The sequence below is a fragment of the Peribacillus sedimenti genome (assembly GCF_046237635.1).
Taxonomy (GTDB): domain Bacteria; phylum Bacillota; class Bacilli; order Bacillales; family DSM-1321; genus Peribacillus; species Peribacillus sedimenti.
Map to the genome: position 1 here is coordinate 4,920,001 of NZ_CP143547.1, position 57,671 is coordinate 4,977,671.

Annotated in this window: 56 protein-coding genes, 1 rRNA gene and 2 riboswitches (1 of these 59 running past the window's edge); of the genes, 11 read left to right on the forward strand and 46 right to left on the reverse strand. The window is 43.5% G+C overall.

Going from position 1 to position 57,671, the window contains the following annotated elements:
- Window positions 1–10 precede the first annotated feature (10 nt).
- From V1500_RS23970 to speE, 5 genes are all read right to left on the reverse strand, one after another.
- A 16S ribosomal RNA gene (locus V1500_RS23970) occupies window positions 11–1,560 on the reverse strand.
- Window positions 1,561–2,020: 460 nt separating this feature from the next.
- The gene (gene argS, locus V1500_RS23975; protein WP_409303274.1) at window positions 2,021–3,691 is read right to left on the reverse strand and encodes an arginine--tRNA ligase; all 1,671 of its coding nucleotides are present in this window, start codon (window positions 3,689–3,691) and stop codon (window positions 2,021–2,023) included.
- 4 nt (window positions 3,692–3,695) lie between these two features.
- A complete protein-coding gene (locus V1500_RS23980; RefSeq protein WP_409303276.1) occupies window positions 3,696–4,136 on the reverse strand; it encodes a DUF1934 domain-containing protein in 441 nt (146 codons plus the stop codon).
- A 132-nt stretch (window positions 4,137–4,268) separates the two neighbouring features.
- Complete coding sequence (speB, locus tag V1500_RS23985) at window positions 4,269–5,147, reverse strand: agmatinase (RefSeq protein ID WP_409303278.1); 879 nt, start codon at window positions 5,145–5,147, stop codon at window positions 4,269–4,271.
- Window positions 5,148–5,213: 66 nt separating this feature from the next.
- Complete coding sequence (speE, locus tag V1500_RS23990) at window positions 5,214–6,041, reverse strand: spermidine synthase (protein WP_409306104.1); 828 nt, start codon at window positions 6,039–6,041, stop codon at window positions 5,214–5,216.
- Window positions 6,042–6,610: 569 nt separating this feature from the next.
- On the opposite strand from speE, the gene V1500_RS23995 reads away from it, so the two are divergent.
- Window positions 6,611–8,689, forward strand: coding sequence for a transglycosylase domain-containing protein (locus V1500_RS23995; RefSeq protein WP_409303280.1), 2,079 nt, complete (start codon window positions 6,611–6,613; stop codon window positions 8,687–8,689).
- Window positions 8,690–8,922: 233 nt separating this feature from the next.
- On the opposite strand, the gene V1500_RS24000 is transcribed toward V1500_RS23995, so the two are convergent.
- Both V1500_RS24000 and V1500_RS24005 read right to left on the reverse strand, forming a co-directional pair.
- Window positions 8,923–9,435 (reverse strand): YwhD family protein, encoded by a 513-nt coding sequence (locus V1500_RS24000; protein ID WP_409303282.1) that lies wholly within the window; start codon window positions 9,433–9,435, stop codon window positions 8,923–8,925.
- A 30-nt stretch (window positions 9,436–9,465) separates the two neighbouring features.
- Window positions 9,466–10,137, reverse strand: coding sequence for a site-2 protease family protein (locus tag V1500_RS24005; protein WP_409303284.1), 672 nt, complete (start codon window positions 10,135–10,137; stop codon window positions 9,466–9,468).
- A 169-nt stretch (window positions 10,138–10,306) separates the two neighbouring features.
- Here V1500_RS24005 and V1500_RS24010 point away from each other — a divergent pair, with 169 nt between their 5' ends.
- Window positions 10,307–10,492 carry a 2-hydroxymuconate tautomerase gene (locus V1500_RS24010; protein WP_409303286.1) on the forward strand — a complete coding sequence of 62 codons (186 nt, stop codon included), beginning with the start codon at window positions 10,307–10,309 and terminating at the stop codon, window positions 10,490–10,492.
- Window positions 10,493–10,690: 198 nt separating this feature from the next.
- On the opposite strand, the gene V1500_RS24015 is transcribed toward V1500_RS24010, so the two are convergent.
- Window positions 10,691–11,206, reverse strand: coding sequence for a YwgA family protein (locus V1500_RS24015; protein ID WP_409303288.1), 516 nt, complete (start codon window positions 11,204–11,206; stop codon window positions 10,691–10,693).
- A 67-nt stretch (window positions 11,207–11,273) separates the two neighbouring features.
- Window positions 11,274–12,581 (reverse strand): HD domain-containing protein, encoded by a 1,308-nt coding sequence (locus V1500_RS24020; protein WP_409303290.1) that lies wholly within the window; start codon window positions 12,579–12,581, stop codon window positions 11,274–11,276.
- 601 nt (window positions 12,582–13,182) lie between these two features.
- Between V1500_RS24020 and V1500_RS24025 the strand changes: the two genes are divergently transcribed.
- Window positions 13,183–13,923 (forward strand): RsfA family transcriptional regulator, encoded by a 741-nt coding sequence (locus V1500_RS24025; RefSeq protein WP_409303292.1) that lies wholly within the window; start codon window positions 13,183–13,185, stop codon window positions 13,921–13,923.
- A 342-nt stretch (window positions 13,924–14,265) separates the two neighbouring features.
- Here V1500_RS24025 and V1500_RS24030 read toward each other — a convergent pair whose 3' ends face one another.
- Both V1500_RS24030 and pta read right to left on the reverse strand, forming a co-directional pair.
- Window positions 14,266–15,105, reverse strand: a complete 840-nt coding sequence (locus V1500_RS24030) for a biotin/lipoate A/B protein ligase family protein (protein WP_409303294.1) — start codon at window positions 15,103–15,105, stop codon at window positions 14,266–14,268.
- A 505-nt stretch (window positions 15,106–15,610) separates the two neighbouring features.
- Window positions 15,611–16,588: a phosphate acetyltransferase gene (gene pta, locus V1500_RS24035; protein WP_409303296.1), complete on the reverse strand. Its 978-nt coding sequence runs from the start codon at window positions 16,586–16,588 to the stop codon at window positions 15,611–15,613.
- 535 nt (window positions 16,589–17,123) lie between these two features.
- Here pta and hemQ point away from each other — a divergent pair.
- Both hemQ and gerQ read left to right on the forward strand, forming a co-directional pair.
- Entirely contained in the window at window positions 17,124–17,867 is a 744-nt protein-coding gene (hemQ, locus tag V1500_RS24040; protein ID WP_409303298.1) for a hydrogen peroxide-dependent heme synthase, read from the forward strand.
- Between the two features lie 273 nt (window positions 17,868–18,140).
- A complete protein-coding gene (gerQ, locus tag V1500_RS24045) occupies window positions 18,141–18,629 on the forward strand; it encodes a spore coat protein GerQ (protein WP_409303300.1) in 489 nt (162 codons plus the stop codon).
- A 52-nt stretch (window positions 18,630–18,681) separates the two neighbouring features.
- Here gerQ and V1500_RS24050 read toward each other — a convergent pair whose 3' ends face one another.
- The 3 genes from V1500_RS24050 to V1500_RS24060 all read right to left on the reverse strand — a co-directional run bounded on the left by V1500_RS24050 (window position 18,682) and on the right by V1500_RS24060 (window position 20,408).
- A complete protein-coding gene (locus V1500_RS24050; RefSeq protein ID WP_409303302.1) occupies window positions 18,682–19,050 on the reverse strand; it encodes a DUF423 domain-containing protein in 369 nt (122 codons plus the stop codon).
- Window positions 19,051–19,081: 31 nt separating this feature from the next.
- Window positions 19,082–19,384, reverse strand: a complete 303-nt coding sequence (locus V1500_RS24055) for a YwdI family protein (protein ID WP_409306105.1) — start codon at window positions 19,382–19,384, stop codon at window positions 19,082–19,084.
- A 343-nt stretch (window positions 19,385–19,727) separates the two neighbouring features.
- A complete protein-coding gene (locus tag V1500_RS24060; protein ID WP_409303304.1) occupies window positions 19,728–20,408 on the reverse strand; it encodes a uracil-DNA glycosylase in 681 nt (226 codons plus the stop codon).
- Between the two features lie 218 nt (window positions 20,409–20,626).
- Here V1500_RS24060 and V1500_RS24065 point away from each other — a divergent pair, with 218 nt between their 5' ends.
- Window positions 20,627–20,965 (forward strand): general stress protein, encoded by a 339-nt coding sequence (locus tag V1500_RS24065; protein ID WP_409303306.1) that lies wholly within the window; start codon window positions 20,627–20,629, stop codon window positions 20,963–20,965.
- A 32-nt stretch (window positions 20,966–20,997) separates the two neighbouring features.
- On the opposite strand, the gene V1500_RS24070 is transcribed toward V1500_RS24065, so the two are convergent.
- From V1500_RS24070 to V1500_RS24085, 4 genes are all read right to left on the reverse strand, one after another.
- Window positions 20,998–22,017, reverse strand: coding sequence for a MoeB/ThiF family adenylyltransferase (locus tag V1500_RS24070; protein WP_409303308.1), 1,020 nt, complete (start codon window positions 22,015–22,017; stop codon window positions 20,998–21,000).
- Window positions 22,018–22,046: 29 nt separating this feature from the next.
- A complete protein-coding gene (moaD, locus tag V1500_RS24075; protein WP_409303310.1) occupies window positions 22,047–22,280 on the reverse strand; it encodes a molybdopterin converting factor subunit 1 in 234 nt (77 codons plus the stop codon).
- The gene (locus tag V1500_RS24080; protein ID WP_409303312.1) at window positions 22,273–22,737 is read right to left on the reverse strand and encodes a molybdenum cofactor biosynthesis protein MoaE; all 465 of its coding nucleotides are present in this window, start codon (window positions 22,735–22,737) and stop codon (window positions 22,273–22,275) included. Before V1500_RS24080 ends, moaD begins: the two co-directional genes overlap by 8 nt.
- Window positions 22,738–22,831: 94 nt before the next feature.
- The gene (locus V1500_RS24085; protein ID WP_409303314.1) at window positions 22,832–23,473 is read right to left on the reverse strand and encodes a molybdenum cofactor guanylyltransferase; all 642 of its coding nucleotides are present in this window, start codon (window positions 23,471–23,473) and stop codon (window positions 22,832–22,834) included.
- 280 nt (window positions 23,474–23,753) lie between these two features.
- Here V1500_RS24085 and pdxK point away from each other — a divergent pair, with 280 nt between their 5' ends.
- The 3 genes from pdxK (at window position 23,754) to bshB2 (ending at window position 26,172) form a co-directional block, all read left to right on the forward strand.
- Window positions 23,754–24,602: a pyridoxine/pyridoxal/pyridoxamine kinase gene (gene pdxK, locus V1500_RS24090; protein ID WP_409303316.1), complete on the forward strand. Its 849-nt coding sequence runs from the start codon at window positions 23,754–23,756 to the stop codon at window positions 24,600–24,602.
- 512 nt (window positions 24,603–25,114) lie between these two features.
- Complete coding sequence (locus V1500_RS24095; RefSeq protein WP_409303318.1) at window positions 25,115–25,462, forward strand: YojF family protein; 348 nt, start codon at window positions 25,115–25,117, stop codon at window positions 25,460–25,462.
- A gap of 29 nt (window positions 25,463–25,491) precedes the next feature.
- Window positions 25,492–26,172 (forward strand): bacillithiol biosynthesis deacetylase BshB2, encoded by a 681-nt coding sequence (gene bshB2 / locus V1500_RS24100; protein ID WP_409306106.1) that lies wholly within the window; start codon window positions 25,492–25,494, stop codon window positions 26,170–26,172.
- A 167-nt stretch (window positions 26,173–26,339) separates the two neighbouring features.
- Here bshB2 and V1500_RS24105 read toward each other — a convergent pair whose 3' ends face one another.
- Window positions 26,340–27,416 (reverse strand): PQQ-dependent sugar dehydrogenase, encoded by a 1,077-nt coding sequence (locus V1500_RS24105; RefSeq protein ID WP_409303319.1) that lies wholly within the window; start codon window positions 27,414–27,416, stop codon window positions 26,340–26,342.
- Between the two features lie 201 nt (window positions 27,417–27,617).
- Between V1500_RS24105 and V1500_RS24110 the strand changes: the two genes are divergently transcribed.
- A complete protein-coding gene (locus V1500_RS24110) occupies window positions 27,618–28,334 on the forward strand; it encodes a 3-ketoacyl-ACP reductase (protein ID WP_409303320.1) in 717 nt (238 codons plus the stop codon).
- A gap of 74 nt (window positions 28,335–28,408) precedes the next feature.
- Here V1500_RS24110 and V1500_RS24115 read toward each other — a convergent pair whose 3' ends face one another.
- From V1500_RS24115 to V1500_RS24195, 17 genes are all read right to left on the reverse strand, one after another.
- A complete protein-coding gene (locus tag V1500_RS24115; protein WP_409303322.1) occupies window positions 28,409–29,284 on the reverse strand; it encodes a Cof-type HAD-IIB family hydrolase in 876 nt (291 codons plus the stop codon).
- Between the two features lie 709 nt (window positions 29,285–29,993).
- A complete protein-coding gene (locus V1500_RS24120) occupies window positions 29,994–31,097 on the reverse strand; it encodes a PRK06851 family protein (RefSeq protein WP_409303324.1) in 1,104 nt (367 codons plus the stop codon).
- A gap of 153 nt (window positions 31,098–31,250) precedes the next feature.
- The gene (gene ybaK / locus V1500_RS24125) at window positions 31,251–31,727 is read right to left on the reverse strand and encodes a Cys-tRNA(Pro) deacylase (protein ID WP_409303325.1); all 477 of its coding nucleotides are present in this window, start codon (window positions 31,725–31,727) and stop codon (window positions 31,251–31,253) included.
- 31 nt (window positions 31,728–31,758) lie between these two features.
- Window positions 31,759–32,463: an ATP-binding protein gene (locus V1500_RS24130; RefSeq protein ID WP_409303327.1), complete on the reverse strand. Its 705-nt coding sequence runs from the start codon at window positions 32,461–32,463 to the stop codon at window positions 31,759–31,761.
- A 51-nt stretch (window positions 32,464–32,514) separates the two neighbouring features.
- Window positions 32,515–33,105: a cob(I)yrinic acid a,c-diamide adenosyltransferase gene (locus V1500_RS24135; RefSeq protein ID WP_409303328.1), complete on the reverse strand. Its 591-nt coding sequence runs from the start codon at window positions 33,103–33,105 to the stop codon at window positions 32,515–32,517.
- Window positions 33,102–33,560 (reverse strand): bifunctional adenosylcobinamide kinase/adenosylcobinamide-phosphate guanylyltransferase, encoded by a 459-nt coding sequence (locus V1500_RS24140; protein WP_409303330.1) that lies wholly within the window; start codon window positions 33,558–33,560, stop codon window positions 33,102–33,104. Before V1500_RS24140 ends, V1500_RS24135 begins: the two co-directional genes overlap by 4 nt.
- Complete coding sequence (locus V1500_RS24145) at window positions 33,512–34,129, reverse strand: histidine phosphatase family protein (RefSeq protein WP_409303332.1); 618 nt, start codon at window positions 34,127–34,129, stop codon at window positions 33,512–33,514. Before V1500_RS24145 ends, V1500_RS24140 begins: the two co-directional genes overlap by 49 nt.
- Window positions 34,087–34,878 carry an adenosylcobinamide-GDP ribazoletransferase gene (cobS, locus tag V1500_RS24150; RefSeq protein WP_409303334.1) on the reverse strand — a complete coding sequence of 264 codons (792 nt, stop codon included), beginning with the start codon at window positions 34,876–34,878 and terminating at the stop codon, window positions 34,087–34,089. The genes V1500_RS24145 and cobS overlap by 43 nt, the downstream gene beginning before the upstream one ends.
- Window positions 34,875–36,386, reverse strand: a complete 1,512-nt coding sequence (locus tag V1500_RS24155; protein WP_409303336.1) for a cobyric acid synthase — start codon at window positions 36,384–36,386, stop codon at window positions 34,875–34,877. The genes cobS and V1500_RS24155 overlap by 4 nt, the downstream gene beginning before the upstream one ends.
- Window positions 36,383–36,967, reverse strand: a complete 585-nt coding sequence (locus V1500_RS24160; protein WP_409306107.1) for a bifunctional adenosylcobinamide kinase/adenosylcobinamide-phosphate guanylyltransferase — start codon at window positions 36,965–36,967, stop codon at window positions 36,383–36,385. The genes V1500_RS24155 and V1500_RS24160 overlap by 4 nt, the downstream gene beginning before the upstream one ends.
- A complete protein-coding gene (gene cobD, locus V1500_RS24165) occupies window positions 36,952–38,028 on the reverse strand; it encodes a threonine-phosphate decarboxylase CobD (protein WP_409303338.1) in 1,077 nt (358 codons plus the stop codon). The genes V1500_RS24160 and cobD overlap by 16 nt, the downstream gene beginning before the upstream one ends.
- Entirely contained in the window at window positions 38,015–38,971 is a 957-nt protein-coding gene (gene cbiB / locus V1500_RS24170) for an adenosylcobinamide-phosphate synthase CbiB (protein ID WP_409303339.1), read from the reverse strand. The genes cobD and cbiB overlap by 14 nt, the downstream gene beginning before the upstream one ends.
- On the reverse strand, window positions 38,968–40,434 hold the full coding sequence (locus tag V1500_RS24175) for an adenosylcobinamide amidohydrolase (RefSeq protein ID WP_409306108.1): 1,467 nt from the start codon (window positions 40,432–40,434) through the stop codon (window positions 38,968–38,970). The genes cbiB and V1500_RS24175 overlap by 4 nt, the downstream gene beginning before the upstream one ends.
- A 5-nt stretch (window positions 40,435–40,439) precedes the next feature.
- A complete protein-coding gene (locus tag V1500_RS24180) occupies window positions 40,440–41,498 on the reverse strand; it encodes a FecCD family ABC transporter permease (protein WP_409303341.1) in 1,059 nt (352 codons plus the stop codon).
- Window positions 41,461–42,423, reverse strand: a complete 963-nt coding sequence (locus V1500_RS24185; RefSeq protein WP_409303343.1) for an ABC transporter substrate-binding protein — start codon at window positions 42,421–42,423, stop codon at window positions 41,461–41,463. Before V1500_RS24185 ends, V1500_RS24180 begins: the two co-directional genes overlap by 38 nt.
- 184 nt (window positions 42,424–42,607) lie before the next feature.
- Window positions 42,608–42,783, reverse strand: a riboswitch (cobalamin riboswitch).
- Window positions 42,784–42,850: 67 nt separating this feature from the next.
- The gene (locus V1500_RS24190; RefSeq protein ID WP_409303345.1) at window positions 42,851–43,456 is read right to left on the reverse strand and encodes a class I SAM-dependent methyltransferase; all 606 of its coding nucleotides are present in this window, start codon (window positions 43,454–43,456) and stop codon (window positions 42,851–42,853) included.
- 131 nt (window positions 43,457–43,587) lie between these two features.
- On the reverse strand, window positions 43,588–45,777 hold the full coding sequence (locus V1500_RS24195) for a DNA topoisomerase III (protein WP_409303347.1): 2,190 nt from the start codon (window positions 45,775–45,777) through the stop codon (window positions 43,588–43,590).
- A gap of 358 nt (window positions 45,778–46,135) precedes the next feature.
- Between V1500_RS24195 and V1500_RS24200 the strand changes: the two genes are divergently transcribed.
- Window positions 46,136–47,689 (forward strand): ABC-F family ATP-binding cassette domain-containing protein, encoded by a 1,554-nt coding sequence (locus tag V1500_RS24200; protein WP_409303348.1) that lies wholly within the window; start codon window positions 46,136–46,138, stop codon window positions 47,687–47,689.
- A 404-nt stretch (window positions 47,690–48,093) separates the two neighbouring features.
- Here the strand turns inward: V1500_RS24200 and V1500_RS24205 are convergent, their stop codons facing one another.
- The 10 genes from V1500_RS24205 to V1500_RS24250 all read right to left on the reverse strand — a co-directional run.
- Complete coding sequence (locus V1500_RS24205; RefSeq protein ID WP_409306109.1) at window positions 48,094–49,038, reverse strand: RimK family alpha-L-glutamate ligase; 945 nt, start codon at window positions 49,036–49,038, stop codon at window positions 48,094–48,096.
- Between the two features lie 25 nt (window positions 49,039–49,063).
- Window positions 49,064–50,119, reverse strand: coding sequence for an LLM class flavin-dependent oxidoreductase (locus tag V1500_RS24210; RefSeq protein WP_409303350.1), 1,056 nt, complete (start codon window positions 50,117–50,119; stop codon window positions 49,064–49,066).
- A 112-nt stretch (window positions 50,120–50,231) separates the two neighbouring features.
- A riboswitch (SAM riboswitch) is annotated at window positions 50,232–50,361 on the reverse strand.
- A 121-nt stretch (window positions 50,362–50,482) separates the two neighbouring features.
- On the reverse strand, window positions 50,483–51,670 hold the full coding sequence (locus V1500_RS24215; protein WP_409303352.1) for a class I SAM-dependent methyltransferase: 1,188 nt from the start codon (window positions 51,668–51,670) through the stop codon (window positions 50,483–50,485).
- 225 nt (window positions 51,671–51,895) lie between these two features.
- A complete protein-coding gene (locus tag V1500_RS24220; protein WP_409303353.1) occupies window positions 51,896–52,528 on the reverse strand; it encodes a response regulator in 633 nt (210 codons plus the stop codon).
- Window positions 52,521–53,567, reverse strand: a complete 1,047-nt coding sequence (locus V1500_RS24225) for a sensor histidine kinase (RefSeq protein ID WP_409303355.1) — start codon at window positions 53,565–53,567, stop codon at window positions 52,521–52,523. The genes V1500_RS24220 and V1500_RS24225 overlap by 8 nt, the downstream gene beginning before the upstream one ends.
- Window positions 53,564–54,268: a cell wall-active antibiotics response protein LiaF gene (gene liaF / locus V1500_RS24230; protein ID WP_409303357.1), complete on the reverse strand. Its 705-nt coding sequence runs from the start codon at window positions 54,266–54,268 to the stop codon at window positions 53,564–53,566. The genes V1500_RS24225 and liaF overlap by 4 nt, the downstream gene beginning before the upstream one ends.
- A 204-nt stretch (window positions 54,269–54,472) precedes the next feature.
- On the reverse strand, window positions 54,473–55,117 hold the full coding sequence (locus V1500_RS24235) for a PspA/IM30 family protein (RefSeq protein WP_409306110.1): 645 nt from the start codon (window positions 55,115–55,117) through the stop codon (window positions 54,473–54,475).
- A gap of 16 nt (window positions 55,118–55,133) precedes the next feature.
- Complete coding sequence (locus tag V1500_RS24240) at window positions 55,134–55,475, reverse strand: flagellar basal body rod protein (RefSeq protein ID WP_409303358.1); 342 nt, start codon at window positions 55,473–55,475, stop codon at window positions 55,134–55,136.
- 222 nt (window positions 55,476–55,697) lie between these two features.
- Window positions 55,698–56,606 carry a phosphotransferase gene (locus V1500_RS24245; RefSeq protein WP_409303360.1) on the reverse strand — a complete coding sequence of 303 codons (909 nt, stop codon included), beginning with the start codon at window positions 56,604–56,606 and terminating at the stop codon, window positions 55,698–55,700.
- Window positions 56,607–56,628: 22 nt separating this feature from the next.
- Window positions 56,629–57,671: the 3' portion of a DEAD/DEAH box helicase gene (locus tag V1500_RS24250; protein ID WP_409303362.1), read on the reverse strand. It continues 280 nt past the right edge of the window; only the last 1,043 of its 1,323 coding nucleotides appear in the window; its start codon lies off the right edge, out of view — the gene reads right to left on this strand; its stop codon occupies window positions 56,629–56,631.

Sequence of the window (57,671 nt, forward strand, 5' to 3'; positions counted from 1 at the left end):
ATATCCTTAGAAAGGAGGTGATCCAGCCGCACCTTCCGATACGGCTACCTTGTTACGACTTCACCCCAATCATCTGTCCCACCTTAGGCGGCTGGCTCCAAAAGGTTACCTCACCGACTTCGGGTGTTACAAACTCTCGTGGTGTGACGGGCGGTGTGTACAAGGCCCGGGAACGTATTCACCGCGGCATGCTGATCCGCGATTACTAGCGATTCCGGCTTCATGCAGGCGAGTTGCAGCCTGCAATCCGAACTGAGAATGGCTTTATGGGATTGGCTCGGCCTCGCGGCTTCGCTGCCCTTTGTACCATCCATTGTAGCACGTGTGTAGCCCAGGTCATAAGGGGCATGATGATTTGACGTCATCCCCACCTTCCTCCGGTTTGTCACCGGCAGTCACCTTAGAGTGCCCAACTGAATGCTGGCAACTAAGATCAAGGGTTGCGCTCGTTGCGGGACTTAACCCAACATCTCACGACACGAGCTGACGACAACCATGCACCACCTGTCACTCTGTCCCCCGAAGGGGAACGCCCTATCTCTAGGGAAGTCAGAGGATGTCAAGACCTGGTAAGGTTCTTCGCGTTGCTTCGAATTAAACCACATGCTCCACCGCTTGTGCGGGCCCCCGTCAATTCCTTTGAGTTTCAGCCTTGCGGCCGTACTCCCCAGGCGGAGTGCTTAATGCGTTTGCTGCAGCACTAAAGGGCGGAAACCCTCTAACACTTAGCACTCATCGTTTACGGCGTGGACTACCAGGGTATCTAATCCTGTTCGCTCCCCACGCTTTCGCGCCTCAGCGTCAGTTACAGACCAGAGAGTCGCCTTCGCCACTGGTGTTCCTCCACATCTCTACGCATTTCACCGCTACACGTGGAATTCCACTCTCCTCTTCTGCACTCAAGTCCCCCAGTTTCCAATGACCCTCCACGGTTGAGCCGTGGGCTTTCACATCAGACTTAAAGGACCGCCTGCGCGCGCTTTACGCCCAATAATTCCGGACAACGCTTGCCACCTACGTATTACCGCGGCTGCTGGCACGTAGTTAGCCGTGGCTTTCTGGTCAGGTACCGTCAAGGTGCCAGCAGTTACTCTGGCACTTGTTCTTCCCTGACAACAGAGCTTTACGACCCGAAGGCCTTCTTCGCTCACGCGGCGTTGCTCCGTCAGACTTTCGTCCATTGCGGAAGATTCCCTACTGCTGCCTCCCGTAGGAGTCTGGGCCGTGTCTCAGTCCCAGTGTGGCCGATCACCCTCTCAGGTCGGCTACGCATCGTCGCCTTGGTGGGCCATTACCCCACCAACTAGCTAATGCGCCGCGGGCCCATCTGTAAGTGACAGCCGAAACCGTCTTTCCATCTTCCCCCATGCGGGGGAAGAACCTATCCGGTATTAGCTCCGGTTTCCCGAAGTTATCCCAGTCTTACAGGCAGGTTGCCCACGTGTTACTCACCCGTCCGCCGCTGACTTCCGGGAGCAAGCTCCCTTCTGTCCGCTCGACTTGCATGTATTAGGCACGCCGCCAGCGTTCGTCCTGAGCCAGGATCAAACTCTCCGATAGAATTTGTGACGCACATGGATGTGCTAACATCGGCGTTGTCACAGGACGTGACGATCTTAGCCGATGATCCTTAACTCTTGTACTTTTAAAGTGTGTACTCACTATCATTTAGACGTCTTATTTCTAAAAAGAAACAAGAATCTGGCGCTTGTTTTGTTCAGTTTTCAAAGAGCAATTATCACTACTTTATTATCTTACCATACTTTCAATCAGATGTCAACTTCTACGAAATTATTTCTGATGTCTTAATCGCCATATTGCTAAGCGACTTCCTTAGTATAGAACATGTAGAGAACTTTGTCAACATCAGTTTCAACAACAACTTTTTTAATCATTGAAATTGGCGACTAATAAAGAATACCCTGTATTACTATGAAAGTCAATAACTTTTCTCAAATAACTTTTGACCGTGTTCTACAAATATATAAAGAGGACCTTCACAATGAAGATCCTCTACTGTTTACATTTTTTCCGGCGCTGATACTCCGATTAATGCTAAAGCATTTTTCAGGGTGATCTGTACAGCTTTAACCAATCCCACTCTCGCTTTACTTCTCTCCATTTCTGAAACATCCAATACCTTGTCCGCATTATAAAAACTATGGAAGGTAGAGGCAAGATCATAAATATAGTTAGTAATACGATGAGGCATTCGCTTGTCAGCAGCTTCGGCGATTGCCTGAGGGAATTCACCGATTTTTTTCAGAAGCTCCATTTCTTTCTCGGATGAAATCGACGAAAAATCGGCAGCGTCCCCTACATTAATATTCAACTCCTCGCCCTGGCGAAGAATGCTTGAAATCCTTGCATGAGCGTATTGCGCATAAAACACAGGGTTGTCATTTGACTGAGAGACAGCCAGGTCTAAGTCAAAATCCATGTGCGTGTCCGCACTCCTCATGGCAAAGAAATAACGGGTTGCATCCAATCCTACTTCTTCAATTAGGTCACGCATGGTCACCGCTTTCCCTGTCCGTTTACTCATTTTCATTTTTTCGCCGTTTTTGTACAAATGAACCAATTGAATGATTTCGACTTCCAACTGGTCCCGTTCATATCCTAATGCTTCAATGGCAGCCTTCATACGCGGTATATAGCCATGATGGTCAGCACCCCAGATATTGATCAGTTTCTGGAACCCACGCTCCAGCTTATCTCTATGGTAAGCCAGGTCAGGAGTTAAATACGTATAAGATCCGTCCTGCTTGATCAAAACACGGTCCTTGTCATCCCCTAGCTCGGTAGAACGGAACCATGTAGCTCCATCCTGTTCATAGATATGGCCCCTATCTTTTAACACAGATAAAGCTGCGTCAATTTTGCCATTTTGATATAGTGATGTTTCTGAGTACCATACATCAAATTTAACGCGGAAATTCTCAAGATCCCGCTTTAACTTTTCCATTTCATACTTCAAACCATATTCTCTGAAGAAGTCAAAACGCTCTTTTTCATCTGCTTTTACAAACTTATCACCGTGTTCCTGTGCCAACTTCTTTCCGATCCCGATGATATCCTCGCCATGGTACCCATCCTCCGGCATTGGCTTATCCATCCCAAGAGCCTGGTAATATCTTGCTTCTACAGATTTTGCAAGGTTATTGATCTGGTTGCCTGCATCATTTATGTAATATTCCCTCGTTACATCAAACCCGGCCTTTTCCAAGACATTGCACAGGGAATCACCGACAGCGGCACCGCGTGCATGTCCAAGGTGAAGGTCCCCTGTTGGGTTTGCTGAAACAAACTCTACCTGCACTTTGACTTTATTGCCAAAATCACTTTCTCCGTAACGTTCACCAGCACTTAGTACCGCTGGAATCAACTCTGTTAAATAATCATTGTCCATATAGAAGTTAATGAATCCCGGGCCGGCAATTTCGATTTTCTCTATGGAAGCCTTCGAGCGGTCAAAGTTCTCTATTAGTGCTTCAGCAATCATCCGGGGTGCTTTTTTTGCAACCCTGGCCAATTGCATTGCCATATTTGTCGAATAATCTCCATGTGCCTTATCCTTAGGCATCTCCAATATAACATCAGGAATTTGGTCTTCAGTCGCCAGACCAGCCTTTATAACGGCTTCTTTAATCTCATTTTTTACTTTGTCCTGAACCTCTTTTACAATATTCATGACCCTACTCCTCCTCCTTATACTTTATGACCATTATGTAATGACCTAATGACTCTTCTTGCATGATTAACTCATAATGAAAAGTAAATTCGCCTTCATTCTGTTCATCGAAAAACACATGGTGAATGGATTTCGTTTTTGTTACCATCGGCAAGGTACCGTATAAGCTTTCATAGTGGCCCCGTGTAATACCGCCTGGGCGAAATAGCTGCCGCATTTTAACAGCTCCCCCCCTCATTAACAGGGCCTCTGCGTTTTTATATTTAATGGTTGTGTTGGTCTTGCCCGCTTCAGTTTCTTCTGTGTATTGCAGATAAATATCATTTTTCTTTATAAGTACAGTTCCTGATGTAACCAATTCATAAGATTCTTTCTCTTTACCATTTTGGATGGTAGTCTGAAGGGTAACTTTAACTTTCAGTTTTTCTGTGTCCTGTAAAGACAAGGGCTACACTTCCTTAATCAATCGTCCTATAACTTAATAAGTATAATTATTCTTGCCATAAGTTTCAACTTACATAATGGCAACTAAATATAAAAAGCCCGCTCTTAAAAGAGCCGGGCTTAAGACATATCATTAACGTTTTTGGACCCATCCCAAAATCATTTCACGAATAAGCTTGCTTGCCGTATTCGCAGTTTGTTCAGATACATCATATACTGGCGCCACTTCTACTAAATCGCACCCAACTACCTTAACATCTGACTTTGCGATGGCATGGATCGATGCCAGCAATTCTCTAGATGTAATCCCTCCTGCATCTACAGTTCCCGTTCCAGGAGCATGGGCTGGATCCAATACGTCTATGTCAATTGTCACATAAACCGGACGGCCGGCCAAGGATGGCAATATTTCCTTAAGTGGTTTCAGCACTTCGAATTTTGAAATATGCATCCCATTTTCCTTGGCCCATTGGAATTCTTCCTTCATTCCAGAGCGGATACCAAAAGAATAAACATTTTTAGGGCCGATATGTTCTGCTATTTTCCGGATAGGAGTTGAATGGGAAAGTGGTTCACCTTCATATTCCTCACGCAGATCTGTATGCGCATCCATATGGATAATGGCCAAATCAGGATATTTCTTGTATACTGCCTTCATTACCGGCCATGCGACCAGATGCTCTCCTCCCATCCCAAGCGGAAATTTGCCGGAATCAAGGACTTTCCCTACAAATTCTTCAATTAAATCAAGACTTCTTTGCGCATTTCCAAATGGTAAAGGAATATCTCCTGCGTCAAAATATTTCACTTCTTCCAGTTCACGGTCCAGGTAGGCGCTATATTCTTCAAGCCCAATAGAAACCTCTCGAATCCTTGCGGGACCGAACCTGGAACCAGGCCGATAGCTTACAGTCCAGTCCATCGGCATTCCGTATATCACAGCCTCAGATTCTTCAAAATCAGGATGGCTCTTAATAAAAACATTACCAGAATACGCTTCGTCAAATCTCATAAAAAATCCTCCTTCATATAAAAAAAGGAAAGGAGATCAATGCATCCCCTCTCCTATTGGAATAGCTTATTTGATTAAGTCTTGGACAAATTTAGGAAGCACAAAAGCCGCTTTATGAAGTTCTTTCGTATAATACTTTGTTTCAATTTCATGGAAGCGCTCTTCACTTACTTCAAGCGGATCATATTTTTTGGAACCGATAGTGAATGTCCATAGACCGCTTGGGTACGTAGGGATATTTGCAATATATAGACGTGTGATCGGGAAGATTTCCTTTACATCCCTCTGTACGTCAGTAATTAATTCAGCCTTGAACCACGGATTGTCTGTTTGGGCGACAAAAATGCCGTCTTCTTTTAAAGCCTTTGAAATGCCAGCATAAAAGCCTTTTGTAAACAGATTTACAGCAGGTCCAACCGGTTCTGTTGAATCAACCATGATTACATCATATTCGTTTTCACTTTTTGCAATATGCATAAAGCCGTCATCCACTTGAACATCCACGCGGGAGTCATCCAATTTCCCTGCAATTTCAGGAAGATACTTTTTCGAATACTCTATAACCTTCCCGTCAATATCGACCAAAGTAGCCTTTTTCACACTCTGATGTTTAAGGACTTCACGGATCACTCCTCCGTCTCCTCCACCGACAACAAGAACATTTTCTGGATTAGGATGAGTAAATAGCGGCACATGCGCTACCATCTCGTGATATACAAACTCATCTCTTTGAGATGTCATAACCATTTCATCAAGAAGAAGCATATTACCCCATTCTTCTGTTTCTACCATATCTAGCTTTTGAAACTCAGTTTGTTCTGTATGTAAAGTGCGGTTCACTTTCATTGTGATGCCATAGTTGTCCGTCTGCTTTTCTGTAAACCAGATACCCATCACTGATCGCTTCCTTTCGTATGTTATGTTGTTATTTCACACCACTATTAACATTCCCTAACAACTAAAATACAAACAGCATATAAAAGCGTAAGTGCCCAGTTAAGATGGTCTTCAAGCATAACCTGCCACGTCCTGTGGCAACATTGGCACTTGAGCATCCTTGCGTCGAGGCTAGGCACTGAGCCAGAAACCATTAAAGCACAAGTGCTTTGAACAGAACTAATCAAAATGCAGCAAATAACGCATACACCCAATATGACGAATTGATAGTTTTTGAATTACAAAAGGAAGTATAGCAAAAATCCCCAAATGGTGTCATACCTATTTTGTTTTGCTCACTAACTAGAAAAAGTATAGTGCAATATCCCAAAAATGCAAGAAATTTTTTTCAATTTCCGGCCCGTAGGTTTAAAACAAACCAATTAAATTCATACTGACTAATAATCTCTTTTATAGGTTTTTTCGTTTCATTTTTAATGCAAGATGAGACGGCATTCTATTCAGCCAGGCGTCTCTCATCGCAGAAGACAGCCATTATAAAGATGAACCCAAGGTGGTGAAGATTAATGGAGCTGAATACAGGCCAATTATTTAACAAAACAACAAAGTATATACGGGCAGGCGTGATCCTGATGGGCATTGGAATTGCAATTATCCTTTTATTGTTTGCCTGCCTTTTCATTTATGCCAAGCTGGCCGGCCCTCCTCCATTGGCAGTGCCTCAATCCACGCTATATTATAGCAGCGACGGAACTCTCATTGGAGAAAGCAATAACGGACAGAAACGTTATTGGGCTGAACTTGAGGATATATCCCCCAACCTAGTGGCTGCTACCATTTCTGTAGAGGACAGACAGTTCTTTGAGCACCATGGCTTTGATATAAAGCGAATAGGCGCTGCTGTCCTGGCAGATATCAGCGCAATGTCTAAGGTGCAAGGGGCAAGTACCATCACGCAGCAATATGCAAGAAATCTTTTTCTAAGTCATGACAAGACATGGAAAAGGAAAATACACGAGGCTTTCTATGCGTTTCGTCTGGAAATGAATTATTCCAAAAAAGAGATACTGGAGGGGTACCTGAATACAATCTATTATGGACACGGCACTTACGGGGCTGAAGCAGCTAGCCAATATTATTTCGGAAAGAGTGCAAAGAAGCTTTCGATCGCAGAGGCCAGTATGTTAGCCGGCATCCCAAAAGGACCCTCCTCCTTTTCTCCCTTTGTAAATATGGAAAAGGCAAAGCAAAGGCAGAATATTGTATTAAGCTCCATGGTTTCTAAGGGAATGCTTACAGATCAAGCTAAAAACAAGGAATTCCGAACAAAGCTGCATTTGAGGGCTGAGCAGAAGACAGAACAAAAGGCAATAGCACCTTTCTTCCAGGATGCAGTAAAACAGGCATTAAGGACTCAATTGAAAATGGACGAGCGCACCATAGAACTGGGAGGATTAAGAGTTTATACCACCCTTGATTTGAGACAGCAGAAAATCGCGGAAAAATCCTTTGATGAAATTATCTCAAAGGACTCTTCGATCCAGGGTTCGCTTATTGCCATGAATCCAAGGAATGGCCAAGTAAAAGCACTGGTGGGTGGACGTAACTATGATGAAAGTTCTTATAACCGGGTGACTCAGTCAACCCGTCAGCCTGGTTCAACAATCAAACCGCTGCTTTATTATGCTGCTCTTGAAAAAGGATTTACACCTTCTACTACCTTAAAAAGTGAATTGACTACTTTTCGGTATGATGGCGGTAAATCCGAATATACGCCGCATAACTTCAATCACCAATATGCTGATTCGGAAATCACCCTGGCGCAGGCCCTTGCTCTCTCCGATAATGTGTTTGCGGTTAAAACAAACCTGTTTCTCGGTGAAAAAACACTGATTGATACAGCACGGCGTTTCGGTCTTACAACTAAGGTCGCGAATGTTCCTTCTTCAGCTCTGGGAACCTCCGGAGTTAAAGCCATTGAAATGGTCAATGCCTACAGTATGTTGGCTAATGGCGGAAAAAAGATAGAGGCTGTTTTCATCAGAAAAGTGGAAAATCATAAAGGAGAAGTGCTATTTGAACAAGGCGGGAAGCCAAAACAAGTCCTGGATCCAGACCGAAGCTTTGTCTTGACCAGTATGCTGACAGGCATGTTTGACGAGAAATTGAATGGATACACAAAGGTAACTGGTAATGCCATCATTCCTCGACTGACTAGGACATACGCAGGAAAATCAGGGACAACAGAATACGACAGCTGGATGATAGGCTACACCCCTCAGCTCGCAACTGGTGTGTGGGTGGGATACGACCAGCCACAGAAAATCACTGTCCCTGAAGAAAAGACCTATGCCAAGAATATCTGGGCACAGTTTATGGAAGAAGGATTGGCAAGCTCTAAGTCAAAAGCTTTTAAGCCTACCTCTCATGCGGTGGGCGTGTATATAGACCCAAGTAACGGACTGATTGCAACTGATCAGTGTCCTGTAAAGAGACTTACTTATTTCGTGGAAGGCACTGAGCCGCAGGAGTATTGTACGGAGCACATCGGAGACGGACACACAGGTTCCCCAAACAGGGACCATCCAAATGAAAAAGACAACGCCACCTGGTACAAAAAGTTTTTACATCTCTGGGGAAGGTAACAAATTCGATGACCCCCTGCCTGAAAATGTGCAAGCCTGTGATCAATAATGACTAATATGCTAATGAAAAAACCTCGATACCGTTGTCTCGAGGTTTTTCCTGTCCTAGTTCATAGCGCTTACTCGCTGTCTTAATTTTACTTTTTTTGCATGACTTCGACAAGTGCAAAAATACCAATCAGAACACTTTTTTACAATCTTTCTCTCTGCTGGAAAGGGATTGGATATGTTATTTAAACGGCAAGCTCCTGCTTCAATTTATCTGAAGACCTATCCCACATGTCTTTATTATGCTGCTGCAAAAATGCACTCAGCAACGCTTTCGATTTGGCATCCATGTGGTCGACCATTATATGCCGTTTTAAAGATTTGTCCATTTTATTCACATGCTCGGGAAGCGATTTGTACCCTCTTCGTATGGATCTGTCCACCGTCATCTCACACGCTGTTACACCCGCATAATATGGTCCTGTCTCAGTAGTCTCAATTGTTACCCATACCAGCCAATACGGCTTCCCATTAGGAACTTCTTCTTTGCTTTTCAGGAATTTAATTCCCCGTTCGACCGCACTTCTTGCATGCATGGCTCCAATATCGACCACGGCCTCGCCTTCCTCCACGTCTATAATGACCGGAGAGATATTATCCAGTGTTAAAACTCCTGCACCGTAACCGCCATGGCCTTCAGTAGGGTCGTTTTTAATAATATTAAAACCTATCTTCTCTTTAGGTTTATCGTTATCCATCGTTCTATTCCTCCTCTGGGTGAGAACCTTTTATAAAAATATATTGGCAAAAAAACTGCTCATGCCTTGAATTACTGTCGGCAAAACCACCTGAAAAATAGGTGTGATGGTGTAATTGCTTAAAGGTGTTATGACTATGATCAGAAAGATTAATGCCCCATATGCTTCATACTGTGTCATCTTTGCCCGAATATGCGACGGAGCAAGATCCTCCAAAATTCGGTAACCGTCAAGCGGAGGGATCGGCAGAAGATTAAAAATAAAGAGTATCACATTGATCTGTATCAGCAAATCAAGAAAGTTGTAAACATATTCATTTCCGCCAAGTCCAGTCGACATCAAACCGTAATAAAGGATAAAACCCAATGAAGCAACGATCAGGTTGCTGAAAGGCCCCATAAATGAAACCATAACCCCTGCCAGATGCGGCCTTTTAAAATAATGCCGGTTCACCGGAACAGGCTTCGCCCATCCAAATCCTATGACCAGCAATAGCAGAGTTCCCAAAGGGTCGATATGGCTCATAGGATTTAACGTAACCCTTCCCTGGTTCTTTGCTGTTGGATCACCGAATTTATATGCTACGAATGCATGCGCAAATTCATGCACAGTAAATGCTATTAATAAAACTGCTACCACATACGGTATCTTTTCCAATTCAAATGCTAAATAACGGTCTAAAAAATCGATAAGCCCCTGCATCCCTAATACCCACTCTCCCTTACTACAGTTAGTATACATGAAAGACAATAAAATTTAAAAATACACTGTACGGTATACAGAAAATTTTCCATAAAACGGAATCAAGCAGCTTGCAATTCAGAAATGAGTATGAAACACTACAAACATAAGAAGAAAGGGGCCAACATACATGCCATATGTGACAGTAAAAATGCTTGAAGGGCGTTCTGAGGAACAAAAGAAGAATTTAGTTGAAAAAGTGACAGAAGCAGTTGTTGAGACAACTGGTGCTCCCAAGGATAAAGTAGTTGTGTTCATTGAAGAAATGTCAAAAAATCATTACGGTGTTGCGGGGAAACGTTTAAGCGACGAGTAATTATAGAAAGCTTGGCAACGGATCTTGTTGCCAAGCTTATTTAATAGCCATTTTGCTGATCTGCCTGGCAGCATGCTCATAATGTTTTTTAGTCAGTCATAAAAAACAATGCCAAACTGTCCTTTTCACTACAGTTAACACTGCTGTCATGCAGCATGTAAATCGGACAGCCTAGCATGTTCTATACATTCAATATCCTTAATGAGCTACAGGATGGGCTTTTGATTGCAGCTCTGCAATGTATTCATAAGCTTGGTCTATCTCGGAAAGCGTGTATTTTTGGTTTTCCTTTAATGTGAAAATCTTATCAGCAACTTCCGCTTTCTCTAGAGTATCAAAATACAGAATGGTAGAAACAAGCTCTAAAAAACGAGGATTTTGCTGATTCATATCGATCAGGCAGCCTTCTAGTTCCGGCATATCGAGCTCATGCATGGAAAGAAAGTCCTTTCCGGCGTCCGTAATAGAATAACAGTATTGGTAATAGCCTGACTTCTGTTCCTTCTTCTCATTCAGATATCCCATATTACATAATTCTTCAATCCTTAAAGTCAGTTCTTCTGAATATGGCCCATAAAAATGAAAATGAAACTTTTCCTGGAATGGAAATGACATTTTCTTTGCTATATAGATTATTTTCTGGAGTTTCTTTCTACCGGAGATTTCCCCAGCAACAGAAATTGCATTGATAATTTTTGCATGTTCCTTGAACAAGGCATTCACCCCTTACCCTACTTGCATTTTTCTAAGACTAGGATCCAATACGGCCTGAATATAGTTATCAATCCTGTAAATCCAGGAGTTGTCTAATCTGTCTCTTTGTTGTTTTCTTAGCGGTTTCATCCCGCAGCAGGTCCTCCGGAAAGTACAGCTTATGGTCCGTCCTTCTCTTCCCGGATATCGCATCGACAATCTCGGATTCCCGGGATAATTCCCTGATTTCTCCGTTATTTTTCAGCAAATGTATCGGAACTCGTTCCTCTTCTTCCCCGGGCCGATAGAAATCGTACGGCAGGTCTGATGACGAGTCCACCACTAAATAGTATTCCGGATCGATTCCGGCTTTTTTAAAAAGCCTCGTCAGCTCCATCAATTTATTCATTTGATCATTTGAAGGATGGAATTCTACATATTTGAATAGCTTTCTGTTAATAAAACGTCTGCATAGATCCCGCAGTATTGAGTCATTTTCTTCTTCCCATATCTGAAAATAATAGAGCATGACCGATTCATCCATTCTCAGATAATCCTCCAAGGACACATTGCCGTTGAACATGGAATGAAAATGTACCGGTTCCAACTGGAAAGTGTAACCCGTTTCATACAGGTGTTTGGCTCTATGTAAAATCTTGGTGAGGATTACTTCTGCGCTTCTCGTAACCGGATGAAAATAAACCTGCCAATACATTTGATAACGGCTCATTATATAATCCTCTACGGCATGCATTCCGCTCTGTTTAATTACGACACCGTCTTCCCTGGGCCTCATTACACGAAGAATTCTCTCCATATCGAAATGGCCATAGCTGACCCCGGTAAAATAAGCATCCCTTTGCAGATAATCCATCCGGTCTGCATCGATTTGACTGGAAATCATGCTGACAACCAGCTTGCTTCCGTATGTTTTGGCGATTACCTCAGCTACTTTCTTAGGAAACGACCTATCCACTTTGCGCAGCACCTGATTTACTTCTGTATCTCCAAGTACAATTTGTTGTGTAAAATGCTCGTGGTCAAGGTCAAACACCTTTTCAAATGAGTGGGAGAATGGTCCGTGCCCAAGATCATGAAGCAATGCGGCACATAGGCACACCAAGCGTTCATCTTCATCCCACTCCGGCCTGCCAGCAAACACATCGTCTATCATCCTGCGTACGATTTCATACACTCCAAGAGAATGGTTAAGTCTGCTATGTTCAGCACCATGGAAGGTCAAATAGGTAGTTCCAAGCTGTCGCACACGGCGAAGCCGCTGGAATTCCTTCGTTCCGATCAAATCCCATATCACCCTGTCACGTACATGGACATACCGGTGTACCGGATCTTTAAACACCTTTTCTTCACTTAACTTTTCCCGGGAATATGCCATTTTCTACCCTCATTCGTCAAAGTCTATCATGCTTTCATTATATCGCGTTCCCATAAAAAATCCCACTTTCCCTGGCGCCGTGTCTAAAGAAGATAAAGTGAGCAAAACCTTGAAAACATATAAAAAATGTCATTTTTTGACGAAAAAATATTCTTTTTTATTTTTACCCTTACTTACTGGATGCATAACCAAAAAATGCAATAACACTCTGTATTACACCTTTGGAAGCTACAGAATTTCAAAACGATTCCCCTGCTATGTTACTTCCTTATTAACCTCATCAATCACAGGATTGCCCGCGCATGTAATATGCTTCATGTCTTCTGCAGGTTCCTGTTTCCTGGCTTGCGAGCACTTCACCTGAGATTTCCACCAAATCTCCCTGCTCAGTTATTTGCAATGATTCGGACAACTTTCCTTTTATACTATCTGATTACTGAAAAAATACTAGTAGCCTGTATAAACATCGAATTTTATGTACAAGATGTAATTAACAGACAGGCATGACTTAAGTGCACGTTCATCCTGCCGTAATTCTTAGCATATTAACGAATTAGTAAGCTATCAATTTCTATGTAAAAGGAAAGGGAGTAGGTAAAGAATGAAAGTACGCCAAGATGCATGGACAGAAGAAGACGATTTATTATTGGCCGAGACAGTATTGCGCCATGTCCGTGAAGGGAGCACCCAATTAAACGCATTCGAAGAGGTTGGGGACAAGCTTAACAGGACTTCAGCAGCTTGTGGATTTCGTTGGAACGCAGTGGTCCGCCATAATTATGACAAGGCGCTGCAACTAGCCAAAAAACAAAGAAAGCAACGCCAGCGCATACTCGGGAAGGACCAGGGAGGGAAAAAGAAACTTCTTTATACCCCGCCTTCTCCGTTAATTCAAGAGATTGTGATTGAAGAATCGGACATGAACGAAGAAGAATTAGAGACTATCAATTATCCTGTTTCTGAACCTATGATGCAGGTTATGCCAGTCATTTACCAGGAACCAGTCCGCCAGCATGTTCTATCAGCTGGATCAGAAATGACGATGGATACTGTGATCGCTTATCTGCAATCTGTGAATACCAGCCATCTTCAAACAGAAGTTTTAAAGTCAGAGAACGAAAGATTGAAATTGGAGATTAGAGAGCTGAAAAAACGCAATCATGAACTGGAGAAAAAGGTAGACAGCCTTGAACAAAACACCGGCATGATTCAAGAGGATTATGAAACATTGATGAAAATTATGAACAGAGCCAGGAAGCTCGTACTGCTGGAAGACGACGAGCGCCCAGCAACAAAGTTTAAGATGGACCGCAATGGCAATCTTGAAAAGCTCGCTGAATAAACGGCAGACTAATAAACCAGCATTCTGCTAAGCATTAGAGTTTTGGAGAGTAAATGCTTATCAAGCCAGAATTACATTTAGACATTCAAAATATACCGTTAAATCCATATTATAGTACTTTAAGTAGACTTCCTCAATCACCGCTTGTAGCTTATACGTCAGGATCGCTCAGGCGAGACCGAGATAACAACCTACTGGCGATTAAAATAAACAATGCTTTCAGCCGGGGCTGAAAGCATTGTTATGTTGCGGTTTAAATGTATCTATTAACTTTTTCTTCTGCTTACGCAAAATATTAAATGCATCTGGCGGGCCATCCGTGTAAGTAACATTTCTTTTAACTTAGATGATCTGTAAGGCTTTATCGTTCCGTTCCACTATTCTAGCATAATAAGCTTCAAATTGAGGCAATTCTTCCTGCGAAAGCTGGCTGCTATATATATTGGCACTAAACTTTTTTAATACCTGCAGAAATCGCAGCATGACATCGGAGATTGTTAATTCAACTGACAGAAGCTCAGAGAGAGAAGCCATCAGTTCCGGCTTAATGCAAGGATAAACAAATTTGGTTTCTTTGTCTCCTTTCGCCAATCCATAAAAGCGGCGTACAAGAGACGCTCTTTCCGATCCGGAACCATTCACTGACAAGTATATCTGAACTGCGACCCCGCCTTTTATTCTTCTCTGTGAGATCCCGGCGAATTTTTTCCCACCTATGCTAAGGTCATAGCTGCCAGGACAATATGACCCGACAATTTCTCTTGCCTCAATATTCATTCCAAATTCGGCAAACATATGCTTGATAAGTATCCACATCGTTTCATAACCCCGGTTTATATCGATCTTCCCCTGAGTCTCTGGAAAGATAAGCGAAAGATTTAAAACTCCACTGTCCAAAACGACAGCTAGTCCGCCTGAATTTCTTACAATCACTTCATAGCCCATTTTATTAAGATAATCAATACCTCTGCTAAGAAAAGGAAGTCTTGTATCCTGTATCCCCAGAACTATGGTTTGATGATGGACCCAGGACCTGGCTGCAGCAGGTGAATGTCCAGAACCAACTGAAGCACACAAAGTGTCATCCATGGCAAATGATTGGAGAGCAGGAAAGGCAGGGCCCATGGAGGATTGATCAATTATACGCCAGGTCGGCTGATGCAATAATTCGACTTCGTTCATGGCTATCTTCCTTCGTTGTAAATATCCCCTATTATAACATAGACAAACGCCTACTGAAAAAACGGGCTTGTCTACAGGATATTTTTATTTAGCCTGTTAAAGGGGTCTGTTGGTTTCCGTTCCAGGCGCTTCACTTTTCGCAGGACGGACGGTGGTGAGCCTTCTCGTCACTGCTGCTCCTTACACTTCAGTCAGCTGGATTTAAATCTTGTGATGGCTTTGTCGATTACCATTTTAAAAAATGGATGACATAAAATGATGGCATGCTTTGGACAGCGCTGAGGCGATTTGGAAAATTATCGATGCAGGTGTGATGCTTGATTTGCACTGTCATGAGTTATGGGGCAACTGGAGCTAGGGTAAAAACAAGGGTAAAAAGTTTGAAACCGGTGCACTCTTCACTAAAAAACTTAAAGGAAATTACAAAAGGGTTCGGAATGCTTCCATTCCGTCCCCCTTTTGTCGACAATCTGAACAGTATAAAATTGCGCAGCCAGCGCTGTTTTTACTTTGTTAGAGCCTGAGCAGCAGTAATTAGTGCAAGCTTATAAACATCCTCTTCATTGCAGCCTCTTGACAGGTCATTGACCGGACGATTCAAGCCTTGAAGAATCGGACCTACCGCTTCAAAGTTTCCTAAGCGCTGCGCTATTTTGTAGCCAATATTCCCCGCTTCAAGGCTTGGGAAAATAAATATATTTGCGTTCCCCTGAATCGGTGAATCAGGTGCTTTCTTTTGTGCCACAGATGGAACAAATGCTGCATCAAATTGGAATTCTCCATCGAGCGTTAAAAGCGGATCAATTAGCTTTGCTTTTTCAACGGCTTCTGCTACCTTTTCGGTTTCAGGAGATTTCGCAGAACCCTTTGTTGAAAAGCTCAGCATTGCCACGCTAGGTTCAATATCAAACATCCGTGCAGTCTTCGCACTTTCTATTGCAATTTCGGCTAAATCGCTGCTATCTGGCGCTATGTTAATGGCGCAATCGGCAAAAACGTATTTTTCGCCCTCACGTACCATGATGAAAACTCCAGAAGTTTTTTTGACGCCTTCTTTCGTTTTAATGATTTGCAGAGCAGGACGGACCGTATCCGCAGTTGAATGTGCCGCTCCGCTAACCAAACCGTCTGCATTATTGGTGTGGACCAGCATGGTGCCGAAATAGTTCTCATCAAGCAGGATCCTTCTGGCGTCTTCCTCTGTTGCCTTCCCCTTTCGGCGCTCCACGAAAGAAGCAACCAATTCATCCATCATGATAAAAGTAACTGGGTCGTAAATTTCAATGGACTCCAGGTTAACATTCAGTTCTTTTGCCTTTTTTTGCACCATTTCAATATTCCCAACAAGGATTGGCCTAACCAGGTTTTCTTCCGCCAATCTGCCTGCAGCAACCAGGATTCGTTCATCTGTGCCCTCAGGAAATACAATCCTTAGATTATGGCCTGAAATCTTCTCTTTCAAAGTTTCAAATAAATTGCTCATTGAGCATCCTCCTTCGTTTCCATCATTATCGCTCTCAACCATCTTGTTATGTTTGCTAAACGCCGTATACGGACTATGGCTTCGAGATCCGTATTTTCCTTCCTTAGAATAACCGTTCCATGTAAAAATTTCTATTGATGTAAGAAATGTCAACGCTTCCATGTGAATTTTCTTTTTATTATGAAAAATGACAGTTGCCTTCCTTTAAAATGTTCTCCCTTTTTGATTTATTTAAACCTTTATTTGTATTTATGGAGATCTTGTCTTTCACTAGAAAATGGATCATTTTATCTCTATTGAGTCGTTTCAGGGTGGAATTTTAAAAAAGCCCTGTTACAAGGAGTATAATTCAAGGTCTGTTAGACCCAGGCTTCACCGCAATGTTTATCTGGCATTTCTATAGGAAAGGCTTACAAATGTGGCTTTTCATTGAACTTTTCTGTTATATCAATGGTTTAGGGGTTTGTACAATTTCCTTTAAAACAAACTATGGTATAGTATGGTTATACATAATGAATCAATAGGAGTGATCGTAATGGTTGAAGCAGCAGAGACCCTTGATGGCTGGTATGTTTTGCACGATTTCAGGTCAATGGATTGGACTACGTGGAAAATGCTGCCCGAGGAGGAACGCCAAGAGGCTATTTCTGAATTCCACGCCTTCTTAGATAAGTGGAACACAACACAAAGCAACAATGAAGGCAGCCATGCGCTATATTCAATCGTTGGCCAAAAAGCTGACTTTATGCTTATGTTCCTCCGTCCTACAATGGAGGAATTAAACCAAATTGAACTTGAATTCAATAAATCTAAGCTTGCAGAATTCACAGTTCCTGCTCAATCTTACGTATCTGTAGTGGAATTGAGCAACTATCTTGCAGCTGGTGAAGACCCATACCAAAACCCTCATGTCCGTGCACGCCTGTATCCTATCCTGCCTAAAGCGAAGCATGTATGCTTCTATCCAATGGATAAGCGGCGCCAGGGCAATGATAACTGGTATATGCTGCCTATGGATGAACGGAAAAGCCTGATGAGATCCCACGGCATGATTGGCCGTAAATATGCAGGCAAGGTCAAACAGATCATTTCTGGTTCTGTTGGTTTCGATGATTATGAATGGGGTGTAACTCTATTCTCTGATGATGTGCTGCAGTTCAAAAAGCTTGTTTATGAAATGCGCTTTGATGAAGTCAGCGCACGGTATGGAGAATTCGGCTCCTTCTTCGTTGGAAACATCCTTCCTGAAGATGGAATTGAAGCCTTCTTGCATGTTTAATGGTTAGCTCCCTTATTGGGAGCTTTTTTATGCCCTCCCTCTTACCCTCAAAAAAACCGCGGTTAAAATGGTCTAATTTAACAGCTTCCACCGTATAAATGAAATAGTCTTGATTAACATCCACTATCAATACCTCTGCCATTTCAAGATAAACTGAGAGGTGATTCTGGCTCAGGGTATATTCAGCCAGCATGATATGCTGGATTCTCACTGCTTACATGAAGGCTAGCTCATGAACAAACGTGACGTACAACAAGATTGGGAGGGAAATAAATGAGTCAGCAGCAAAATCCAAATCCGTATGCGAATTTTGGTTATTCGGCACCATACTATCCCTACGCTAATGTAAATGCCGCAAATCCCCCAAAAGCCGCGGAACAGCGACAAACAGGTGCCGGTTATCCACAGTATCCAACTGGATATCAGCCACAGCCTCAAGCCGGACCTTCTCCTGGGCAGCCGGGACCCGGAGGTCAGCTGCCGCTTGAAGAATCATATATAGAAAATATATTACGACTAAATAGAGGGAAACTCGCAACAGTATACATGACATTTGAAGGGAACAATGAGTGGAATGCCAAAATCTTCAGAGGACTCATTGAAGCAGCCGGCCGTGACCATTTAATCTTAAGTGACCCGCAAACAGGGATGCGCTACCTTCTATTAATGGTAAACCTTGATTATGTGACGTTCGAAGAAGAAATTGAATACCAAGCAGGCTATGGCGGAGGAGGAGGTATGGCTTCTTATCCTCCGAGATAATGTGAATAGCAAAAAAACCGGACTGAGATTTCCCCTGCTCCGGTTTTTCCATTTATAGATTCTTATACACAGCCACGATTAAAAGGATCCAGGCAGCGAGAAAAGATAAACCACCTAAAGGTGTGATGGCTCCTAATACTTTTATTTGAGTTACACTTAAGACATAAAGACTGCCTGAAAATAAAATGATACCAATGAACATTAACCATCCTGACCAGTTTAACAAAGGGCTAGACATTTTACCTAGCAAAAGAGCAATAACCAACAACCCTGTTGCATGGAACATTTCATATTGTACTGCTGTTTTCCATGTCTCCAGGTATTTATCGGGTATTTTCCCCTCAAGTCCATGTGCTCCAAATGCTCCCAGCGCTACACATATAAAAGCATTAATGGCTCCCAAGATTAAAAAAAGCTTCATGTATTATTCTCCTCTCATGACTGGGTTTTCCTTAAAAATCAAACAGAGAATCCCCATTTGCATCATCCATCCTTACTGGTTTTGCAGCAGGGGCAGAGGCTGCGGTCGGCTGAACCGGAACCGTATTTGCTGTCATATGTACGGAATAAGAGTTTTGTGATGAACCTGTACCGCTGGTTGAACTAGAAGGCATCCCAGTACCTTCAGTCATTAACTCGCATAAAGCCTGCACGGCCGTAATATATCCATTGCGCTTTTCTATTGAATCCGCGGTTTTGGCTCTGTTTATTAAGTCTTCCATCTTATTAAAAACCTTTGCTGCAGATATATCCATTACAAACACCTCAAGATCCCCTATTTATCAACAGTATAAGCATACCAAATATTATAGCACCATACAAAGCATGCTTATCCCTTCTTGTCGAATGGCTTTTTATTTCTTTGCTTCGAATTTCATACATATCTTTCCTGAAGAACGGTAGACCTCTACTGACGGCAGATTGGAAGACTTAAATGAGAATGCACGGCATCCTTTTGGGAAATGCCTGTCCCACGTAATATAAAAGTATTTGCATTTATTGCAATTTATTCTATTAACACTCACTAAAGAAGCACCCTTATTATATTTTTGTGTAACGACAATGTTCCATGTGAAACATTGCCGTTACATTACTCTCTTACAAGTCAGAAATCTGCCAATTTATTTCGGTTTCCCCTAATTCCTTTAGATAGCTATTAACCTTCGAAAATGGCCTGCTTCCAAAGAAACCCCTCTTCGCTGATAGAGGACTGGGATGTGCAGATGTAATGATTTTGTGGCGATTTGTGTCTATAAGCGGCAGTTTACTTTGAGCCGGCTTTCCCCACAGCACAAAAATAATCGGCTTATCCCTGTTGCTTAACTGCTTTATTATTTCATCCGTGTAGATTTCCCATCCTTTTCCACGGTGAGAATGAGCCTGTCCGTCTCTGACCGTCAAAACTGTGTTAAGAAGCAAGACTCCCTGGTGTGCCCATTCTACTAATGAACCGTTATTCGGAATTGGACAGCCCATATCTTGATGAAGCTCCTTAAAAATATTCCTTAATGACGGCGGCAGAGGCACTCCAGGCTTAACCGAAAAGCTCAGCCCATGCGCCTGATTCGGTCCGTGATAAGGATCCTGCCCCAAAATAACTACCTTGACCTTGCTATAAGGAGTAAACTGAAGCGCATTGAAAATATCTTCTACATCTGGATGAATTATGTGGCTATTATACTCTTTGTCTAAAAAATCTTTCAATCGGTGAAAGTAATCCTTTTCAAATTCTTCTGCCAGTATCTGCTTCCAGTCACTTTGCAGTATTGTCATTTCCATTTTGCCGATTCTCCTTCCTTAAATAGCCGTTTTCTACCTACTTACCACTAAAGATAGAAAACATGCCATTTCCTTGAACACTATCTATTTATATCGGATAGCATCGAACGGATTGATTCGAAACAGGGGTTTTAATAGCATCTCGATGGGTTAAATATAATACATACCTTAATTGTCCGCATAGGACTATTAATAAACTATCGAAGGAGGAATCTATTATGTATCAAGTACATGTTGTAGAGAATGGAGTTCAGGCGATGCAGAAAATTGAACAGCTGTTAACAACAGGTTTTACAAAGGATGACCTCTACCTTTTTGCACATGACAAGGACCGTTCTGAACACCTGACAGAAAACACTGGTACAGGTGAAATCGGCATGAAGGAGCAAGGTTTATTGAACTCCGTTGGAAATATGTTCAAATCCCGCGGTGATGAGCTGCGTTCCAAGATGAGCTCCCTAGGACTGACCCAAGAAGAAGCGGAGCAGTACGAAAAGGACCTGGACAAAGGAAAAGTAGTGCTCGTTGTAAGCAAGGACACAAACGTTACACATTAAAAAATTGGCTGACTCCCCGTCAGCCAATTTTTTCATCCCAGTATCCTTTGATACATTGCCTTCGCATGGGCCATATCCTTAGTTCCATGGATTAATGCTCTTCCATCCGCAAATACTACCATACGTTCCCCATTTTTTTCAATAGACGCAAGGAAAGGATTGGATTTTACATCATACCCGCTTCCGCTAAGATCTGCTTTAAGCTTCTCCAACTGAATGTTTAAGGGCCTTGGCGGTCTCACCTGCACTGTATCCCTACCGCATAGGACCGTTGTCTTTGTTGCATTTTCCAAGGTCAGAAAAGGATAAGTAGGATGCTCCCCGCAAGAAAGGCAGTCCGATTTTTTGGCTCTGCCAACCTTCATGCTTTGATATTGATTTCGCCATAAGTCAAACGTAACAAAGGATGGGCGCAGCGCTTCAAAATCTTCTACCAAAATTTTTAAAGCCTCTGCAGATTGATGAGCTACTACCATCTGCACAGCCGGAGCAATAATTCCCCCTGTATCACAAGTCATTCCCTGTACAGGAATGGAACGCAGCAGACAATTCATGCAAGGTGTTACTCCCGGGATGACCGTAAAGCTCATTCCAACACTTCCAACACAGGCACCGTAAATCCAGGGAATTTTGTGTTTCTGCGCCAGGTCATTGATCACCATTCTCGTTTCAAAATTGTCGGTGGCATCAATTAAGAGCGATACGTCATTTAGTAACGGTTCAAGAGAACTTGCTGTGGCATCCATAATGACAGGACTTATTTCGACATCCTGGTTAATGCGCTGTAAATGATTATTGGCAGCTTCTGCTTTCGGCAGCTTTTCCAGCACATCTGCTTCATTATAAAGCTGTTGGCGCTGGAGGTTGCTCTCCTCCACATAATCACGGTCTACAATCGTAAGCCTTCCGACTCCTGCCCTCACAAAGAATTCTGCATTTGCCGATCCAAGCGCGCCAGCACCAACAATCAGCACATGTTTGCTTCGTATTTTGGTTTGTCCATGTTCCCCAATTTGCGGAAACAGCATCTGCCTTGAATATCTTTCTTTCATTGGTAATCTCTCCTAGCTAGCAAATGGCCTCAGCCTCCGCTTACCGGAGGAATGAATGCTACTGTATCTCCATCGGAAAGCATCGTTTCATCATCCGCAAATTCTTCATTCACAGCTGTCATAACAGAGGTAAGGCCGTTCACTCCAAAATTTGAGGATATATGCTCCTTCAGCTGTGCGACAGTCCAGTCATTCGCAGCTACTGCTGCCTCCTCCACTCCAGCATCATCTTTCAATTGTGCAAAAAACAATACTTTAATCATTCAGATCCTCCTCCTCGGGCTTGCCCGATGGATACCGCTTTGTTTCAAGCTGGTTTCCTATCCACTCTTCTCCATCTTCCCAATGTTCCTTTTTCCAAATCGGAACGATCTCTTTAATGCGCTCAATCGCATATCGATTGGCTTCATAGGCGTCGTTTCGGTGCGGTGTGCTTATTGCTATCACTACAGCTACATCCGTAATATCCAGTTTGCCTACGCGGTGAGTAATTGCAACTATCGCATCCGGCCAGCGTTTTTGGATCTCTTCTCCTATTTGTTCAAGCTTTTTCACAGCCATAGGTATGTACGCTTCATATACGAGATAAAGCGTTTTTTTCCCTTTCGTTAACTCGCGGACCGTTCCAATAAAAGTAGTGATTGCACCCGCTTCCCGGGCCACCACCTTATCAATCACTTCCTGTATTTGAATGGGCTCTTTAGATATTTCAAAGTTCATCTTCTCACCCTTTTATCTTATTCTCTATTCTTGCAGATGCTAAATACGATTGATAGTCTTTGTTGCTTTCCTATCATATGAACTGGCCCGGGCATTATATTTTAAATTTTCCCACCCCGTAAAGTCCGGAACGCTTTAATTGTTGCTCAATTTCCCTTGCTTCCTCGTATTCTTCCGGGCTATTCATATTATAAAACACATAAGGCAAAAATTCAGGATTTTTAAGGCCTTGCAAAAAGTCCTTTTCACTCATTCTGGCGACCTTTATATTATTTAGAAAATGGGTCATTTTCAACTGGTTATCTTCTAAGCAAGAGATTAAGTGAGGAAGGCATGTTTTCCGGTATACTGCGAATAATGGTTGGACTCGTCCATCTATCTCCGGCACTACTGCATCAGCATCCTCCAAATTCTCAAACATTTTTTTCATTATTTCCGCTGTTACAAACGGCATATCGCAAGCAGCTACAATTACGGCCTCCGTTGTTGCCGCGCTCAAGCCTGCATGTAAGCCTGCCAATGGCCCCCTGCCAGGATATATATCCTCTATGATCGGAAGTTCCAGAAATGAATAGGTGCCGGGAGTATTTGTAATGAGTAAAACGGAGCCTGCGGCACGTTTTAGCTGGGACGCAATATTTTGTATATTGAGGCCTTCTGCCATTTCCAGCAACGCCTTGTTTCTTCCCATTCTGCTAGATTTTCCTCCGGCCAATAATAAGCCCGTTACATTCATTTCAGCCACCACGCTTTTACCTTATAATTAACGATATTCCTATATCATAACAAAACCCTGAATTTTTACAAAAACCCAAGTCTTAAAAAAGCTCTGTGCTGCTGCAAGCAGTAAGGATATCATACACCTTTCTCACGTGCTAAGATAGATTAAAGCTTGCCGCAGAGGGCGTGCCAATTCTTTTACAATAGATTCGTTATGTTATATGATAATTGGAGATGTTTTTCCAGAAATAAACAAGGTTTCTACCTAATATAAAATCTCCTAAGGAGGCCACATTATGACCATGAAGAAAGCATTGACTCTGGCCGGTTCTGATTCAAGCGGCGGAGCAGGCATACAAGCTGATCTAAAAACTTTTCAAGAGCTTGGCGTTTATGGAATGACCGCGTTGACTACCATTGTAACGATGGACCCGAAGAACGGATGGTCACACAATGTTTTTCCACAAGAAACGAGCACTGTGGAAGCGCAGTTGGAAACAATCCTTTCTGTCGGCATTGACGCAATGAAAACAGGAATGCTGGGCTCTGTAGAAATCATAGAACTTGCAGCACGTAAAATTGATGAACTGGATCTTTCAAATGTAGTAATTGACCCGGTTATGGTATGTAAAGGCGAAGATGAAGTACTTCACCCAGAAACAGCTGTCGCACTGCGGGATGTACTTGTTCCCCGAGCCACTGTTGTAACACCTAATCTTTTTGAAGCATGGCAGCTTTCGGGTATCGGACCTATCACTACTGTAGATCAAATGAAAGAAGCAGCAGTCAACATTCACGAATTGGGTGCCCAATATGTCTTAATCAAAGGTGGAAATAAGCTTAAACACGAAAAGGCCATCGATCTTCTCTACGATGGAGAGACCTTTGAAATTCTTGAGTCTGAGCGCATTGATACCGCTTATACCCACGGTGCCGGCTGTACTTATTCAGCAGCCATTACTGCTGAATTGGCCAATGGCAAGTCTGTTCGGGACGCAATTTATACTGCCAAGGATTTTATTACCGAAGCAATCCGCTACTCATGGAAATTGAATGAATATGTCGGGCCTACAATGCATGGTGCCTACCGTACTTACGGAGCAGGCAGTTCAGCATCATCAGAACCACAGACAATTAATAAATAAAGCTTTCGAGTTTTCCCTTTTTTCATTACTGCTGATTACCGTGCTGTATTTTTGACCTGTTTTACAAAAAATGCCTGCAAAAGCAAAATAAGGTCCAGGCAAATATGCGACATAAAAAAATATTGGAGGCTCCCTTTGATCAGCAAAAAACGGTGCATTTTGCACATGATTTGTTCTGTTTTGGGAAGCCTCTTTTTTATGGACCAGGCTTTCTTTTCGCGGACAGTAACTTAAGGCCCTTGCAACAGATAATGGCAGGCACCGAATAAGGGTTCTGCTATCTTTTTACATATGCTTTTGTCTGCACCATTAATAGGCATAGAAATTAACCAAAAAGCTACATATATTGTAACCGCCAGCCAGTATACTGCTTATAGTAAAAAAGGGACAAGATGCATCTTCAAAGCATTTTATAATTCTTTTTAGTAAGATAAGATGTAAACACTTTATATACTGTTCAGCAGCAAAGGGCTGCCACCGGTGTCGAAGTTTTGTCAGAGGAGGACGAAAATATGGAACCGATTGACCGCATTGAGGTCCAAAAAGCGATTAATGCTTTCGCTGGTAAAGATATCTATCTTCATTTGGAAACAACAAATGGAGCTTATGCGACTCATAATGATGAGTCTTTTTTCTCCGCGGGAGCTTATATAAGAAACGCGCAAATTAATTATGAGCATGGCAAAATTGTTGGGGATGGCCCTTACAGGATTGGCTTGAAGCTTCAAATAGGCTGGGTATACGGCGAAGGAATGACACATGCTGAAATGGATGACAAGGGACGCCTGCTTCTTGCTGGCCTGGACTTTTCAGGAAAGCTTGCTGTAGCAATGGAACTTAGCCCTACCCCTTTTGAATAATAGCTGGCAAAGGAGAATTGGAAATGGAAATGGAAAAAGAACGTCATGTATTAGTAGTGTTTCCTCATCCGGACGATGAAGCATTCGGGGTATCCGGCACGATAGCCTCACATATTGCAAACAATACACCAGTGACGTATGTATGCCTGACACTTGGGGAAATGGGAAGAAATCTGGGGAACCCTCCGTTCGCGACAAGGGAATCCTTGCCCGAAATCAGGAAACAGGAACTGATCAATGCCGCCAACGCAATGGGCATACAGGATTTACGAATGATGGGATTGCGCGATAAGACTGTGGAATTTGAAGATGATGAAAAACTGACCCAGAGAATCGCTGCCATCATCGAGGAGCTGAACCCCTCGCTGATTATTACGTTTTATCCTGGATTTAGTGTCCATCCGGACCATGAAGCAACGGGAAGAGCCGTCGTCCGGGCTGTGGAGCGTATATCAGAAAACGAGCGGCCTAAGCTGCACTGTGTGGCATTTGCAAATAATACACTTCAAGAGCTTGGCGAGCCTGATTTTGTATATGATATATCGGCAGTCGAGGATAAAAAAATTGCTGCAATCAAAGCTCACCGCTCTCAGACTGAATTGATGACAGCGTCGTGGTCTGATAAAATTCAAAACCAGGATCCCGCTTTATTTTCCTGGATAAGAAATGAGCGGTTTTGGGCATATAAATGGCCGGTAAAAATCGAATAAAACAAAAATGATTATGGAGGACCATCCTCTGTAATCATTTTTTATGAGGATAAAAAAAACCGCCTGTTGATGACAGACGGTTAAAAGGGGGATTTCTATGGAAAATTCATCATGCTCTTAATATGGGCAAATCTTTGAAGATATATACATTTTTTCTAAAATATATTTTATAACTGGATTCGATATAATCTATCATCTTGTTGATCAGGTGTCCCCCTCCCATCTGTATTATTGCTAATAAAATATAGAGCATCTCCGTCAATAAATACATCTCGAATCCTTCCCCTTCCGGAAACCATGTCCGATATTTCATCCGTCTTTAAATTGAAGGCTTTAACTGCCTCTCCCCTAAGGGCAGCCGCATAAATGATATTTTGGTGATAAGCTATACCGGACGGAGCCCATGTATTTGTTCCAGAGTTGAAAATTGGAGATTCCATCCCGGGATTTTTTTCGCTGCCAACGATTATAGGCCAGCCATAATTGCGTCCAGCTGTTATTTTATTGATTTCATCATGGGCAGACGGTCCATGTTCCCCGCTATAGAGCTGCCCTTCCTCCGACCAGGCAAGGCCTTGCGGATTTCTGTGGCCGAAAGAATACACATAGGAATCAGGGATTGGATTATCCTCAGGAATACTTCCATCCAGATTCATACGAAGAATTTTACCGCCCAATGATTTTTTGTCCTGTGCGATTTCGCTCTTGGTTGCATCTCCTGTAGTGACGAACAGCTTGCCGTCAGGGCCGATTTTTATTCTTCCTCCATGATGGTAGTCCCCGCTAGGGATATTATCCAGAAGAATATCCTGCTCCACCCATTTCCCATCTGTATAATGCAATGTAATCACTCTGTTTAGGGGCGTGCCGTTTTTTTCATAGGTATAGTAAGCATAGGCTAATTGTTTCGATGAAAAATCCGGGTGCGGCACAAATCCGAGAAGTCCTGCTTCTGCCCTTGTAGAAAGAGGCTGTTTCAGCTGAACTGTTTCTCTTTTTACCTTGGCATCCTCCCACTTCACGATGGATCCTTCCCTTTCCGAAATGAAGAAGATATCCTCGGTTTTGCTGATAGACCATGGGGTTTTTAGTTTTGTCAGCATTATTTCGGGACTATTCCCTTTTTCAGGCTGTCCAGCGGTTTCTACATTTTCAACCTCCCCTTGCTGCCTTCGCTCTGAAAGTCCTGAACATCCACTAATAAAAACCACAAACAACAGAATGACCAGACGCATTCTTTTCATTTTTCCACTCCCATCATCTGAATTTTCTGTATTCCTGTCTTCTATCCTAGTTGAGCTTCGTTCAATTTACACGAAATATTACTTAAGGAATTGGGAATATCTAAAAGGAAATATAGCCGTTTTTTTTCTTAAGCGGAATATTTGTGCACATTTTCTATTTTCTATATAATAACTTCATTCTTTCAGTAAAGGAGAACATCTATGCAATCTATCAACGGGAAAACAGCCATCGTGACTGGTGCAGGACGCGGAATCGGACGCGCGGTCGCAGTGGAGCTTGCCAAAGAAGGTGTAAATGTCGGGTTAATCGGACTGACTCCGGAAAATCTTCGCAAGACCGAAGAGGAATTAAAGCCATATGGCGTGAAAACATCAGTTGCCACTGCAGACGTATCCAATCTTGATTCAGTGCTGGCAGCGTTTGATTCGATTAAGTCCGAACTTGGTTCCATCGATATTTTAATAAATAATGCAGGAACAGCAAAATTCGGAGGCTTCCTGGAGCTTGCGCCTGAAGAATGGGAAAAGATCATTCAAGTAAACCTGATGGGTGTCTATAATGCTACAAGGGCCGTCCTTCCAGGAATGATTGAACAAAAATCAGGCGATATCATTAATATTTCTTCTACTGCAGGACAAAAAGGGGCTCCGGTAACCAGTGCCTATAGTGCATCCAAATTTGCCGTATTGGGCTTAACAGAATCGCTTATGCTTGAGGTAAGAAAGCATAATATCCGTGTCACTGCCATGACACCAAGCACAGTTGTGACCGACCTGGCAAATGAAAACAACTTATTAAATGGAAATGAAGACCGGGTCATGCATCCTGAAGATTTGGCAGAGCTAATTATTGCTCAACTAAAGCTGCACCCGCGTGTATTTGTCAAATCTGCAGGATTATGGTCTACCAACCCTTAATAAATCATTTCAAAATAATGATCTCTTAATAAACCAATAAAAGCAGGCTTCTTTTTTGCCTGCTTTTACTTTGCTCATTTATTTGCAGTCTGCTCGGCTAAGGCAAGCAGGATTGCGTTTGCTACACCGTTTTCCTCATTGGTATCTGTTACGAAGTCACATTGCTGCTGAATATCTAGCGGTGCATTCCCCATTGCAACTGACCTTCCGACACGCTGGAGCATGGAAACGTCATTATAATTATCCCCAATGGCCATGACTTCCTCCATACTTCCACCCCTTGCCTTTATGTACTTCTCCAAAGCAATCCCTTTCTGTGCATCCTTACTGTTGATCTCCAGATTTTCACGCCCTGAAGAGGTAACAGCAAGATTTTCATTCTGTTTCAGCACTCTGGATGCCTCTTCCAGCGCTTGAAAATCCGGTGAGAAAACCAATAGTTTGTAATATTCGACTGACGGGTCTTCAAACAATAAGTCATAAGACGGGATTGATTTGACTTGGCCGATTTCTACCCGCTTCCTGGCCATTTCAGTCACTTTTAGTGGGTCAAGGTCGGGATTTGCTGTCAGTATAATATCCACTATTGTAGCTGTAGCCCTGTCATAATCCTTGGAGTACGTGCCTTTATTAGTATAGATTTCAAAATAAATGCCATTTTGCTCCAAATACTCGGCTGCTGCCTTGACAGTATTCACTTGAATCGGATTCGAAGCAATTACTTCTCCTTTACTTGAAAAAACTGCAGCACCGTTCACACATATGACCGGACATTCAATATTAGCCTCATCCAGTGCAAACCTGGCCTCCTGATATGACCTTCCTGTTGCTACAATGACTTCGACTCCCTCTCTTCGGGCACGTTCAATTGCTTCGATATTTTCTTTGCTAACCTTTTGATGGGGATCCAGTAAAGTCCCGTCCATATCCGTGGCTATAAATTTCACCATGTGTTACACCTCTTATTTTTCGTGTAGTTGTTATAAAAGCATGCTTAATAAACTTCCCCTGATGTCCAAAAGGTGTGAGGGAGAAAATTAAACAGTATACCTTGTTGCTTTGACTGAGGACAATTCATATGGCCCAGGAGCGCTACTGATCCGAACAGTTATCCAATCCAAGCCCCAATATGTCCTCGTATGTATGATACGCGATAACCGCTCCATATCATTGTCCTTTTTGGAGAATCAGCGCTATTTTAATACTGCCTATGATTAATATCTTTATAATGCTGCTCTTCATGTATACCACTAACATGATATGTCAAAAACCACTATCATGAAAAGTGTAACCTATTAAGGCACCATACACAAAAAAGCAGGCTCTCTAAGAGTCTGCCCAGACTGTAGACATACATGGTGTGATAAATCATGGTTGCCTACTTTCTTTATAATATAATCAGAAAGTAAAATTGTTGATGTAGACTGTTGTCTGGCTACAGCGCCAGCCCCAACTCACAGGACGTGTTAGTGGAGACGCCGCCAGGCCACAGTATGTGGGTTCAATCGGCGTTGCCTGGATTTCCGTCCATATGCTTCGCTTTTTGAAGGGAGGGCAGTAAGTTTCCTTGCCGCTGACGCTCCTCGAGGGGTCTCACCTGTCCCGCTTCTCCTGTTGGAGTCTTTGCGCCTTTCACTGAAATCACCAGTTTTTATATGTTTAGTTTGAAGAGACACCCGCAAGCAGTTCAATCGCCGCTCTGATTCCTTTTTGAATTTGATCAATTTTTTTAAAGTCCATGGCACTAATATATATTGCTTCTAATTCGTCATGAAGCGCTTTGGCACGTGCGAGAAAATAGGTGGCCTCATCCATTTTTGACTTGTATCTTCCAGATATATCCTTCAATTCTTCTTCATAGCGCTCATCCGTCCCCGGTGCAATCGCAGCTGTATACATATCTATGATTTCATCGCCCTGCCTGCTGGGAAAATACTCATGAGGGGCAGTACTGTCGAAGATGGCCAAACCAATTTCTCTGACGATAACCATGTCCAGGCTGTTTGGGTCAAATCCACAATGATAAATTTCTACATCGAATCCTCGCTGTTCTGCAGCAGCTGCGAGCTTTTTTAGCAATGTAGATTTCCCTGAACCCGGGCGCCCTTTGATGAAATATCGTTTGGTCACATCCCCGGTTAAGTTGGGAACGAAATCCACAGCACCCTTTGGAGTGGCAGCACCCAAGAACCTATGCTTCACAGTTGCTTGTTTATTGAGAAAAATCTCACCAAAAAAATTTTCTTTAAGTTTCTCTGTCAGTACGTTCAATTTTCCGAAATCCATATTATCGATGTATATCTTTTCCCACTCATCATGGATGGCCAGTGCTTCTGCGAATTTTGAATAAGCCGTTTGAAACGAGATGCTTATTTCTGCAGATAACTCCTTGATTCTTTCTTTATCAGCAGCAAGCCTCTCTGAATCCCAGGCACTTCCGAGGTTGACATATTCTTCAATAGCCCCGGGCGCCTTTGGTTCGATTACGTGAGGAGCTGTACCATCGACTATGCCGACACTCAATTTTGGAATGATTACTCCGTCTATGGATTCATTATCGGAGGAACAATGAAGGTACTCCACATCAAAGCCTCTTGCCACCCATTCTTTCCCCACATTTTTCATCAAAGTGGACTTGCCAGTTCCCGGGCCTCCCTTTAAGATAAATAATTTAGTGAGTCCTTGAAGGTTCGATTCAAACAAACTATGAAAGCCATGTGCTGTATTTCCGCCAGCATAATAATTTTTAATACTGCACGACATTGTGATCACACTCCCATTCCATGTAAGAAGTACCGCTTTATATTGTTACAATATGCTGCGGTGGGCTTATAGGTGATTGCCCATTATCTTGTACAGGGAGCAAACCAATTGTGAATATACAAAAGCCCTTCAAGAGAAGGGCTTTCAATACTATCATTTCAGTAAGTCTGCTGTACTGGCTCCTGTTACCTCCAAAAGGCTGGAAGGTGCAAGCTCAATCTGCAATCCGATTTTACCGCCACTGACAATCATACGCTCCAGGTTATTTGCCTGTTCACTGATATAAGTTGGATAAAGCTTTTTCATTCCAATTGGAGAGCAGCCGCCTCGTATATATCCCGTCCATTTTTGGAGCTCCTTAACCGGGAGCATTTCTACTTTCTTTTCTCCCGCTGCCCTTGCCGCCTTTTTTAAATCAAGCTCCCCCTCCACAGGAATTACGAAGACATAAAGCTTCCCTGGCGCCCCGTTTGCAACGAGAGTCTTGAATACGGCTTCCGGAGGCCTTCCAATTTTATCTGCGACGGAAACTCCATCAATCCTTCCATCCTTATTATCATAAGTTATCATTGAATAATCTATCTTCTTTGAATCAAGTATTCTCACTGCATTTGTTTTTCCGCCAGCCATACGTTTCTCCTTTTTTCCTTATAAATTGCATTTAACCCTGGGAGTGTTTCTGCCGAATCTTGTGGAAGTGCTGCCCGGCATTTTCTATGATATCTGATTCCATGACTTTGGGATAAGAGATTAGAAAACAAGTAGCGGGACCTGCCGATGCATATAGATCCACATTTGTGGCCATTTGTTCCGCCTTTGCCTCCGGAAAGAGATTCTTTATCTCGTGAAAAATCCCTTTTGAGCCGACTGGCAGGATTGTAACGTCACTTTGTTTGCTGAACCAACTAAACAATGATAACGGCGCTACATACTCCCTATTATACAGTACCTCATCACCAACTAACGGAATGCCGATCACAGCCAGACAATCTTCCTGAAAACTTCTCTCCGTATTCTTTTCCGCCATGCCCAGAACATTTAAGCCAACTGCTGATTGGACCATATTCATATTGGTCTCAGTGCTTCCGCTAATCGGAATATCCAGGCCAAGTTCCATCATGCCCTGTTGGATACCTTCTACCAACGCATTCCAGTGTTCTTCTCCACAGAAGTTATGCAAAATAACGGAAAAAGGATGGGCCCTGGCAGCTATACATTCCATAACTGCAACCCGAAATCCGAAATAGCCTACAATCTTGTAAGGCACATGGACATTGTCCTGCTCCTTCATACCAATCCCGCCGCTGTTATCAGTAGCTACTACAAGAATCTCGCCCTTGTAGGGTATCATTAACGGATCACGCATTTTACCTGCTCCCTCATTCTCATCCCCTGGTCCATATGCAGGAAATCACCGTCACCTGCCCAGGTCCTCTTTTCTTTTTCCTTCTCTAAAAACATTGGCACTTCTGGCATATTCTATATCTTTCACACCTAATCGGAAATTAATGACACGGGCAAGTGCGAAAAAATAATCCGATAATCTGTTTAAATATTGTAGAGCCAGAGGAGGAAATTTATCTTCTGTTTTTGATAGGGTGACGACCAGTCTCTCAGCACGCCTGGTGACTGTCCTTGCGATATGTATCGTTGCTGCAGCTTTAGTGCCCCCAGGCAAAATGAACTTCTCGAGCTTTGGCGCTTCTTTAATAAATTCATCGATCCTTGTCTCCAAATAGTCAATGGAATCCTGCCGGAGCTTCAACTCCCTTTTTGTTGAGACGGATGCAAGGTCGCCTCCGCAATCAAAGAGTTCATGCTGGATTTTTTCAAGATCATCCAGCACATCCTTAAAGAGTTTTATATCCAGTTCAGTCATAGCCTGCCCCACAAAGCAGTTGACTTCGTCCACAGTCCCGTATGCTTCTACCCGAATATCATCCTTATCGACTCTGCCCCCGATTATACTGGTCTGTCCTTTATCACCTGTACGCGTATAAATTCTCATAAAAAATCCCTCCTATTTTTTAGCGTTTTATTAATTCCATACCAAATGAGGTCAACCCTATGGCATATAGATGCTGCGTCTTGAAATACCCATCCTGTCAGGTCTCGCCATACTCTATGCTCACGCTCGAGAGGCACTATACCTTTGGATATATCGGTACCGATCAGCACCAGCCTATGATCTTCTGAGCTTAACTCCCATTTTGCCCAGGACATAAGGGTATCCTTCCACTGCTTTCTGCACTCGTCCAATTCCTTGCCTTTAGATAATTCCTTAATATATAGCTCCATTCCTTCTATCACTGCTAAATTTGCCGGTTCACTCATGCTGAATAACCGCAAGTCATCCCCTTGATAGGCAGATATCCATATATTCGGTTCAAATCCTTGCTCTTTATAATATGACTTTACCCATCTTGCCTTGCCATTATAGGCACCTCCTGTAACGAAGTGCATCTGCATCCCCTCCTGTAATCTTCAAGGATAAACGTCATTTGCCAGCCTCCGCCATGAGGGACCGCCCACTCCCAAAAAGGCTTCTGTTCATTAGCATATCTCCACAAAAAATACCGGACTACCCCTCCATGTGTTACAATGGCAGCGTTTTTTTGTCCAGCCATATGCAAAGCTTCTGAAATGCGAGACCAGCCCCGCTCGACCCTCTCCGAAAACTCAGAAAATGTTTCACCTTTTGGAGGGCAGCAGGTAAAGGGATCTTCCAGCCATTTTATGTATTCAGCCTGATTCTTAAGATCCTTGTATGTTAATCCCTCCCATGAGCCAAAATTCATTTCCCGGATTTCCTGGAGACAGGACACCATTTGCCGGGGGAACAACATCGATGCCGTTTCGGTACACCTTCTTAGATCACTTGAGAAAACCAGCCCCTTAAAACTCTTTTCCCCAGGATTCCACGGGTCGTATGCTTCCACTAAAGGAGAGTCCGTCCAGCCAAGATATACTTTTTTCCTGTTGGCATCCGTCATCCCATGGCGAAATAATGAAATAACCACAGTGTCATCCATAAAAGCAACTCTACCCCCTCAACAGAAGCACCCAGTACGTCCCCGGTAATCCCTCCAAACCATGTAGCCGTTTTATATTTTAGAAACATCAGGGCACAAAGTGATACTCCAAGTAATATAAGGAACAAATAAAGTGTCGACAAACTTATCATTCCTGCTGCAAAAACAGAAATTAGTAAATACAACATATATATGGACAGGCTATTTTTTTGAGCTCCTGATTGGAAAAAGTAAGCGAGGCCACTACCTTTAGCCAGCGGAAACTTAACCAGCATGCACCCCATCACTGCTCTGCTTATAACAGGGATAGCAGCCATTAAGGCTAAAGATTGGCCGGTGAGATGCATAGCAATCTCATAAATAAAAAAGAACCGGCTGTTAAGCAGGACAATCAAGGATAGAACCGCAAAAGCCCCTGTCCGGGGATCTTCCATGATTTCCAGCCGTTTGTTAATATCTCTATACGAAAAGAATGCATCACTTGTATCCATCCACCCATCCAGATGCAGTCCTCCCGTTATTATGATGGTCATAAGCCAAACACCGAATGCTGATGCCAACACTGTAAATGGCATCCACTCCTGCAGCCCATATAATGTTGCGGAATAGATCGCTCCCTGCATGAGGCCCAGCAGGGGAAAGGTCTGTATGGCTCTGGTTACATATAAAGAGTCCATCGGCAGCTGCTTGCTAATCGGTATAATTGTAAAAAATTGGATGTTAATCAGGAGGCCAATCCATATACTCATGTTTTGGGACTCCATTCTTCCATGATCGTCTTGATCTTTTCCCATTGAAGATGCGGACGAATCTCTTCCGCGACGGAATCGAATCGAGTTGACCGTTTGTCTCCGCTGCTGACGGCCTGCTGCTCGGGGAGTTGTTTTTTCCTGCGCAATTGATTCAGCCAAAAGGTTCTCCATTCATCGTTATGGAACAAATGATGAATATATGTACCTATTAATCTTCCATTCTCAGAGTAATATCCTTCTGCATTGCCACCCTCCAGCCGAAGGAATGCCTTTCCTGACGGCTCATCCTTCCATTCCGAGTAGCCTAAATGTATTTCATAGCCCTGAACGGGGATTGGCTCCCTGTCATTTGTATTATGAAACTCGCCTTTTGTACGGACAGTTGTTTTTTCACGGGAAAACATCGTCCTCGCAGGGATGAGGGAGAGCCCGTCTTCCACGGAACCTGGAAGACCAGTATCCGTTCCATGCTCGTCCACCAGCTCTGCACAAAGCATTTGATATCCGCCGCAAACCCCCAGGATTCTTCCGCCGTTATGATAGTAATTCCGGATAGCATAATCCAGACCCAGTTGCTTTAACTGCCTCAGGTCATGAATTGTACTTTTGGTGCCAGGGATGATTACACAATCTGGATTGTCCAATGAGTCCCCACTGTCGACCCATCGTACCGATACATCATCCTCGAACAGCAAAGGCTCAAAATCGGTGTAGTTGGAAATATAGGGCAGTTTTATTATTGCAATATCCAATGCTTTTCCCGGCTGGGACATAAACCTTCCGTTCAAGGACAAGGAATCCTCGGCTTCAATCATATGTGATTCCATAAAAGGGATTACACCAAGAACGGGAAGGCCCGTCCTTTTCTCAAGCCAGGCCACCCCATCCTCAAAAAGACGGATATCTCCCCTGAATTTATTAATCAATAAACCTTTTACCCGGGCTCTCTCCAACGGATCCATTAATTCTAGCGTTCCGACAATGCTGGCAAATACGCCGCCCCGTTCTATATCGGAAACCAGAAGGACTGGCACGTCAGCAAGCTCTGCTACCTTCATATTGACAAGTTCCCTTTTCTTTAGATTGATTTCCACGGGCGATCCTGCACCTTCAATCACTACTGCCTGATAGGTTTCCCTAAGCTTGCCGAGTGCCATTTGGATTGCATCCAACCCCTTTTCATAAAAGGTTTCCCGGTAGGCCATTCCGGATAGAGTTGCCAACGGCCTGCCAAAGAGGATGACCTCCGAGCTTTGCTGGGATGTAGGCTTCAATAATATGGGGTTCATGTATGGCGAGGCTTCCGTGTTGGCTGCTTCTGCCTGTATGCCCTGAGCCCTGCCAATTTCAAATCCATCCCGTGTTACATAGGAATTGTTAGACATATTCTGTGATTTAAAGGGCGCTACCTTGACGCCTTCTTTCGAGAGCAGCCGGCAGAAAATAGTGGCAAGAAAACTTTTCCCGGCATCTGATGATGTGCCCTGTATCATTATTCCTTTCACGTCTCTCTCCCCTTCATAAGCATCGGAATCCCATTTTCCATAAGATAGGCCCGGTCTGCTTTTTCTACAAGACATTGATGAAGCTGTCCAAGTGTGCGGGAATAAACAGACAGCATTTCCTGCTTAATTGAAGGCATTCCCTGCAGCACTTCATTGCTTACCAGAATAGTTGCTGCGGCCTGGCCTTGGATGCTGAGGATTCCGTTCAATATACTGGTTTTGACCTGGCTTGTAAAAGAAGGATCCATCCATTCATCGAATGAACCTGTTGCAGGAAACATTTCATTGGTCAATAGTGTCGTTAAACAGTCAACCAGGACTATTCCGCCTGGTTCCATAAACGCAAGGGCATTTTCAATAGAAGCGGGAACTTCGAGATTTTCCCAACCCATGCTGCCGTTTTGCCTTTCCAGCTTGTGCCTTTTGATACGTACTTCCATTTCCCTGTCAACCGGAAGGCCGCACGCTACATAATACAGTTTTTTATGCTTAGGCTGAGCCAGCTGTATGCCCAAATTTTCTGCAAAAGAACTTTTTCCGCTCCTTGCTCCTCCGGTTATAAAGATCAGCGAAGATTCCACCAATGATTTAACACCTCCATCAGCCTGTCATTCTCACGCTGTTCTTTTATAGCAAATCTGAGCCATCTTCCATCCAATCCGTGAAAATTAAAGGTATGGCGGGGTACGATCCCACGCTTCAATAAAAATGACAGCACCTGGATTGAACCATCCGGCTCAGCTGCTTTTAACAGATAAAAATTTACTGTACTGGGCGAAACTTCAAGCCCGAGGGCCTTAAAAAAGGCAAACAACCGCGCTCTTTCCCCCGCTATATAACTCCTTGTGTGAACAGTATGCTCCTCATCGGCCAAACAGATCTCTCCAGCAAGGAGGGCCAGATTATTCACACTCCAATGAGGCTGAATCGCCCGAATACTAACCACCATCTCAGGGGCCGCCAATAGGAATCCAAGACGAAGTCCTGGAATCGCATACATTTTTGTCAATGAACGAAGGATGATGAGATTTTCATATTCTTTTATATAGCTTGCGTATGTAATACAATCGCTGGCAAAATCATAGAATGCTTCATCCACTACCAGGAGACAATTGCTTGTATGGCATATTTTAATCAGGTGTTCCATAGCATCTTGCTCAAAAGATAAACCTGTCGGATTATTTGGGGTACATATAAAAATAGCGTCAGCTTGTTCGATTACCGGAATCATGCTGGCTGGGTCCAATTTCCATAATCGTTCTTCCAGGGTATAAATCGATATATCGCAGCCGGAAGCCTTGCAGGCCTGCTCATATTCGGAAAAACAGGGGGCTATGATCACTACCTTTTTTCCGGCCAACAGGCGTGCCACAAGGGTAATTAATTCAGCAGCCCCATTTCCGGCTATGATGCATTCATGGGGCAGTCCCTCCGCACGGGAGATAGCCTGTATTAATGTCTTTGCATATGTATCAGGATAGTGCATTACAAGCTGAAAGGAATCTTTCCACATCTCAAGAAGCCTGGATGGTGGACCAAGCGGATTTATATTGGCACTGAAATCAAAGATGTTGTCTGGCATACATAGATTCATAGAATCGTATAAGTATCGGGGATTCGCCCCATGATTAGGCAATTGCAATGAGCAGACCTCCCAGCCAAATCAAAAGAATAAAACAGACAGAGGATCTGTGCATAATAGATATGGATTGAAGGATATGATTCGGTTCAAGAGGTGTTGCGGGAATACCCATTCTCGCACGGTCGGATTCTTTTCCTTTGTAATAATTCACTCCGCCCAACTCGACGCCCAAAAGCGCTGCAGCAGCCGCTTCACCCCATCCACTATTAGGGCTTGGGTGTTTTTTTGCATCCCGCAGGGTTATATGCAAACAAGTTTTCCTATTATGTATATAAGATTTCGAGCTTGCCAGCATCAAGAATGCGGTTATTCTGCTCGGGATGTAATTGGCTATGTCATCAAGCTTTGCTGATGCCCAGCCGAATTCTTCGAATCTATCATTTCGATAGCCGACCATTGAATCACAGGTGTTAATCACCCGATAGGCTACAGCCAATACCGCACCGCCTGCAGCCGCCCAGAATAAAGGCGCGGTTATGCCATCGCTTGTATTCTCAGCAACTGTTTCCACAGTTCCACGCACAATCTCCGTCTCCTCCAATTGATCGGTATCACGTCCGACAATATAAGACAGTTTTATTCTGGCGTCGTTCAGATTTTGTGCCTTAAGCGGGAAATATACATCCATCGCCGCTTCCTTCAAGCTCTTCTGGGCAATGGCTGTGGAGATGATTGCCGCCTCCCAGATCACCCCTGCAGCTAAATGGATGGAATAAGCTAAATAAACGGTGAGACCGGTAACCGACGTAAAAAGCAATAAGACCGTAATGACCATGAATAGTCCCTTCTGCTTCTTCAGCACTCCTTGGTTCCAACGCTTTTCAAGAAATGCAATCATCCGCCCCATCCACCTGACAGGATGGGGCAAATTTTTAGGGTCACCAATCCATAAATCCAGCAAAAAAGCCAACGTGACCGCTGCTATATGGCAGAGAAAGATCATTTGTCACTACTCCCATAGTTTTTTATACTTTGTATGGTGCATTCGTATATTCCCCTGCTGATCAAGATTCCCAAGGGAGTGATGGTCCCCGCATATTGGACGGTCTCACCCTTTTGAGATGCGGCTATAAGAATGCTGTCCGTGGACGTACCGGTAGCGGGAGTCCCGGTTTGCTTGTCCTTTACCCCATAATCCATCAGAGCTTTCACCTTTGCCTCTGTAGCCGTAACAACAGCCTGTATAAAAGCCGTGTCCGATAAGCATCCATTGACAAAGATCCATGTGTTTATAGTACCGGGCGAAGGGCTCAGAATTTCTCTGCTATGGTTTGATACGTCAATGGCGTTACCCACACCCGCCGTTACCACTATAAGTATAGATAAATCCCCCTCCTGATAAGAACGGAAAGCCACATCCTTTAATGAAACTGCCGTCATCATCCCAACCGTTTCCTCCGGTTCAAATCCCCTATTCCGTAAATAGTCAGCCATTTCCTGTAGATGGTCACTGCAGTCATAGCTTTTATCAACGTGGCGGTTCACAAACTGTTTATGCCACCCAGTACCTGGCCCGGTTACACCACTGCTTAACGTTTTTAATGGATAAGGAGAGCTTAAATGGATGTATTCGTCGTTTACAGATAATAAACTATCATCAATCCTGAATCCTTCTTCCAGGTGCCCACTGAATTCAGGAAGGAGAGCCATTTGGGGTTTTGCAATATAAGGGTGCAAATGCCGAACCACACTTGTGCTATAGACTTCGCCGATTCTTTTTTCCTGGATCACCTCCTGCGGCGTCCCGATCCGGTTGATTCTGCCCCGCTCCAGCAAAAGCAGCCGGTCACAATACAAGGATGCTACATTCAAATCATGAAAAATGGAGATCACCGTTAAGTTACTTGTAAACGTCGATGCCCTGATCAGGTCCAGCAGGTCCTTCTGAAAGGCTAGGTCAAGATGATTTGTGGGTTCATCCAGCAATAAGATTTCCGGCTGCTGTGCCAGCGCCTGCGCAAGGTACACTCTTTGCCTTTCTCCCCCCGACAGCTCGAGCAAATAATGATCCTTATAGGATTCTACCCCTGTATGAGCCATTGCCTCGGAAACGGCTGATTCATCCTCTTGGCTCCAGCTATGAAGCCATCCGTTTCGATAGGGATACCTGCCTAATGAAACAGTCTCTTTAACAGTATAAGAGAATGTTTGACTCGAATGCTGCGGAAGGACGGCCATGATTCTCGCAAGTTCCTTCGGCGAATAATCCACAAGGCTTTTCTCCTTGATGAAAATCTCGCCACGAAGATGGGGCATGACGGCACTCAACATTTTAAGCATGGTAGTTTTACCGCTGCCGTTCGGTCCCAGTACGCCGAAGAACTCCCCCTTATTCACCGCAAACGAAATTTCATTTACAATCGCAACCCCGTTATATCCTCCGCTAAGCCCCTCCACTTTCAGCATTTCTTTCATCTTCGTCCACCTCGCCTGTTTACTAGAATCCCAGCGAAAAACGGTGCTCCTATAAGCGCAGTAATGACACCGATCGGCAGTTCTGTGGGTGATATGATTACTCTCGAAACTAAATCAGCCAAAATCAAGAATCCGGCACCCGTTAAAATTGACAGGGGCAGCAGATATTTATGGTCAGGACCCCAGATAACTCTCACAAGATGCGGGATTACCAGCCCCACGAACCCAATTGCTCCAGAAACTGATACTGCCGCGCCTGTCAGAATTGAAGCTGCTACCATAATGAGCATTTTTCGTTTCTGTACATTGACGCCGAGATGATGCGCTTGCTCTTCACCGAATGACATGGCATTCAGTTCCCTGGCATTAATAAGGAGCAGGGCCGAACCCGCCAAGAAAAAGGGAAGCAAAATAGCTACGTAGTCCCATCCTCTCATTGAAACACTGCCTAAAAGCCAGCCAATGATTTGCCTGAGTTCGTCCCCCGTCAGAGCGATCATGAGAGAAATGAAGGCACCCAAAAAGGAACTGAATATGATTCCTGTCAAAATAATTGTTTCTACCCTCATTGCACTGTCAATTTTTCTGGAAAAAGACAAAACGATGAAAATCGTTATAAACGAAAAGACAATACTCATTAAAGGCAATGTAAATAATCCAATATAAGGAAGAGAAATATGAAAAAAAATGGTGACAACTGCACCGACTGAAGCTCCAGATGAAACACCGAGCGTATATGGGTCTGCAAGGGGATTTCTCAGCAAGCCCTGGAAAGCGGCTCCCGCAATCGCCAGTGATGCGCCAATCAATCCTGCCAGAAGCACCCGCGGAAGGCGGATATTCATGACAATATTCGTAAACATTGGATCAATATCGGTCCCTATTGGCACATGAAAAAGCTTCCCACCAATAATCTGGGCGATATAAGAAACCGGAACAGAAACTGTCCCGATTGAAATGCCAGCCGTCATCGCCGCTGCCAGGAAGGCGGCAGCAATGATAAAGGCAGCTATCTTATTATTTTGTAAATGTTTCAGGATATACAGCTTTTGCAAATTCCTCTACCCCTTCGGCCAATCTTGGGCCTGAACGGCTTACTATATCTGTGTTGACTTCAAATACCTGTTTGTCTTTTACCGCCTTTATATCATTCCAGCCTTTGCGCCCCATGATTTGTGCAGCGGTATCCGGAGTAGTGGTGATAATGACATCCGGGTTGGATTGAATGATCGCTTCCTGATCCATTTTGACCCAGCCTTCCTGATCACCAGCTGCGTTGTTTGCATTGATCATTTGAAGCATTTCATCCATAAATGTACTTTTACCGGTTGTATAGATTTCAGGAGCTGGTGACACTTCTATAAAGACGGTTTTCTTCTCAGTGATCCCAGCTGCCTTTTCCTTGATCTCTTCCACTTTCGCCTTCATGTCATCGACGATTTTCTGTGCTTCAGCTTTTTTGCCTGTAGCGGTACCAATCATGTTAATAGAATCATATACTTGCTGGAAGCTGGTTGCGTCATTAACAACAACCACTTTTATGCCAGCATCCCTCAGCTGCTGCAGCCCATCCTTGGAATTGTGGGAACCAGAGGCATGAGCAAGCACTACGTCTGGCTCTAAAGAGATGATTTTTTCAACGTTGAATTCCATGCCGCCGATTTTTTCCTTCTTGGTCGCTGCTTCCGGATAATTATCGAAATCAGTAACTCCGACGATTTCTTTGTCCAATCCTAAACTAAAAGCAGTTTCTGTATTGCTCGGAATCAATGAAACAATTTTTTCAGGCTTGTTATCTATCGTAACCTCATCGCCCAAACCATCTTTGATTGTGACAGGAAAATCAGCCTGTTCCTCCTTCTGATTTTCAGATTGGCTCGATTTTTCGTTTTGTGCGTTTTCTTTATCCGCATCTCCGCAGCCGGCCAAAACACCGACAGCTAATAAAAGCATGAAAAGTAATGAATGCCATTTTCTCATTCGCAGATCCTCCTGTATCTCTAATGCAGCTAAAAAATCTCAAACAAAGATCAGAGCAAAACCAATACGACATGGTGTTTTTACAAAACAAAAAAATCTCCAATGAACATTGGAGATTTAGTATGGCTTGGTCGTAATGATGCAAAGCAGAGCCTGCCACACACCTCCCCATCCTCGTAGGTTTTACCGGTGCACGAATACAGGCAGGTCTCCTGGCTCATGTTCATCGTAAACAGCACCTTCCCGTAGCCTACAGTGGTATTTGCCGCTTACTCCCATTTACAGTGGCGGGACCGCGTTGGTTTTTCACCAACTTCCCTATTAAGTCTTGTAAAAGACACCCGTTTCGCAATGTATGAAATTGTTTTGCTATTGTTGATTATACACTATTACCAAAAAAATACTATATCTATAACTTCATGTCCTTCTATTTTCGATTGACCCCGGTAAGTCTCACAAAAATGCCCATCGCATGTTGGGAAAATTCACTTATGTCCAGTCCGTTCTCCTGTATGCTCTTTACGGTTTCCCTATTTAGATGGCAGCCATCACAAATTCTCTTCCACAAAGGAGTGGCCATTTTTGCAATAACACGCAGAATTGGATTCGCAGGCTGTACATGCTCGACGAATAATATATTTCCTCCAGGCTTGCAAACTCTCTGAATCTCCCTTAAAACTTGTTCAGCATCTATGACAGAGCAAAGTACAAGGGTGATCACCGCACAATCAAAGGAGTTATCCTTAAAAGGCAGCCTTTCAGCTTTCGCTTGCAAGATGCTGATAGGAATGGTGACCCTATCTTGCTTAATCCTGTCCTTTGACTTCTCGATCATGAAAGGGTTCGGTTCAATAGCAGTGATGCTGGCAACTGCATTTGGGTCATATAATGGAAAATTTATACCTGTTCCCGAGCCAATTTCCAGTACTTCCCCTTTGGCCTGTTTAAGCAATTGCCTGCGCATCCTCCCTACAATCAAGGTTTCGAAGGGATTCATTATGTAATCATATACCGTTGCAAAGTGTCTGGCCATCCGTCCAGTCCCTCCCCATTAAGCTTCCGTAAATACCTTTGATCGCTGTGAAGGTTACCCCTAGCCTGCCGCGGCATGATATCTGCATTGATCACAGAAAAAACAAGAATGGGGCTTGGCCCCATTCCCTGTTATTGATCGAGCTTAAGCTTAGCTAGTGCATCAGCAAGAGCGGTATTTATCGGTTCATCATTATTTTGCTTTTTTAGAAACTTATTGATATCTTGTTTAGACGCTTTTTGTTGTTTATCCTTGCCGCGCCTTTGCTGGAAAGAGGAGAGCTTTTCGCGGTGTCCGCACTTGCAGACAAAAATTTGCCCCTCTCCTTCCCCTCGCAGCTCCAGCTTCTTGTGGCACTGCGGGCATCTGGCGTTGGTTGCTTTTGAAATGCCCTTCCTATAGCCGCATTCCCGATCCTGGCAAACGAGCATCTTGCCCCTTTTCCCATTTACTTCAAGCAGCAGCTTGCCGCATTCCGGGCACTTGCTGCCGGTAATATTATCATGCTTAAATTTCATGCTGCTGCCTTTAATATCGCTGACAATCTCTTTGGCAAATCTCCTCATCTCGCTTAAGAATACCTGCTTTGACAGCTTTCCCTTTGCGATGGCGGTCAATTTTTGTTCCCATTGCGCAGTTAGGGCAGGCGACCGCAGTTCCTCAGGAGCTAGTTCCAGAAGCTGCTTTCCTTTTGAGGTAATATAAAGTCCCTTGCCTTTCCTCTCAACAAGGAAGGTGTTAAACAATTTTTCGATTATGTCAGCCCGGGTTGCAACAGTTCCAATACCCCCGGTTTCTCCAATAGTCTTTATTAAATCCTTGCTCTCGCCTGCCATAAACCGGGCGGGATTCTCCATTGCCGAAAGCAAAGTTGCTTCGTTGAAAGGTTCAGGAGGCTTCGTCTCTCCCTTTGTCTGTACAATATTTGTTATATTCAGAGTATCTCCTTTGTTAAGGGAGGGCAAAACCTGTTCTGACAAGCCATCTCCTGATTCATCTTCCTCTACCTGTTGGTCGTAGACTTCCTTCCAGCCAGCCTTTATAATCACCTTGCCCTTGGCCGCAAAAGATTCGTCTCCAATTTTTGTACGGACTGTAGTCTGTTCGTATTCAAAAGGAGGCATAAGTACGGCCAGGAATCTCTTTACAACCAAATCGTAAATTTTACTTTCCTTATCGCTTAACTTGCTCATGATTGGAGTTAGTTCCGTTGGTATGATTGCATGGTGGTCAGATACCTTGCTGTCATCTACAAATGATTTATTTGCTCTGATTGGGCTGCGTAAAATTTTTGCAGCAAACATGGCGTATGGCTTTACACTGACAGCCTGCAGCCTTTCCTTCAACGTGTCGACTATGTCTGATGACAAATAACGCGAATCGGTACGAGGATACGTTAACGCCTTGTGTCTTTCATACAGGCCCTGCATGATGGATAGGGTTTCTTTCGCAGAGTAGCCATATCTCTTGTTTGCTTCTCTTTGCAGCTCTGTTAAATCGTACAACTGAGGCGCAAAGCTTTTTTTATGTGATTTGTTAATGTCAACCACTTCGGCGTTTTTGCCGCGCAGCGAAGCAAGTATATGGTCGGCCCTGGCCTTGTCAAAGATACGGGTTTCCTTTGATTGTCCATCCTGCCAAACTAAACGAAGTTTATCGGCAGACGCTGTTACACCATAATAAGCCTTGGGTGTGAAGTTTTTGATTTCCTCTTCACGGGCTGCTATCATCGCCAGTGTCGGTGTTTGAACACGTCCGCTCGACAATTGGGCGTTATATTTTGTGGTAAGTGCCCGAGTAGCATTCATCCCAACAATCCAGTCAGCCTCAGCCCTGGCTACTGCAGAAGCATATAAATTTTCATATTCTTTTCCATCTCTTAATTTCCTGAAGCCTTCCTTAATCGCTCTGTCGGTAACGGAAGAAATCCACAGACGCTTGATAGGCTTCTTTACACGTGCCTTCTCAATGGTCCACCTGGCTACAAGTTCTCCCTCGCGTCCAGCATCCGTTGCAATTACAATTTCCTTTACGTCACCGCGATTCAATTGGGTTTTTACGATTTGAAACTGTTTGCCAGTTTGTTTAATAACTACTAACTTCAATTCAGCCGGGAGCATTGGTAAATCTTCCAGCTTCCACGCCTTGTATTTTTCATCATACGCCTCTGGATCTGCATGAGTGACCAGATGTCCCAAGGCCCAAGTTACAATATATTTATCCCCTTCAAAAAATCCATTCCCTTTTTTATTACAATTCAGCACTTTTGCTATATCTCGGCCCACTGAAGGTTTTTCAGCGAGTACGACTGTTTTGCTCATGTTAACATCCTTTCTATCTAGTTCCCATGGTAAGGAGCAGCCCTTTATGCCCCTAATATATCTGTATTCTTTTATTAATCACTGAATGATATGGCAAACCCTATGCCTGCGAGCGCAATCCAGTTTAAAATGTCACCAAATACCGGATCATCCTGTCTATTATCTCATAACTTCCCTGGTTGGAGCGATGTGAGAGGCCCGGGTATGTTTTTTTATTTCCAAAGAAATCTGTGATGCTGTTTAAGTATTGCCAGCATTTTTATAGCTGAATCATATTCTGCTGGGATAGCATTCACAGCCAGATTTTAGTATGATGGAAGATAGATGTTTTTTCAAATTTTAATGGAGGTTCAATTTTATGAGCTTACTTTCTATAGATAAATTAACCCATAGCTTTGGGGACCGCACCCTTTTTAAGGATGTCTCCTTCCGCCTTATGGCAGGCGAGCATGTTGGCCTTGTTGGCGCCAATGGAGTCGGTAAATCTACCATGATGAATATTATCACTGGACAGCTGATCCATGATGGAGGCAGGGTTGAATGGACACCTGGTGTCGAGTATGGCTATCTGGACCAGCATACTGTTCTTGAACGCGGAAAATCGATCCGCGATGTACTAAGGGATGCTTTTCTTCCATTGTTTGAGCAGGAAAGAGCCTTAAATGAGGTTACCGATAAAATGGGAACCGCCAGCCCTGAAGAGTTGGAAGAGCTTCTTGAACAAATGGGAGAGATTCAGGATAAGCTTGAAGCTGGAGGCTTCTATAATCTTGATATGAAAATAGAGGAAGCAGCACGCGGACTTGGACTGGATGCAATTGGACTTGATCGTGATGTTGCCGCACTAAGCGGCGGACAGCGTACAAAGGTATTGCTGGCGAAGCTTCTATTGGAACAGCCAGAGGTTTTACTTTTGGACGAGCCTACCAACTATCTGGACGTGGACCATATCCGCTGGCTGAGCAATTACCTGAAGGAATATCCTCACGCTTTTCTACTAATCTCACACGATACTGAATTTATGAATGGCGTGGTCGATGTCATCTTCCACCTGGAGTTTTCCAAGCTGACAAGATACACAGCCACTTACGAAAAATTCCTGGAGCTTGCCGAGATTAATAAAAATCAGCATATTAACGCTTATGAGAAGCAAAAGGAGTTCATCAAGAAGCAAGAGGACTTCATTGCGAAAAACAAGGCGCGTTACTCGACAAGCGGCCGCGCAAAAAGCCGCCAGAAGCAGCTCGACCGTATTGAACGCATTGACCGTCCTGAGACGGCGATGAAGCCAACTTTCGACTTCAAGGAATCGCGGGCCAGCAGCCGCTACGTTTTTGAAGGCAAGGATTTAGAGATTGGATATGATCATCCGTTGCTTCCTAAATTGACGATGACCATAGAACGAGGGGAAAAGATTGCTCTTGTCGGAATGAATGGCGTGGGTAAGTCCACATTATTAAAGACCATCCTCGGGAAAATACCATCTTTGGGCGGGACTGCTATTTTGGGAGATTTCCTTTATCCCTCCTACTATGAGCAGGAAGTGAAGGCCGGCAGCATCACCCCGATCGATGATGTATGGAACGCATTCCCTCATTTAGATCAGCCTCAGGTTCGAGGAATTCTGGCAAAAGTGGGATTAAAGAATGAACATATCACACGTCCGCTCAGCCAGCTAAGCGGTGGAGAGCAAGCTAAGGTGCGCTTGTGCAAGCTCATGCTGAATGAAAGCAATTGGCTTGTGTTTGACGAGCCGACCAATCACTTGGATGTAGTCGCTAAAGAAGAGCTTAAACGAGCGATGAAGGAATATAAAGGTACCATCCTGCTTGTGTCCCATGAACCTGATTTTTATGAGGACTGGGTAACCAGAGTGTGGAATGTTGAAGAATGGGCTAGCCAAAAGCAGTGATAAAGCTATAGAACCGCCCGCTAATTGCAGGTTCAGACTGTAGAAAAACGCGATGAAAATCGAGTTTGCCTACAGTCTTTTTATTGGACTGTTATCGAGGCCTGTTAATTGCAGTAAAGAATGCTTCGTCTTCTAGGGCGGGCGGAACCTCCTCGTCGCTTCCGCTCCTCTAGGAATCTCCTCCGATCTGATGCTACCCAGGAGTCATCAAGTCTTTAACGAAAATATATTCAATGGGACATGGCAAGCAACAGCAGTGGTATAAAACAAGTTTAAAAGGTTGCATCCAGGGCTCTTTTTGCTAAAATACCATGGGAAATGACAAAGAGGGTTCGTAATGTTACCATTCCGAACCCTCTGGACAACAATCCCCCCAAATAGCAGGGATATTGCCATCTTTATGATTAAACTGTTTCCAAAGTTTTCACCTGTGCGCCCAGGAACTTGGCTAATTCCAGCATGCCATATTTTCCTGCTGCCTTTTCAGCATCTGAGTTATAGTTAGTATTTGTATTGATATCATACGTATAGATATCGCCTTCTTCACTGCGGATGAATTCAATTCCGGCTACAGTGATGTTGTTTTCCTTTAGGAAAGCCTCATATTTTTCGATGATTGGCTCATCAAACCCATCGATGATCTGGAACTTAGGCTTTTCTTCGACTTCCTCACCTACAGGGCAGAATAAATCGCCAATCTGGCAGGCATCAGCAGGGCAAAGCTCGAAGCCTTCCGAAGTGTCAACCTTCACCGCATAAACAAATTTACCGCCGACAAATTCACAGCGTGTGATATAAGGTTCCGGAGCTTTAATATACTCCTGGATCAGTGTAATTCCGTCAACCGGCTCATCAAAATCCGGTCCATATACATATTGCTTAAGGCCTTCAATCGAGTGGAACAGCTGCACGCCAAGACCCTTGCCCGCGCGGTTATGCTTCGTGATGAAAGAGGCAGTTCCGATTTTTTCTGCAGCTTTTATGATGTTCTCTGCTCCCGCTGCCGCAATTGTTTTTGGCGTACGAATCCCGGCCTTTGTTAGAGCTGTATATTGATTTACCTTACTTACTTCAAGGCGCAGAGCCCTGCTTCCATTAAATACCGTTCTCCCATGCTGCTCTAGCCATGCTAGAACGCTATCGGTGAACTCGGGAGCAAACCGGTGCCCCCTTGTATGGGATGACGCACTCATCCTGCTGTAAAATACACCTTCAGGAGGAGCTTCTGTAAGGTCAACCAGCCCTTCATCCAGGTGCCATTCTTCATACGGCAATCCCAGCTCTTCCAAACGTCTTGTTAAATGGACTGTCCATTCGCTGTTTTCATGAATTATATAAATTTTGCTCATCATCTATGCCTCCATCCTACAAGAATTATAATTGAACCTGTGCTTCTTTTCTCTTGGCGTTCACCAGCGGGATGACCTTCTTCGCAAAACGTTCCATCTCTTCAAGCTGTGGAGAGAATTGAAGTAGCAATAAATCTAAACCTGCCTCTTCGTAAGCAAGGATCCTTTCCGCAATCTGTTCCGGTGTTCCGATTAAATTAGGGCGCAATCCTCGATTGGATACAGAGTAATCATACAGCTTGACCTGCTGTTCCAGCTGTGATTTGCTGACAAAGTCATTATAGCCTGCATAGGCGCTAGACTCTTTTACATTCGTGATCCGGGCCAATTCAGCCTGTACCTCTTCTTCTGTATCCCGGCAAATGATATAGGCGGCCATGCCAAATGAACCGAATGGATCTTTTCCTGCTGCCGCTCTCTGTTCCTTCATGCCATTGACTTTTTCAGTAATCTCTTCAACCGTTCCGCCATGCATTACGTAAGAATCACATGTCTCGACGATCGTTTGCTTTCCGCGTGGACTTTCCCCGCCAGCATATAAGATTGGATTCGGCCGCTGTACCGGCTTAGGGCTAAGTTTTGCATTCTGGATTTGATAATATTTTCCTTCATATGAGAAGGACTCTTCCGTCCAAAGGCCTTTTAAGACCTCGATAAACTCTTCTGTACGTTCATATCTTTCATCATGCGCGGTAAAAATTCCATTGTATTGACGCGCTTCTTCTTCCCACCATGCTGACACCACGTTTAATGTGAAGCGCCCGTTTGAAATATGATCGATATTCGCTGCCATTTTTGCCGTTACCGCCGGGTTATGGAAGCCAGGCCGTACTGCAGTCATGATTTCAATCTTTTCTGTTACGGCCGCAAGAGCAGCAGCAGTAGACCAGGCCTCAAGTGAATCACGTTCGGGTCCCTTGATGTCATTTAAGTATAGTTCTGCGATCAATGTGGTATCGTAACCCCATTTTTCAGCAGACTGGATCACTTTTTTTGCATATTCAAAGGTCGGAGGCATATTCTCATCTTCTACATTTCGTAACCATCCGCCAAATATAGGAAGCCAAAAACCAAATTTCATACTACAAATCCCTCTTTCTGCCAAGTTGTAATATATGGCCTTTTCTAGCTTGTAATCGCAAATAATCAGGAAAAACAAAAAAACTTCCTCGATAAGAAGAAGTTTTGCTTCTACCTTATCTGCCAGAGCCTCTGCTCTGCTGGAATTAGCACCTTTCTGTCATGAAAATCGCAGGCTATGCGTATTCATGCAGCGGTTGCCGGGTTTCGTCGGGCCAGTCCCTCCACCTCTCTAGATAAGACAATATATTCATATGCTTTTTGCTTTTATCAGAATTAATCCTAATATAAAATCAGGGATTTATCAACAGAAAAGATTATATTTTAAGAATCTTTTATTTTTATGGATTCTTTGCCTGCGTCGTCACGGTTTTTCTGCAACCAATGTATACGTTTTCGGAAGACCGATATCATGCAGTTTATGGTTTGGCTCTTCCTCCAGGAATTTGATAATCAGTCCCGATTGGCCTGCAGCGGTAATGAGCTCACCAATAGTCCATTTTCGCTGCAGGACGCGGGTGAGCACCTGCTGTTCTTCAGCAGGCAGATGTTTCGAGAACGCTACTGTGTGATCTTCAATCATGGGGTCAAAGTAATTACCGGTGACCTTATGTTTTTTGCCTGCAGAGGTAATGAGCTTGGTCGAAACAGGATGGAATTCATGCAGAATAAATCTGCCGCCAGGTGCCAGCAGCTTTTTGACAATTTCCATTAGCGGAAATAAGTCGAGCAAGTAGTGAAGTACCCCAAGCTCCATGAGGACTATATCATAATTGCCTGAGAGAAACTCCTCCCCAAGGGAAAGAATATCGGAAACTATGTAATCTATAGATACCCCCGCCTGTGATGCCACGTCCTTTGCATAAGCTTCGTTTTCCCTGGAAAAGTCGATGACCGTAACTTTTGCCCCGAGAAGTGCCAGTGCAGTTGCTTTGACCCCATTTGAACCCATTAAATGAACGATTCTTTTCCCTTCTGCCTCTTCTATGTATTTATAAAACGGGTGGAGTCTCCATTTAGGATTTTGCTGTATCTTGGCCGCTATTTCAGCTGGCTCCCCGAAGCGCTTCAGGAGAGCTGCATAATTATTCTGGTTCCAGGCCTGCTCATTATGTGTAGTGATTCCTCTATGCTGTCTGGCAAGAAAATTGTGGATTGCTGCATTATAAACTTGGTTCCGGGGTGAGAACAGATATCTATATACTGAGCTGCACCAAAGCACCGTCTCCCCATGAGTTACTGGAATCCTATAAGGATCTGTTTTGACTGTAGTATTGAAATCACAGGAAACAACGACCTCCAGGCCTTCTGTAAAAAATAAAAAAAAGGCCCTCTCCGGCATAATTTCTCGCTGTGCAGGTGCAAAAGGCTCAAACAACGTATAGGCGTCGTCGAACAGGTCCCACTGAACGGAAACACTCAACCGGACTAGCTCTGCTACTTCGACTCCTTGTATGAATAACGCCGCCTCGTCGGTGAACTGATAAGGTATCTTCGCTTCCTCAAGCGCTTGCCCCAGCATAAGGATGGTATGCAAATTATATGTATTCATGTTGTTCCTCCAAATACTGAAGTACGCAACTTACCCGCGCACTTATAAATTATGTGGAAAATTTTCGATTCTTGATGATACAGCGGTCCGAGGGCACCTTTTTCTGGACTTGCCAGAAGTATAATGCTATAGCTTAATTTTCTTTATCAAGGTTACCCTCAGGTCAAGCAAAATATCCATAAGCAGCAGCTTGCAGGTAATGGGAAGAATGAATGAAAACTTTCTTTACTTTGTCAGGGAGTGCTTGAAAGCATAGATGACCGCCTGTGTCCGATCCTGGACCTCAAGCTTGCTTAAGATGTTGCTGACATGTACCTTAGCTGTTTTCAATGCAATAAACAAATGGTCTGCTATTTCCTGATTCGTCATTCCTTCGGCCATAAGCAGCAATATCTCCATCTCGCGGGCAGTAAGCTGTTCATGAGGCTCTTTAACCGTCCTTGTGCGCATTTTTTGCATCATTTTTGCCGTTACTTCCGGTTCCAGGACAGATTGCCCTTTATAAGTATCCCTTACAGCCTGGGCGATTTCATTCGCTTTTGAAGTTTTTAGCATGTAGCTTGTTGCACCCGCTTCAAGGGCAGGATATACTTTTTCGTCATCCAGGAAACTGGTGACAATGATGATTTTAGCTTCCGGCCACTGTTCAATGATCCGCCGTGTTGCTTCTATACCATCCATTTCTTTCATGACGAGATCCATCAATATAATATCAGGGCGAAGTTCAAGCGCCATCTCCACTCCCTTTTTCCCGTCATCCGCTTCGCCGACCACTTCAATATCGGGCTGGGCTGTTAAATATGCAGATACCCCAATCCTGACCATTTCATGATCGTCTACAAACAAAACTTTAATCATTGCTTATTCCCCCTGCAGGCATGATCGGAACCTTGATTTCAAGGCGTGTACCCTTATTTGGCACACTGACGACCTTCATTGTTCCTCCAATCTCAACTGCTCTTTCATACATATTTTGCAGGCCATATGAGCCTGTTTTTGGTTCTTCAGCGGCAAAACCCTGGCCATCATCGACAATCCTTAGAATGATCAAATCATCCCTGCTGATTAATAGCACTTCTAATGATTTAGCCTTCGAATGCCGTAAGGTATTAGAGATTGACTCCTGAAGTATCCGGAATAAATGATCTTCAATCCCTTTGTCCATTGGCACGGGCTCTATTTTCCAGGAAATATCCATGGCGACCTTTTGGGATAATTCTACGAGAAGTTCCTGAATTCCTTCCTGTAGGGACTTATCCTTCAATGGAGCTGGCCTTAAATGGAGAAGCAGCGCACGCATCTCGAGCTGTGACTGATGAATCATTCCTTCTACTAATCTCAGCTGTCTTGTTTCGCTATTGTCAACGTCCATCTTTCCATCCGTAATGGCTGACATCATCATGGATGCAGCAAATAATTGCTGGCTTACTGAATCGTGGAGCTCTCTTGCCAGACGATTTCGTTCCTGCGAGACAATCTCCGAGATCCTTTTCTCATCGTGTTCCGCTTTTTCATTCGCCAGTTTCTGTGACATTTTTGCCTGCTCTGAAACCTGTCTATGAACCCGGCTGATACGATCCGCCATCCTGGACAATTCTTGTATACGAAAATCCCCCTTTAGTTTCGGGGCATGTCCTTGTTCCATATGGTAGAGCGCGTCCTCAAGTACCTGAAGCTGTTTTTTCCACTGAAGGCCAGACATGATTCCATAAATAGCTCCGATAATAATGGATACCGCGGGAATAAACATAACAAAGGGCAGATCAATAATCCGCTCTTCCCATAGCATCGACCAATCATAAAGCGGAAAAAACAGAAAAACGGCAGAGGGAAGCAGAATGGACAACAGCAGCATAATGGTTATCCCTTTAAGGATGTGTCTTGTTATAATACTCATATCCGCTTCACCTCGATATCTCCTGTGAGAACAGAGGTAATAATTTTAAGACGGTTGATGGAATGTTCGTAGTCAGAAGTTTGATACGAGACAATATGATTGAATACTTTATTGTCTTGATGTTCAAAGATATTTGCCTTTCCTGCTATTGCAGAATGGCGGACACTTACTTCGATGTCATAAGGTACGAGGATTTGAATGTTCCCAATTGCATTCCTGATAGAAATGACGGACTCTCCCTTAGGCAAAAGGGTGTTGCTTAAATCCACGACTATATCTCCGATGCCAGCCTGTATGTTGATATCATTCCATTCATATACATAATCAGGGGTTTTCTGGCGGCCAAATAGCTTATTTTCAAACAAAGGCGATGCTTTGACCATAGGTACGCTTTTAATCGTTTCATGGTGATTGGCCGGTTGTGCTAAGACTGGTTTTATTACTTCTGGATTTTTCTTGGACTGGACAAATGAAATGACCAGATAACCCAGAATGGCCACCAGGAAAAACTTAAAGACCATCATATTCAAAATAGTGACGACCGTTCCGATTAATCCTATCCAAAACATTAGCACGCCTATAGTCCGATGGTACTTTTTTCGTCCAAAATAGGTCAGTCCAATCGTAATAGCAAGGGAGAATAATAAGTCCCCATTAAAGAATGTTATTTCTACAAAAAGCAGGATGATTCCTATTAACAAGATATATCCAATGGAATCTGTATTTATGAATTTCAGCTGGGGAACCTCCCTTCTTGATTGGATCTGTATCTCTCAAATCATATCGATATATGATCGGCATTATAGCCGGTACCTTATTTCTTAAGGACTATTTAAAGCTATAGGAATAATTTGCTAAAAAGGCGCCTGTAATCCACGCCTTTTTAGCATACCATGAGTCGTTTATTAAATAATAGATTTGCTTTCTTTACTTTTCATTTCTTTTTCAATTTCTGCAATTCTGTTATCAATGGTGTTGCGCAAATAGGACGACTCGACCTGATGTTCCAAACGTTCGATGTATTCCTCCATTTCTTCAAATCTTCCAGACCGGTCATACGATTTATTATTGTCAATCACCTTATTCATTCTGTGATGAGCTCTTGAGATATTCTCCTTGCCCATTAATTCTAATCTCTTTAAATGCATGTCCTTTATTTTATGTTTCATTTCTTCATATTTTCGCTGCAGCTCCTCTAACTGCTGCTCCGCATTTTCTAAAGATGCCTTTAACCTCTCACCACGTTGCTCATACTGCATTTGTTCTTCGACCGCAAAGGATGCCAATTCCCCCTCACCTGCAGAAGCAGCGATTTCTGCCTGGTGTTGGCGTTTCTCTGCAAATTCCTTTGCATATTTATACTCTCTTCTAAATTCTTCTTTCAATAAATATTGGCGTTCCACGAGCTTGCGAACCTTTTCAGTTTCCTGTTCGCATTGCCTTAGATAGTGATTCAGCATTGCAATTGGATTCTTCCTTTCCTTTTGGTCCAATGCTTCATTTAAATCCGCTATAACGATTTCTTTAATTCTTGTAAATAAATTGCTCATCATGATCTCTCCTAACCTATTTTTTCAGTTCTGCCCATTGGCGTTCAAAGTTCACGAATGGATCTTCTTCGGTTTCAATCGTATGTGTTTTTTTATTCCAGTTTTTGTATACGAGGTACAAGACGTATGCAGCCACCAATCCGATCACCGATGGGAAATGCGCTAAGGAGATGGAGATGGCAACCAGCCCTAGAATCACCCAAAAGATCTTGCCTGATTTTGATTCAGCCTTTAAGAATTGTTTATAAGCGACGTACAGAAATCCCAATGAGAGCGCAAGGCCAATTAATGGGGCAGCGTTTGCCAACAAGGTGATTGCTGCTATACCTCCTACGATTAATAATCCAAATTTTTTCATTTTGCGTTCCTCCTTTCATGCTCTTATCTTATCTAGATTCAGGATTTCTCATAATGAACCTTAGCTATATTTTGAAATAGGTCCACAGGCTTACCTGTGCAGCACATGGGGCTTATTCGCCATAATAGAGCTAACTCCTAACGGCTCCCATGCGGGACAATAAGCACTAAAAAAACCCGGTTGAGTATCAACCGGGCACAACTTTTATTAAAATAAGGTCCATCACTTCAAAGCGAGCTCCAGGCTTGTTTTAGCTGATGCTATTAAGCTTTCATCCTTTCGGTCGATTCCATATAAAAACAGCATCACAGTCGTATATACCGATTTGAATCGAGCCAGATTCTTTGTCTCTTCGTCGACTGTACCATAAATGGTATAAAACAATTTGCGACCGCTTTTAGGCAGAAAGCTGTAAATGAATGATATATCGATTGCCGGATTGCCAATATGGACATCTCCCCAATCAATTACTCCCGTCAATTGGCCCTCATTGTTAACAATGACATTTCGTATATGTATATCTCCATGTACTAAAACATTCTTGATCCCGGTATCTGAACAGCCACTTAGGGAATGCAAACAAGCGGCAGCAAGTTTCGCCTCTCGGCTGAATCCTAATTGTTCCAATTGTTCAATTCGTTTACGGAACATCGGGACTCTAACATTTACATTGATACGATTCAAGCGGTCTGGTTCTACTCCCAGCGACTCTGCCCTTTTGACCGGAAAACTGTGAAGCGCTTTTAAAAACCGGGCAAAATGAGGAGCAGATGAGAGCCTCGATTCCATCGGGATTTTTCCAGGAACCTTTCCTTTAAGCAGTTTATACCCTGTAAAAGGAAATGGATAAGCTTCAGAGGGATGTCCTATGAATTGTGGTGCCGGTATGGATAGGGGAACTTGCGACACAAGCTCTGGAAGCAATGAATTCTCAACCCTCAGCAAATCTACTGAAACCTGTCTTTTGGGAAACCGGAATACATAATCCCTGTTTACCATAAACACCGTATTATCAAAGCCTTCCCCTAATTCCTCCAGGTGGTCAATCTTGAGTTGTGGAAATTGTAATTGAATAAGCCTCCTTGCTGTTTCTGCTTTAACATCGAATTCAGCTATCCAGGGCTTGTTCATTCTTTTCACTCCTCAGTCACTATTATCTTGAACGGGGACTGCCAGAACGGTTTGCTTGTTTCTGTCCCCGGTCGCGGCTTGTGTTTGGGCTCTGTTTTCGTCCCTGTTCTTTATCGCCTTGAAATTTCCCTTTATTAGCCGCTGATTTACCTTTTGAGCCTCGGGTGTTATTATTACGCCCGGGCTTTTTCTCACTATCCCTTCTATCTCGAGAGCGGCCCTCATTTTCCTCCATTCCAGTAATCTTTCTGCGCTCCAATGTAAGCCGGATTCCTTTTTCAATCTCAGTTAATTTTCGAAGGTCCTTTGATGCAACGAAAGTAACAGCAAGTCCCTCTTCACCAGCCCGGCCTGTTCGTCCAATCCGGTGGATATAACTCTCGGCATCCTCCGGAACGTCATAATTAAATACATGAGTCACTCCTTCCACATCTAGTCCTCTGGCCGCAACATCTGTCGCAACCAAAAGCTGGAAAGCAGCTTCTCTAAATTTTTTCATTACCTGTTCTCTTTTGGATTGGGATAAATCACCATGCAGTTCTGCAGAATTAAAACCCGCACTCCGTAATGCATCTTGAAGCTTGCTTACCCGCCTTATTGTTCTACAAAAAATAATTGCCATAAATGGCTGTTCATCCTGGATGGTTTGAAACAGAGCTGCCTGCTTCCCTCTATCAGTTGTCTCTATAACGAGCTGGCGTATTTTCTCCACCGTTATTTGCTCACCTTTTACCGAGATTATCTGAGGTTTCTTCATGAATCGATTTGCCAATGATTGTACTTGCTCAGGCATCGTTGCTGAGAATAGCATTGTCTGCCTGGAAGCTGGAGTCAAGCCAATTATTTCTTCTACCTCTGGTAGAAAACCGATATGAAGCATTTGATCTGCCTCATCCAAAACAAGCTGTGAAATATTTGACAAATCGATGGTCCCTCTTCTGGCATGATCAAGGAGCCTTCCTGGTGTGGACACAACAATTGAAATATTTTGCTTTAACTTTCTAATCTGCTGATCAACATCCTGCCCCCCATATACTGCCAGTATATGAATGTTGTCATCCATTG

Bases quoted from the DNA above. Each gene is read 5' to 3' on its own strand.
- argS (WP_409303274.1), bottom strand. From the start codon at position 3,691: ATGAATATTGTAAAAGAGGTTCAGGACAAAGTAAAAAATGAGATTAAA.
- speB (WP_409303278.1), bottom strand. From the start codon at position 5,147: ATGAGATTTGACGAAGCGTATTCTGGTAATGTTTTTATTAAGAGCCAT.
- speE (WP_409306104.1), bottom strand. From the start codon at position 6,041: ATGGGTATCTGGTTTACAGAAAAGCAGACGGACAACTATGGCATCACA.
- V1500_RS23995 (WP_409303280.1), top strand. From the start codon at position 6,611: ATGGAGCTGAATACAGGCCAATTATTTAACAAAACAACAAAGTATATA.
- V1500_RS24000 (WP_409303282.1), bottom strand. From the start codon at position 9,435: ATGGATAACGATAAACCTAAAGAGAAGATAGGTTTTAATATTATTAAA.
- V1500_RS24005 (WP_409303284.1), bottom strand. From the start codon at position 10,137: ATGCAGGGGCTTATCGATTTTTTAGACCGTTATTTAGCATTTGAATTG.
- V1500_RS24010 (WP_409303286.1), top strand. From the start codon at position 10,307: ATGCCATATGTGACAGTAAAAATGCTTGAAGGGCGTTCTGAGGAACAA.
- V1500_RS24020 (WP_409303290.1), bottom strand. From the start codon at position 12,581: ATGGCATATTCCCGGGAAAAGTTAAGTGAAGAAAAGGTGTTTAAAGAT.
- V1500_RS24025 (WP_409303292.1), top strand. From the start codon at position 13,183: ATGAAAGTACGCCAAGATGCATGGACAGAAGAAGACGATTTATTATTG.
- V1500_RS24030 (WP_409303294.1), bottom strand. From the start codon at position 15,105: ATGAACGAAGTCGAATTATTGCATCAGCCGACCTGGCGTATAATTGAT.
- pta (WP_409303296.1), bottom strand. From the start codon at position 16,588: ATGAGCAATTTATTTGAAACTTTGAAAGAGAAGATTTCAGGCCATAAT.
- hemQ (WP_409303298.1), top strand. From the start codon at position 17,124: ATGGTTGAAGCAGCAGAGACCCTTGATGGCTGGTATGTTTTGCACGAT.
- gerQ (WP_409303300.1), top strand. From the start codon at position 18,141: ATGAGTCAGCAGCAAAATCCAAATCCGTATGCGAATTTTGGTTATTCG.
- V1500_RS24050 (WP_409303302.1), bottom strand. From the start codon at position 19,050: ATGAAGCTTTTTTTAATCTTGGGAGCCATTAATGCTTTTATATGTGTA.
- V1500_RS24055 (WP_409306105.1), bottom strand. From the start codon at position 19,384: ATGGATATATCTGCAGCAAAGGTTTTTAATAAGATGGAAGACTTAATA.
- V1500_RS24060 (WP_409303304.1), bottom strand. From the start codon at position 20,408: ATGGAAATGACAATACTGCAAAGTGACTGGAAGCAGATACTGGCAGAA.
- V1500_RS24065 (WP_409303306.1), top strand. From the start codon at position 20,627: ATGTATCAAGTACATGTTGTAGAGAATGGAGTTCAGGCGATGCAGAAA.
- V1500_RS24070 (WP_409303308.1), bottom strand. From the start codon at position 22,017: ATGAAAGAAAGATATTCAAGGCAGATGCTGTTTCCGCAAATTGGGGAA.
- moaD (WP_409303310.1), bottom strand. From the start codon at position 22,280: ATGATTAAAGTATTGTTTTTTGCACAATTGAAAGATGATGCTGGAGTG.
- V1500_RS24080 (WP_409303312.1), bottom strand. From the start codon at position 22,737: ATGAACTTTGAAATATCTAAAGAGCCCATTCAAATACAGGAAGTGATT.
- V1500_RS24085 (WP_409303314.1), bottom strand. From the start codon at position 23,473: ATGAATGTAACGGGCTTATTATTGGCCGGAGGAAAATCTAGCAGAATG.
- pdxK (WP_409303316.1), top strand. From the start codon at position 23,754: ATGACCATGAAGAAAGCATTGACTCTGGCCGGTTCTGATTCAAGCGGC.
- V1500_RS24095 (WP_409303318.1), top strand. From the start codon at position 25,115: ATGGAACCGATTGACCGCATTGAGGTCCAAAAAGCGATTAATGCTTTC.
- bshB2 (WP_409306106.1), top strand. From the start codon at position 25,492: ATGGAAAAAGAACGTCATGTATTAGTAGTGTTTCCTCATCCGGACGAT.
- V1500_RS24105 (WP_409303319.1), bottom strand. From the start codon at position 27,416: ATGAAAAGAATGCGTCTGGTCATTCTGTTGTTTGTGGTTTTTATTAGT.
- V1500_RS24110 (WP_409303320.1), top strand. From the start codon at position 27,618: ATGCAATCTATCAACGGGAAAACAGCCATCGTGACTGGTGCAGGACGC.
- V1500_RS24115 (WP_409303322.1), bottom strand. From the start codon at position 29,284: ATGGTGAAATTTATAGCCACGGATATGGACGGGACTTTACTGGATCCC.
- V1500_RS24120 (WP_409303324.1), bottom strand. From the start codon at position 31,097: ATGTCGTGCAGTATTAAAAATTATTATGCTGGCGGAAATACAGCACAT.
- ybaK (WP_409303325.1), bottom strand. From the start codon at position 31,727: ATGGCTGGCGGAAAAACAAATGCAGTGAGAATACTTGATTCAAAGAAG.
- V1500_RS24130 (WP_409303327.1), bottom strand. From the start codon at position 32,463: ATGCGTGATCCGTTAATGATACCCTACAAGGGCGAGATTCTTGTAGTA.
- V1500_RS24135 (WP_409303328.1), bottom strand. From the start codon at position 33,105: ATGAGAATTTATACGCGTACAGGTGATAAAGGACAGACCAGTATAATC.
- V1500_RS24140 (WP_409303330.1), bottom strand. From the start codon at position 33,560: ATGCACTTCGTTACAGGAGGTGCCTATAATGGCAAGGCAAGATGGGTA.
- V1500_RS24145 (WP_409303332.1), bottom strand. From the start codon at position 34,129: ATGGATGACACTGTGGTTATTTCATTATTTCGCCATGGGATGACGGAT.
- cobS (WP_409303334.1), bottom strand. From the start codon at position 34,878: ATGAGTATATGGATTGGCCTCCTGATTAACATCCAATTTTTTACAATT.
- cbiB (WP_409303339.1), bottom strand. From the start codon at position 38,971: ATGATCTTTCTCTGCCATATAGCAGCGGTCACGTTGGCTTTTTTGCTG.
- V1500_RS24175 (WP_409306108.1), bottom strand. From the start codon at position 40,434: ATGCTGAAAGTGGAGGGGCTTAGCGGAGGATATAACGGGGTTGCGATT.
- V1500_RS24185 (WP_409303343.1), bottom strand. From the start codon at position 42,423: ATGAGAAAATGGCATTCATTACTTTTCATGCTTTTATTAGCTGTCGGT.
- V1500_RS24190 (WP_409303345.1), bottom strand. From the start codon at position 43,456: ATGGCCAGACACTTTGCAACGGTATATGATTACATAATGAATCCCTTC.
- V1500_RS24195 (WP_409303347.1), bottom strand. From the start codon at position 45,777: ATGAGCAAAACAGTCGTACTCGCTGAAAAACCTTCAGTGGGCCGAGAT.
- V1500_RS24200 (WP_409303348.1), top strand. From the start codon at position 46,136: ATGAGCTTACTTTCTATAGATAAATTAACCCATAGCTTTGGGGACCGC.
- V1500_RS24205 (WP_409306109.1), bottom strand. From the start codon at position 49,038: ATGAGCAAAATTTATATAATTCATGAAAACAGCGAATGGACAGTCCAT.
- V1500_RS24210 (WP_409303350.1), bottom strand. From the start codon at position 50,119: ATGAAATTTGGTTTTTGGCTTCCTATATTTGGCGGATGGTTACGAAAT.
- V1500_RS24215 (WP_409303352.1), bottom strand. From the start codon at position 51,670: ATGAATACATATAATTTGCATACCATCCTTATGCTGGGGCAAGCGCTT.
- V1500_RS24220 (WP_409303353.1), bottom strand. From the start codon at position 52,528: ATGATTAAAGTTTTGTTTGTAGACGATCATGAAATGGTCAGGATTGGG.
- V1500_RS24225 (WP_409303355.1), bottom strand. From the start codon at position 53,567: ATGAGTATTATAACAAGACACATCCTTAAAGGGATAACCATTATGCTG.
- V1500_RS24235 (WP_409306110.1), bottom strand. From the start codon at position 55,117: ATGAGCAATTTATTTACAAGAATTAAAGAAATCGTTATAGCGGATTTA.
- V1500_RS24240 (WP_409303358.1), bottom strand. From the start codon at position 55,475: ATGAAAAAATTTGGATTATTAATCGTAGGAGGTATAGCAGCAATCACC.
- V1500_RS24245 (WP_409303360.1), bottom strand. From the start codon at position 56,606: ATGAACAAGCCCTGGATAGCTGAATTCGATGTTAAAGCAGAAACAGCA.